This is a genomic window from Advenella alkanexedens, from assembly GCF_019132845.1.
In the GTDB taxonomy this organism is placed as follows: Bacteria; Pseudomonadota; Gammaproteobacteria; order Burkholderiales; family Burkholderiaceae_B; genus Advenella; species Advenella alkanexedens.
Genome location: NZ_JAHSPR010000011.1, coordinates 56,157 through 97,246, shown reverse-complemented (window position 1 = coordinate 97,246; position 41,090 = coordinate 56,157). Strand labels below are relative to the sequence as shown.

Sequence of the window (41,090 nt, the reverse complement as noted above, 5' to 3'; positions counted from 1 at the left end):
AAAACGCTCCTTGTCTTGCAACTGTCTGCCTATACAGCCTATTCTAGCTGGGATTTAAAAAAGTGCCTGTTTTTTACGCCTAGAGATGCTTGTTTACCGGTAGAGTTGTAATTTAATGCTAAATAAATTAAAGTGTTATGAGTTCTTTGGGTTAGATAATGTGCATCGTGCAAGCAGGATAGACGGCATGCACGATTTGTAATAACAGAGTGTCTTATATTTTTAAAGAAAGTCTATTTAATACAAGTGATTATATTAATTAACGGTAAGCATCAGCGGGTGACAAAACGAGCATGCTTACTAATAAAATGTTAGTTTTCTCATCAACATCATCATTTGTCATCTAGGATAAAAATGGATACTTTCATTGAATTTGTAAAATCGGATATTGGTGTCACACTGGCTTGGGGATGTACTGTTGGAAGTACGTTATTTGCTGTGATTAAATCAAAGAAAAATAAACAGTTGAAAATACAAGTTGGCGAAATAACAAAAAATTCAACAGTAGATAATAGTCAGGATAGTGTTACGCAAAACGGCCAGAAGAATGTGTATACAAAGAATAATTCAGGCGGCATGAAAATAGACATGTAAGGGACTAAACCTTGACTATAGGAAATGAAGGGGATAATCCCTCTGTGAATAAAACAGTTAAAGTTGAACGTAATGCTGGAAATATCATAATCGGAAATTCACCCGAATATGAGATCAGCTCAGCTATAAATGAATTGCTAAAGTCACTAGCTAATAAGCCATTTACGCTCAAGAAAAACAGAAGACGCCCATCTTCTGAAACAGTTGTAAAGATACAACACAATAACCTTAAAGCTAAAAGCCATATCATAAAGCAATACTTAGATCATTCTTCAAAAGTAGAAGAAGCCTATTCCGAGATTGACTCATTGGTCACTTTTGGAAAAGATACGATCCTTCAGAATTTAAACGATTTATACTTTCTTGCTTTAGACGCTGTTGAAATTGACTATTTAATTTGCGATATAGATATAGCTAAAGTCAGAGAAAATTCTGAGTTCATTTTGGACTTTATCATTCAAAGATTAAAAAATACTGTATTTGAATCAAAAAACACTCCTGCTTACAAAGAGCATGTTGAATTGGGAGTGAATGTTGTTGTAGCTCATGCCTTTATCGAATGCATAATCATGGAGAATCCAGCTGATGATTCCTAGAAGTGGTTGTGACCCAGAAATAAATGTTGTAAGCATAGGGGCAAAAATTCTAAAGAAAGTGGCAGATGAAAATCCGCCCTTAGATGCGATACTCACTGACTGCTCTTCAGAGCTAAAAGTATCGATTGATCACATCATACTGTCGTTAGATTGGTTGTTTTCAATTAAGGCAATTGAGTTTAATGGAGTAGAGGTTTTTATAAATGAAGCTTGATAGCCTTGAAATAAAGATAAATAACGAGGTAAAAAGATTTGTTAAGTTCAAGTCTGGTCTTAACCTCGTCACAAACAAGCCAAATTCTGGTCGTACAGGTAACAGTGTAGGCAAATCAACATTATCACGAGTGGTTGACTTTCTAATGCTAGGAAGCATAGAAAGTATTTACATTGATGAAGAGTTCAAAAAGCCAAATCTTGAGATAGAAACGCTATTTAAGAACAATATTGTAACTGCTTCTCTCAGCTTCTTTGACTACTCAAATAAAATAAATCAAATTTCTCGCCATTTATGTATTGATGACGAATCCGAATCTAAATTCTGGGTAAATGGTGAAATTGTTGAAGAAAAGGGATATGAGTCATTTATTCAGGATAAAATTTTTAATATATCTACTAGAAGACCTTCTGTCCGAGCTGTAGCGCCGAAATTCATTAGAAATGACAGTCACAGAATGTTAAGTACGACTAAGTTTCTTGATAAGCGACAAGGCCCAAAAGATTATAGCGAACTTTTTTTATACCTTTTCGGTTTCAATAATACGTCTCTACTTACGGAGAAAAGAGATGCAACAAATCTGGTTAACAGGCGAAAAAGGAATTCCACATCGATTAATGCGCTAGTGAAAGAGCAAAAGCCGAAAAGTGAGATCAAGAAATATAAGGCAGATGCTAAAGAGCTAGAGGATAACCTTTTAACATTCGAATATTCATCAGAATATTCAAACCCAATAGAAAGACTTTCAGAGCTACAGGTAAAAGAAGACCGATATACCGAAGAGCTTCTATCTATACAGCGAAAAGTAGACAACATCAATCATACTATAGAACTCTTATCTAAAGACAAAGATGGTTATTTGATTAACGAGCTTAAAGCTATATATAGCTTCTCCGGCGTCGCAATTGACGGAGCCTTACGAGAACTTGAAGATGTCATTTTGTTCCATAAAAATCTCGTTGAGAAAAAGAAGCACTTTCTTACGATTGATTTACCTAAATTGAACGAGGAGTCTGAAGGTCTTCAGGCAGAGCTAAGTTCAATAAGGAAAGATAAGTTACAAGTTTTTTCTGACATGAGGTCTAAGGAAAGCTTAGACAATGTGACTAAAAATCTGAAACGACTTGGTGAGCTTAAAGTTGAGCTTGGAAAATTAGAAGGTCTAATGGAGCAGCAGTCCAAAGCAAAATCAGATCAAGCTGAAGCTGAAGCTCAATTGCAAAAGATTCTTGAGGCCATTTCCAAAGAGATTGATAATGTTTATGAATTTGAGAAAAAATTTAATACACACTTCAGGTCTCTTACCAAAAGTCTTCACGATGAAGAATACAGCATAGACTTGGATTTTAATAAGGATAGCGGGGCTTGCTCTATTGAACTCATTAACACAGCAACTAATCCTGAGGGCGGGAAGAAGAAAGCCGAAGTTATTGCTTTTGATTTTGCATATATTCATGCCATTAGTGAGTTAAAGCTTAATCGACCAAGCTTTATTTTTCATGACAGTATTGAGGATGTTGACAAAAAACAAATTGAAGATATTTTCGAAGAAGCAAACAAGCTTCCGGGTCAACAAATTTTGTCAATGCTATCAGATAAAATATCAGAAGAAACCTATAAGAAGGTATCCAGAAATATAATCTTGGCTCTTGATGAGGATGAAAAATTCTTTTGTGTTTAAACGAAAACTAACAAGTCAAATCACTCGGACGCAGCAAAGCTGCGCCGGTGTTTGAGGCGTTAGCACCCACATTCAGACAAGACCGAAGCACCATGGAAGACTCTAAGAAACTGTACCTATCAGAATTTGCTGTGAATCTTTTCTCTGCACGCTGGCTAATGACATCTGCAAGCCAGTTTATGTCTGGAGGAACGATGGGGGCTGACGAACAAAATGTCGCCAATAATTGCCATATATATTTGATATGCAAATCCCCAGTAATTTCATTCTCAAAAGACTCCCTTACCTATGAGAGCGGCAAGCTCAGCGTAACAGCCAATTATCGAGTCGAAGGAGAAGTTAGAGAGCAAGAGTTTTCATTCGAATTTCCGCTGCTTGACGGAGCAACTGACGTCAAGCTCTCTAAATACCCCCACAGAGAAATACTCACGCTAGATTCAGCAGGAACTGAAGTCAGGCACCTTCCAGCCAGTATCGTGGCAATGGGCATGGGTTGGCATCTTAAGAACCCTGAACTTAGCAATTTAGAAGTTCTATACATCGGTCAAGCTTTCGGTGATGGTTCAAGGACAGCCTTCGAAAGGCTAAAAAGCCATTCAACGCTACAAAAAATCCTTGCACAGGCACAATACGAGTCTCCCGATTCAGAAATCCAAATCCTGACATTTGAATATGCACCATATCGAATAATTCACCAAATGGATGGAAGAGCAGGAAACGTAATTTCTGACTATAGAGATCTGGATAGATTCAGAAGCATTCGAGACAATCATCTATCTAAATACGAGCAAATCTGCCTAATCGAAGCAGGCCTGATTCGCTACTTTCAACCAAGATACAATGCAATATATAAAGACAACTTTCCGAACGACAAGCACAAGATTCTAGAGGGATGCTACAACCTGGATTTCTCTGGCTTGATCGTAGAGATAAATACTGACGAATTAAGATTTCGCCTCTTCTCCGAAACAGTAAACCCAAGAGATCATCACATTTGTCAAATTGACCTGCTTGACCCTGAAAAACGGTGGGGCTTCTTTCATTACGGACGAGGCGACGGAACTTTCTTTAAAATGCCAGGAGTTATAGCTCGGAGTCCAAAGTGCTAACAAGTCGCTCAACACCGCTCGCTTCGCTCACTGGACTCGCAAAAGCTACGCTTTTGCTCGCCTGTTAGCTTAATCGTTAGCCTCATTAATTGACCACTAAAGCGCCAATAGGGTTCTTAAGCATGAGCATCATTTCAGAAAAATTTAATGCAAAAATTAGCTCCCTAAGAAATGATTTTGAAGTCAATAGAGATATTGTACACAACGGGGTTAAAGGCGGACTAAATGAAATCGAGCTCTCCTCGATAATCAAAGAGGTTATCCCTCATAAATATAAAATAGCAAAAGGTGTTATCGAAAATTCTATTGGAGAGCAATCGAATGAGACGGATTTTTTTATATACGATGATGAGATTCTTCCTCCATATATAAAAAACGAATTAGCCTTCGTTCCCGTCCCCCTCTGTCACACTAGTTGTCCGATCTTTTGATTTTTACATTTCATCCATTTGAGGGAGCGGATAGAGTTTTTCAATGTCATCCTACAGTCCCGACCTTAAAGCGCAGATTGTTAAAAAAATGATGCCGCCCAATAACCAGAGTATTGCCCAGATCAGCCGGGAAAGTGGTATTCATGTGGCGACGTTATATACTTGGAAAAAACAGTTTCAAGCAAAAGGATTTGTTGTGCCCCTGAGTTCGACAGTTTGGCTCTAACCATTTGAATTAAATAAACAAATGGCATGCCATTACATTTTTAGATATCTTGACTGAATTCTAGAAACAATTCACAATAAAAGCATTTTCAAAGAAGATAACAGAAAATCAATAAAAAATTAATTTGTAGTGGAGCGTTTTTAAAACGATTCTTTACAAATCAATAGGTTACATTTTTAACTGTCGAACTCGGGTGTGCCTGCAAAAAAATCCCCACCTGACCAATGGGATGCCAAGGCTAAATTGGCCGCCATTATCCACACCGCCAGCATGAACGAGACCGAGCGCTCCGTTTACTGTCGTGAGCATGGTTTATACCCTGAACAGCTAGACGCCTGGAAAGCGGCGTTTGAATCAGCTGATGTGGTTGATGAGCCGGTTAGTAAAACGGCACTGACCGCCGAGCGCAAAAAGACCCGGCAGCTGGAAAAAGAACTTAGACGCAAGGAGAAGGCACTGGCTGAAACGGCTGCCTTATTGACCTTGTCAAAAAAAGCCTGGGCTATCTGGGGCATCAACGAGGACGACTGATTCCCGTCACGATGAAACAGATAGCCATTACCCTGATCCAGGAAGCGGTTCATGCCGGTGCGCGACGCCATAAAGCCTGCGCTATCCTAGGTATTACCTGCCGTACTTTGCTGCGATGGCAAACCGCAGGCCAGGATCTGGACGATAAACGCCAGCAGGCGGCTGCACGTATTTATGCCCATGCCCTGACTGAACAGGAACAGCAGCAGATTCTGGCGGTATGCAACCAATCTGAGTACCAGAGCTTACCGCCTTCGCAAATCGTGCCCAAGCTGGCTGATCAGGGTATTTATATTGCCTCTGAATCCAGTTTTTACCGAGTGCTCAAGGCGCATGAACAGCTTAACCGTCGTGGTCGCGCACAGCCGCCCCGGCCGGTGGCTGAACCCAGGTCTTGGGTCGCAACGGCACCCAATCAGGTTTGGTCGTGGGATATCACTTATCTGCCTAGTGCTCTTCGTGGGCAGTTTTACCGCTTGTATATGACGATTGATGTTTATAGTCGCCTGATTACAGGCTGGGAAGTGCATCTTGATGAATCGGCACAGCATGCGGCCATCCTCATTGACAAGGCGTGCCTCAAACACGGTGTTAGCAAAGGCCAGCTCGTTTTACACTCGGACAATGGTAGTCCAATGAAAGGCGCTACCATGCTGGCGACCTTGCAGCGGCTGGGTGTCGTGCCGTCATTCAGTCGGCCTTCGGTCAGCGATGATAATCCGTACTCCGAGGCCCTGTTCCGAACGCTCAAATATACACCGGCCTATCCCGCAAAGCCGTTTGCCAGTCTGAAGCAAGCCCGCCAATGGGTGCATCAATTCGTGGCCTGGTATAACACCATGCATTGCCACAGCGGCATTCAATTTGTGACACCTGAACAACGTCATACGAGGCAGGATAAAGCCATTCTGAATCACCGCAGTGCCGTTTATGAGGCCGCCAAGCAGGCCAAGCCTGAGCGCTGGAAGAATCGTTCTGTCCGTAACTGGAAACCGGTTGAAGAAGTCTGGCTTAACCCGCCCAAGGAGCACGACATCCCACCTGAAAATATAAGGTTGGCTGCATAAGATATCGGACAACTTGTTTGACAAACACCGCAGCCAAGGCGGCATCTTTACGACGTAGTTCGCGCTCCAGTTCCTTGATGCGTTTACGTTCTGCTTTAGTGATTTCTGCTTGCTGTGCGGATGCTTTGGCACTGACGTCATTGGCTTGTTCACAACTGCTGCGCCACCGACGTATTTGCTCAACATACAGGCCACGACGGCGACAATATTCGGCCAGTTCCGTTTCGGATAAGGCAGCGGTTTCCAGGACGGCATTGAATTTTTCTGCCGAGCTCCAACCTTCCGGTGTGCTGGCTTGGTTTGGTAATAACCGGCCTTGATCACGTGCCTGTTTACGCCAGTTGTAAAGCGTCGCTTCGGAAATGCCTTCTTCCTGGGCTAGTTCAGCAACCGTTCGGTTATGGGGAGCCATTAATTTGGCCAGTATCGCTTCTCGGCGTTCGGGTGAGTATTTCATAGGAACCTTTTCTTTGCCCCCATCTTAGGATGGGTTAAATTCTAACCTCGGTTGAGGTTCCAACTAGTCTGACACAGGGGGGATCATTATCTTTTTTTTCCATCCGACAGGATGTTTGGTAAAACGCTTGTTAAGGCCTTGCCGGTATTTATTAGGCTTGAACAGGCAAATACTGTCTGCCTTTTAAATATCACACAATCATCCTCGCTAGAGTTTGAAGGGTGTGCTGCACTTGCAATATCCAGTGCGGGTTTGGAACAGTTTCGTCCTGCGCTTGATATATTACAACCCTATACCTTGGAAGAAGCGTGTCGTCCCGGTCAGGAGGGGTGGCAGGCGAAGCCTGACGGGGTGGTGCTGCCGTTTGCCCTCATGTGTCGTGAGAGTCAAGCAACCACCCCGGCGCTTCGCGCCACCCCTCCACAGAGGGGAATTTATTCTAAGGTCACCAACAGCCGACTGCTCAAGAACGGCTGTTGCACAAAACGCGTCTTGTCGACAATGCTTACAGCGTTCGGGCAATAATCTCTTTCATGATTTCATCGCTGCCGCCATAAATCCGCCCGATGCGGGCATCGATCCAGGCCTGGCCAATGCCGTACTCTGACATATAACCATAGCCGCCGTGCATTTGCAGGAACATGTCCAGCAGGCGCCCCTGCATGTCGGTGGCATTCAGCTTGGCCATGGCGGCTTGGGCGGGGGACAGGGCCTTGTCCAGGTGCAGTGCGATGCATTGGTCTACAAAAACCCGCAGCATGGTGCTTTGGGCCTTGGCTTCGGCCAGTTTGAAACGGGTGTTCTGGTAGTCAAACACGCTTTGCCCGAAGGTTTTGCGGTCACGGGTATAGGCAATGGTTTTTTCCAGGAAAGATTCAATCGAGGCGGCGGCACGCACGGCAATCACCAGGCGTTCCTGGGCCAGTTCGTGCATCAGGTAGCTGAAGCCGGCATTTTCTTCACCCAGGCGGTTGCTCACGGGCACTTTGACATTATCAAAAAACAGTTCGGAGGTATCCTGGGCGTGCAGGCCGATTTTTTCCAGTTTTCTGCCTTTGCTGAAACCTGGTGTGTTGGCATCAACGCAGATTAGGGAAATGCCTTTGGCGCCCAGATCGGGGTCGGTTTTGCAAACCACAATCACCAGGTCGGCATTCAGGCCGTTGGTAATGAAGGTTTTCTGGCCGTTAATAATATAATGGTCGCCCTCGCGTTGGGCTGTGGTCCTGACCGCTTTCAGGTCGCTGCCGGTGCCGGGTTCGGTCATGGCAATCGCGCCAATGATGTTGCCACTGGCCATGGCTGGCAGCCAGCGGTCTTTTTGTTCTGGCGTACCGTAGCGGAAAATATAGGGGGCGACAATTTCCGAGTGCAGGTTAAAGCCCGGGCCAGTGGCATTGACCTTGCCCATTTCTTCAACCAGTACGGCAGAGTGGCCAAAATCACCACCACCGCCATAGGGCTCGGGCAGCATGCAGTTAAGCAGGCCTTCCTGGCCGGCTTTGGCCCAAACCGATTTAGGCACAATGCCGTCTTTTTCCCATTGCGCATGAAAAGGGCTGATTTCCCTTTCTATGAAGCGTTGCACCTGGGTGATCGCGTGTTGCTGATGAGTCAGAATTGCCCGCAGTTTGTGATTGCATTTTATGCCGTCCTGCAGCTGGGGGCAGTGGTGGTGCCGGTTAATGCAATGTGTACCTCCTCTGAAATTCAGCACTATATGGATGATAGTGGTGCCCGGTTCGCTTTTGTAGCGCAGGAGTTGTTAAAGCAGATTGTCCCTTGCATGCAAAGTAACAGGGAGGACGGGTTGCGGCATGTCATGGTGCATGCTTACCGTGATTTTGTGGCGGATCTGGCTGATCCCGATTTGCCTGATTTTGTCAGGCAGCACCATGATCCTGGCTTGTCTGATGGGATGGTGGCATTTTCCGAGGCGCTACAGGCGGGTTTGTCGGCCGAAGCGGTACAGACCGACCCGGATGATTTTTGTGTGCTGCCGTATACATCGGGTACCACCGGCAAACCCAAAGGCTGCATTCATACGCATTCAACCTTACTGGCCTCATTGGTGAATTCAGCCATCTGGCGTAATTTGCATGCCGAATCGGTCATGTTGTCGGTGGCACCCATGTTTCACATGCTGGGTATGCAAAATGGCATGAACATGCCCATCGTGCTGGGGGGGACCGTTGTCATGATGCCGCGCTGGAATGCCGAATTGGCCCTGAAATTAATGGAAAAACATCGGGTTTCCGTATGGACGGCCCCGCCTGCCATGGTGCTGGATTGTTTTTCGCAGCCTTCGGCCGATCAACGTGATTTATCCAGTCTGGCCTTGCTGTCCGGAGGGGGCGCTGCCATGCCGGAAGCGATTGCCGCCATGCTTAAAACGCGTTTTGGCATTGTTTACAATGAGGGTTACGGCATGACCGAAACCGCTTCTTTCCTGCATTGTAATCCGCTTGAGCACAGCAAACGTCAGTGTCTGGGCATACCAACCCAGGGGGTTGATTCACGCATTGTTGATCCGGCCACCTTGCAGGAGTTGCCGCAGGGTGAGGTGGGTGAGCTCATCACCAGTGGTCCGCAGGTCATGAAAGGATATTGGAAAAACGAACAGGCCAACCAGGAATCTTTTCTGGAACGTGATGGTCGGGTTTTCTTCCGTACGGGTGATTTGGCAAGGATTGATGAGGATGGTTACTTTTTCATGTGTGATCGCCTTAAACGGATGATCAACGTATCCGGGTATAAAGTCTGGCCCAGTGAGGTGGAAAACACATTCTATGATCATCCTGCCGTTCATGAGGTATGCATTGTCGGTATCCAGGATAGCGTCAAGGGTGAGATCGTGAAGGCACTGGTTGTGCTGAAACCGGAGTACGAGGGGCAATTGTCGGAGCAGGATTTGATTGCCTGGGCCAGGGAAAAGATGGCGGTTTACAAGGCGCCCAGACTGGTCGAATTTGTGGACGCCTTGCCAAAATCCAATACGGGTAAAATAATGTGGCGTAAACTGCAGGCAGATCAAAATAATATAACAGGAGAAAAAATATGACTCAGGTTTCACGTGCACCACTTCAGGGGGTCAGGGTGCTGGATTTAACCCGTTTGCTGCCGGGGCCGGCTTGTGCCATGCATCTGGCCGATATGGGCGCCGAGGTGGTCAAGCTGGAAGATACCGGAGCCGGTGACTATGCCTGGGCCGCCTTGCGCTCCCAGGTAAACCGGAATAAACGGGGCTTGCAGCTGGATTTGAAAAAAGAGGCCGGCAAGGCCCTGTTTCTGGATCTGTGTGAAAAAGTCGATGTGGTGATCGAGGGATTCAGACCTGGTGTCATGGATCGCCTGGGTGTGGGCTATGAGGCAGTCAAACAGCGTAATCCCGCCATTGTGTATTGCAGTATGACCGGCTATGGGCAAACAGGTCCTTACAGCCAGGCAGCCGGTCATGATATTAACTATATTGCCAGGGCGGGTGTTGCCGATCAGGTGGGGAACGGTACGGGGACACCGGCCTTGTCCAATCTGCCTTTGGCCGATCTGCTGGGAGGCGCTTCCACAGCATCTATTGGGATACTGGCGGCATTGTTTGACGCACAGCGAACCGGTCAGGGACGCCTGGTCGATATTTCTTTTTCTGACGGTATTCTGGCTTATGCCGGTTTACCGATGGCCGCCCTGAATGAGTTTGGGCAGGCCACCCCTGCGGGTGCCACCAAGCTAACGGGGTCGGCGGTTTATTATGGTTTTTATGAAACCGCTGATGGACGTTATATTGCCGTGGGTTCTTTTGAACGAAAATTCTGGGATGAGTTTTGTGAGCTGATCGGACGCGAAGACCTGAAACCATTCCATGACGCATCCGATCCTGAGCAGGTCAATTATGCGAAAAACGAACTTGGTCAGTTAATTGCAGCTTACGATTTTGCCTGGTGGTGTGAAAAACTGGCAGGCAGTGATTGTTGTGTCACGCCTGTGTTAAATATGGGTGAAACCGCCAATGATGTCCACTTTAAAGAACGGGGCATGATTATCGAGTCAAGCAATGAACAGGGTGAAACCGTCAGGCAATTGGGCAGCCCGTTCAAAATGAGCGGGTTCGAGTTTGCCATCCGGAATCCGTCGCCAATAGCCGGCCAGCATACGGTAGAGGTATTGCGGGAATGGGGTGTGAACAGTGAGCGTATCCAGCAATTGCTGGATGATAGGATCGTTGTTCAGGCTTGAATTGATTTTTTTCAATCAAATGATTGTTTCAATAAAAGTACCTGAATAAAAAAAGGGAATCGTTATTAACGATTCCCTTTTTGTTTAAGCCTTAATCAAGTAGATTGATTAGGCCCAGGCACGAGGTGCCGGTTTTTTCTTGCCGCGAGCGAAAGACTCTTTGTTGCCTTTGCCGAATGGACGGTCGTTGCCACGTGAGGCGGGCCGGCCTTCCTTGGCAGGACGATCACCGCCGAAACCGCCACGTGATGGACGGTCACCAAAACCGGCCTTGGCAGGACGATCACCAAAAGACGGGCGATCACCACCGAAGCCACCACGGGCAGGGCGGTCACCGTAAGCGGCACGGGCGGGACGGTCACCAAATGAAGGGCGTTCTGCACGGGCAGGGCGATCGCCAAATTCAGCGCGGGGTTTGTCAAAAGACCTTTCCTGATCGCCTTTTCTCATGGCAAAGCCGGAGCGGGACTGGTCTTTGCCTTTGTTGAACCTGCGCTCACCACCACCATTGCGACCACCGCCTTTGCCACCCTTGCGTGAGCGTGTGCTTTCTGCCGTTTTAGTGGGCTCCAGGCCTTCAATGGTTTCTGCATTCAGCGTTTGGCCGATGAAGTGTTCGATACGACGGATTTTATGTCTTTCGCTATGGGTTGCCAGTGTAAAGGCCAGACCGTTTCTGCCGGCACGGCCGGTACGGCCGATACGGTGAACGTAGTCTTCGGCCTGCATGGGCAAGTCGTAGTTGATGGCGTGGCTGATGCCTTGTACGTCAATGCCACGGGCGGCCACGTCGGTGGCAACCAGAATGCGCAGACGGCCACGTTGCAGCTGGTTCAGAGTGCGGGTACGCTGGCGCTGGTTCATGTCGCCATGCAGGGCTGAGGCGGCAAAACCCTCTTCGTCAAGGCGGTCGGCCAAGGCATCGGCACCCCGTTTGGTAGCGGTAAATACAATCGCCTGGTCTACCGATGCATCACGCAGCAGGTGATCAAGCAGGCGCATTTTGTGTGCAGCGTCATCTGCGTACAGCAGGGTTTGCGTGATGTTGGTGTGTTTTTGTTTCTGGTTTGAAATATCAATGCGTTTGGGTTCGTTCAGCATGTCTGCGGCCAGGCGGGCAACAGAGCCTTCGAAGGTTGCAGAGAACATCAGGGTTTGGCGGTTTGCCGGAGTTTTGGCCACAATGCTTTCAATATCTTCAATGAAGCCCATGTCCAGCATGCGATCGGCTTCGTCAAGAATCAGAGTGTGTACCTGTGACAGGTTAACGCGCTTGGCATTCAGGTGGTCGATCAGGCGGCCTGGGGTGGCAACCAGTACGTCTACGCGTCGTGAAAGCATTTTGATTTGCGCGCCATAGGGCATACCGCCCACAACGGTGGCAATACGCAAGTCCTGAATGCCCTGACCATAGGTTTTGGTCGCTTCAGCCACTTGCTGGGCCAATTCACGGGTGGGGGTCAGTACCAGCACTTGAACGCCTGCGCCTTTATTGGCGGGCATGTTGGCGATACGATTCAGGGAAGGCAGCATGAAAGCGGCGGTTTTGCCACTGCCGGTTTGAGCAGAAACAATCAGGTCATGCCCTTCCAGTGCCTGGGGAATAGAGGCGGACTGCACGGAGGTCGGTTCGGTATAACCGGATTTTTTCAGTGCAGATAAAAGAATGGGCGATAAACCAAGAGTGTCAAATGACATAAGTGTCCTTAAAGTATTAATTAACAAGCCTGGGGATGTGTCTGTTTTGCGCAGAAACATCGAATACCACAGGCATGAACGAACACGATAAAACGCGACTCATGCTAAGTATGAATGTGTGAGCAAACAGAAAACGAAAGGGGTAAGGCCAGACGAGTTGTTGATCGGAGCATCGTGCCGACCGGATCAACCAATGGATGTATTAAAACAGCGCAGGTCAGGAGGTAGGAGCGATGATGGTTGGCATATGGGCTAAATAAGCCTTAACTACATTAACTACTGAATTCACTGCTGAAGTAAAAATGCCAATCAATTTGCAGTAAGAAATCAATGATAAAGGGTTTTTACTAACTTGTAAAGATTAAAAGACAGTAAATCAGATATTTAAGTCAAGTTGTAGCTTTTGTTTTGTATCATTATGTGACAGGGCCCAGTTGACGGGGGCCTGGTCATGGGCTGAAAGCCATTCATTGCAGGCCTTGAAATGTCCATTGCCAAGAAAAGGTTCGGGGGGGCGGCTGGCAGATAAGGGAGAGGGATGGTTGCTTTTCAGTATAAGGTGATTTCCCTGGCCTGCCAGGATCAGGGGGATTTTACTTTGGGCATGCGCACCCCATAACAGGAAAACGCAATGTGCCTGGTTGGCAAGATGGCTGATGACGGTATCGGTAATGTGTTGCCAGCCCAGCCGGGCGTGGGAAGCCGGTTGGCCGTTCTCAACGGTCAGGACAGTATTGAGTAGCATGACACCTTGGTTGACCCAGGGGCTCAGGTCATTTCCTTCAAGCCTAATGTTTTGGTATTCCTGAGCCAGCTCTTTGAAGATATTGCGCAGGCTGGGAGGGGTTTTGATGTGGTTCGGCACGGAAAAAGCCAGCCCTTGCGCCTGGCCCGGCCCATGGTAAGGGTCCTGGCCCAGGATAACGACCCGGGTGTTTTCAGGCCCCAGTTGCTCGAATATTTTGAGGGGTGCCGCCGGGTAAATAATGGCCCCCGCCCGTAGCCGTTCGTTCAGGAAATGGTTGATGTGTTCCATGACGGGTTTAAGCGAGGGCTGCCTGAACAGGGCCTGCCAATGGGGATGGCAGCGCATGAGTTGATCGGGCAGGGATCCCTTGAAGCAGTTTGACGCAGACATTCAGATTTCCGCCAATGCACGGGCAAGGGCCTGGTGGTAGGCCGGTTTCAGTTGATTCATTTGACTGAGATGGTCCTGCCATTCGGCCGGTGCCTCGCTCTGGGTAAAGCGGGGAGTGCCCCAGGTGGAGCCGGGAAAGTGCCGGTCTTGTCTGAAACGGGGAATAATATGCCAGTGCAAATGCGGCACCATGGTGCCGAATTGTGCCAGGTTGATTTTGTCCGGATTGAGTACCTGCCGTTGAAGCGATTCAACGCATAACACAAAGCGCATGAAACGCATTTGTTCGTCGGGGGACAGGTCGGTCATTTCCTTGACGTGTTGTTGCCAGATAACACGGGTATAACAGGGGTAGTCTGCATCGGCAGCGTCAATGACGCGAACCTGTTCATTTTGCCAAATAAGCGGTTCGTTGCTGGCGTTACATAATACGCAGGCGTCAGTCATTGGGTTATTCCCTGATGAAACCGGCCAGTGCCAGACCCGGGTCGGGTTCACGCATGAAGGCCTCGCCAATCAAAAAGCCATAGACATCATGGTCTATCATTTTTTGAACGTCTTCATGCGAGTGAATGCCGCTTTCCGTAATGACAGTGCGGTCGTCGGGAATCAGTGGCAAAAGATCCAGGGTGTTTTGCAACGAGGTTTCAAAGGTACGCAGGTTACGGTTGTTGATGCCGATGAGCGGTGTTTTAAGCTCCAGCGCGATTTCCAGCTCGTCGCGGTCATGAACTTCGACCAGTACATCCATGCCCAGTTCAAATGCCAGCTTTTCAAACTCTTTGAGTTGCTCTTTGGAGAGGGCGGACACGATCAGCAAAATGCAGTCGGCACCCATGGCGCGGGCATTGATGATCTGGTAGGGATCGATCATGAAGTCCTTGCGCAGGACGGGTAACGGGCAGGCCGCGCGGGCCTGGCGAAGGTAATCGTAGGAACCCTGGAAAAACTGGACATCGGTTAAGACGGACAGGCAGGCCGCGCCATTGGCGGCATAGCTGCGCGCGATTTCGGGCGGGTTGAAGTTTTCCCTGATGATGCCTTTGGAGGGAGAGGCTTTTTTGATTTCTGCAATGACCGCAGCCTTGCGAGCACCTATTTTTTCACGCAGGGCATTGGCAAACCCACGGACATCCTGCCGGGCCTGGGCTTCGCGCAGCAAGTCCGCTTCGCTGCGGATCTGTTTCTGGGAAGAAACCTCTTCTTTTTTAACGGCCAGAATCTTGGCTAAAATATCGCTCATGAGTTGAATTTCCTTGTGAATGCACAGAATTCTTCCATTTTATCCCGTGCCGCGCCAGATGCAATCAATTCGCGTGCCTGATGGATGCCATCCTTGATTGAATCGGCTTTGTTGCCTGTGTAAATGGCCAGACCGGCGTTAAGAATAACGATATCCCTGGCTGCTCCTTCACGGTTGTCCAGGGCTTCCCTCATTTTTTCCAGGGATTCTTCCTTGTTGGCCACTTTCAGGCTGCGGTTGGACACCATTTGCATGCCAAAGTCTTCAGGGTGGATTTTGTATTCACTGACCACGCCATTTTTCAATTCGCCAACCAGGGTGGCCGCACCCAGAGAGGCTTCATCCATGCCATCGAGGCCGTGGATGATGAGGACGTGTTTGGCGCCCAGCTGTTGCAGAACGCGAACCTGGATGCCGACCAGGTCGGGGTGGAAGACGCCCATGAGCTGGTTACCGGCCTTGGCAGGATTGGTCAGGGGGCCCAGGATATTGAACATGGTTCGCACACCCAGCGCCTTGCGTACGGCAGCCACATTTTTCATGCTGGCATGGTGATGCGGGGCGTACATGAAGCCGATGCCGATGTTTTCAATACATTCGCGAACCTGGTCGGGTTGCAGCTCGATATTGGCGCCCATGGCTTCCAGTGCATCGGCGCTGCCGGAAGAGGATGAGGCGCTGCGGTTGCCGTGTTTGGCGATTTTTACGCCCGCGGCCGCGGCAACAAACATGGCGGTGGTTGAAATGTTGAAGGTGTTGCTGCCATCACCGCCCGTACCGCACATGTCCAGCAGGTCATCGGTATTGTCCAGGTTGACCGGGGTGGCAAATTCGCGCATGACGGTTGCCGCTGCGGTCAGTTCGCCAACGGTTTCTTTTTTGACGCGCAGACCTATCAGCAGGGCACTGGCAATGGTGTCGGGTACTTCGCCATTCATCAGTTGACGCATCAGGTGCAGCATTTCGTCATGGAAAATTTCGCGGTGTTCAATACAGCGGGTAAGCGCTTCGGTATAGGTGATTTTCATTTTTTGTTCATATCCAGAAAATTTTTCAACAGGGCATGTCCATGCTCGCTAAGGACCGACTCAGGATGAAATTGCACCCCGTAAATGGGCAGGGTTTTGTGGGCGACGCCCATGATTTCACCATCGTCGGTTTCGGCGGTGACGGTCAGGCAATCGGGCAGGGTTTCGCGCTCGATGGCCAGCGAGTGATAGCGGGTAACGGTGAAAGGAGATGGCAGGCCCTTGAAAACATCGGTCCCGGTATGGGTGATGGGTGAGGTTTTGCCGTGCATGATCTGTTTGGCACGAATGATCTTCCCGCCAAAGGCGGCGCCAATTGATTGATGCCCCAGGCAAACGCCCAGGATGGGTTTTTTGCCGGCAAAGTGTTTGATCAGTTCAACGGAAATGCCTGCCTCGGCGGGTGAGCAGGGGCCGGGTGAAACGCAAATCAGATCCGGATCCAGGGCGGCAATTTCTTCCACCGTCATCTGGTCATTGCGCACAACCTTAACGTCTTCGCCCAGTTCGCCAAAATACTGAACCAGGTTATAGGTGAATGAATCATAGTTATCTAGCATCAGCAACATGTTGTTATCCTTCTTCTGTACTGTTAAACGGGTTGGTCAAGGCCATACTGGACCTGTTCGGCCGCACGCAGTACGGCGCGTGCCTTGGCTTCGGTTTCGAGCCATTCTTTTTCAGGATCGGAGTCGGCCACAATGCCGGCGGCGGCCTGTACGTAAAGCATGCCGTTTTTAATCACGCCGGTACGAATCGCAATGGCCACATCCATGGTGCCGTTGTAGCTTAAGTAGCCGGCGGCACCACCGTATACGCCACGGCGTACCGGTTCAAGCTCGTCAATGATTTCCATGGCCTTGACTTTGGGCGCACCGGTCAGTGTGCCGGCAGGGAACGAGGCGCGCAAGACATCAATGGCACCCATGCCCGGTTTAAGCGTACCCTTGACATTGGAAACCAGGTGCATCACGTGTGAATAACGTTCAATATTCATCTGGTCGGACACGACAACAGTGCCGGTTTGTGCCACGCGCCCCACATCGTTGCGGGCCAGGTCAATCAGCATGACATGTTCGGCAATTTCCTTGGGATCGGCCCTCAGTTCTTCGGCCAGCGCGGCATCTTCGGAAGGCGTTTCACCACGCTTGCGGGTTCCGGCCAGCGGACGGATGGTAATCGTGGATTGTTCCTGTTTGTTTTCATCCAAAAATACTTCCTGGCGCACCAGGGTTTCGGGTGAGGCACCCACAACATGGAAATCGCCAAAGTTCCAGAAGTACATGTAGGGGGACGGGTTCAGTGAGCGCAGGGCACGGTACAGGGACAGCGGTGAATCACGGAATGGCTTGGCAATCACCTGGCCGACCTGGACCTGCATCAGGTCACCGGCAGCAATATGTTCTTTGGCTTTGAGGACGGCCTTGATGTAGTCCTCTTTCTTGAAGTCCCTGATTTCTTCCGTCACCATGCTGGGCAGGCTGTAGGGAATTTCAACCGGTTTGCGCAGCATGGTACGCAATTTCAGGAGCCGTTTCTGGGCTTTGCTGAAGCTTTCCGGGACGGACGGGTCGGCATAAATCATGAGGTAGGTACGACCGATCACGTTGTCAACAATGACCAGTTCATCAACTTGCATGAGCATGATGTCGGGAATGCCTTCTTTCTGGCCATGTGGAAAAGGCTTGACGGCCGGGCCAAGGCTGGGTTCTATGTTGCGAACGGTATCGTAACCGAAATAACCGGCCAGGCCACCGGCAAAACGGGGAATGCCGGGGCGGGTGGCCACTTTGAAACGCTGCTGGAATGTCTTGATGAATTCAAGGGGATCACCGTCATGGGATTCAACCACTTGGCCATCGGTAATGACTTCGGTGTGCTGTCCGCTGGCCTTGATGACGGTTTTGGCAGGCAGCCCAATAAATGAGTAACGGCCAAATTGTTCACCACCCACCACTGATTCCAGCAGACAAGTCATGCGGCCGGCTTCTTTGCCGGAATGGGCCAGTTTGAGGTAAATCCCCAAGGTGGTATCCAGGTCTGCGTAGGTTTCCTTGACAATTGGAATGCGGTTGTAGCCTTGTGCTGCTAATGCGTTAAATTCAATTTCAGTCATCATAGAGGTCTCATTTTTTTAATTAGACCGGGCAGAAATAAAAAAACCCGGTCTTGCCATACAGGTTACCGGGAATTTTATTTACTGCTTGATTGACGTTAAGGATGCGTGGACGCGCCTTTTACTTGAAAATCCCGGAACACAAACGCCACCAGCGCCAATAGTTGGCGCGATAAGAAGAAGCGAATGCATTGAAAAGGGTTTTCATGGGCGTAGCTGATTTCCTGAGTCTGTCATTGATTGGCCAGCCATTGGGCCGCACCAGTCATTGAGTCAATAATAGCATCTACTTTAAGGGTTTGTACACTGTTTCCTTCGTTATACCCGTAAGGCAGGATTAAAACAGGCATGCCAGCGGCCTGGGCCGCCTGCACATCATTGATGGAATCACCAATAAACACGCTGTTTTCGGGCGGATAACCCAGTTTTTCACAGGCATACAATAAGGGCTCTGGATGTGGTTTTTTTCTTGCGCAGGTGTCACCGGACACTACTGTGTCAAAAAAACCGATCAGGCCGGTCTGGGTTAACAGGGGCAGGGTGAATGCTTCGGCTTTGTTGGTGACCACGGCCAGTTTCAGGCCTTGTGCCTTCATGGCTTTCAGACCGTCGATGACACCGGGGTACACGGTGCTGGCATCACCGTTAACCAGATGATAATGGCGAACGAAAATTTCCCTGGCTTGATTGAAAACCTCAGGAGGAAGTTCCTCGTTGTCAAGACTGGCATTGATGGTGCGAGTAATCAGGTTGTCGATGCCTTTGCCTACAAAGCTGGCAATGACGTCTTGTCCCAGGGTATGCATGCCCAGTTCCAGGCGCATGGCATTGGCGGCATGCGCAAGGTCGGGAATGCTGTCTACCAGGGTTCCGTCAAGGTCGATAAGAACAGCGTTGATGGTCATGGTGTGCCCTTATGTTGAAGAAGCTGCTGTGGCTTCGCCCTTGGCGATTTCACGGCGCATTTCAGCGATGATGGCGGCATAGTCTTGCTGGCCGAAAATGGCTGAGCCGGCCACAAAGGTATCAGCACCGGCGGCACGGATCTGGGCGATGTTATCGGTTTTTACGCCACCGTCAACTTCGAGTAGAATGGATTGGCCACCCTGGTTTTGCCATTGGTCAATACGTGTTCTGGCCTGGCGCAGTTTGTCCAGTGTGTTGGGAATGAATTTTTGTCCGCCAAAACCCGGGTTGACCGACATGAGCAGAACCACATCGAGTTTGTCCATGACATGATCCATGAAGGCAAGCGGGGTGCCGGGGTTGAAAACCAGGCCAGCCTTGCAGCCATGGTCACGGATAAGTCCCAGGCTGCGGTCTATGTGACGGGATGCCTCGGGGTGGAAGGTGATAATGTTGGCACCTGCCTTGGCGAACATGGGAATCAGGCTGTCAACCGGTTCACACATCAGATGGACATCAATGGGGGCGGTGGTATGGGGACGAATGGCTTCGCACACCATGGGGCCGATGGTCAGGTTGGGGACATAATGGTTGTCCATGACATCAAAATGGATCCAGTCGGCACCGGCTTGGACGACATCGCGGACTTCTTCACCCAAACGGGCGAAATCGGCAGACAGGATGCTGGGTGCAATTCGGGTAACATGCTGTAATGACATGATGATTTTTCGTAATTTGAGATGGTGGAAGTACAATAAGCGGTTATTATTTCACATAAAATAGTGTGATAATTCATTCAGGAGAATTCTGTTGAAATCTGATAGCATCGAGATTGAGGTCATTGCGCAATATCTGCCGGAGCAATCGGATCCTGAAAAAAGGCAGTATTTTTTTATTTACACGGTACGCATCAGGAATAACGGTTTGTTTGCGGCACAAGTTATCAGCCGGCACTGGATTATCAGGGATGGTAACGAGCAGGTCCAGGAAGTCAGGGGGCTGGGAGTCATCGGGCAACAGCCGCTGATTGCCGTGGGCGATACCTTTGAGTACACCAGCGGGTGTCCGCTCAGTACGCCTTATGGCACCATGAAGGGCAGTTATCACTGTGTGGGTGAAAACGGTATTCCCTTTGATGTCGATATTCCCGAATTCGTGCTGACCGTACCTCGTACCTTACATTAAGAACGGAAAAAAAATAATGATGAAACTTCGTCTTCTGACCCTTTCAGTCAGTTCGGCTGTTTTGCTGGCTGCCTGTTCGGGTGGCACCCCTTTTGTATCCGTCGATGCACCCGAGGCACCTGCCATTGATGCGCCTTTGACAGTGCCTCCGTTGTCTTCCTTTGCGGAAACCTCAGCACGTCAATTGTCAGGCCAGTATACCCAGGCTTCCTGGTCTGATTTGCCCGGTTGGGAGCAGGCCCAGGTTGATAATCTTTGGCTGACTTTACTGAATAATTGCCGGGGCCTGATGCGACCCATTTCCGGTTCCCTGACAATACCTGCACGCGCCACACCACAAGCCTGGCAGCCTGTTTGCAAGGCCGTTGCCGAATCGGGTCAGCCTGCCCGCAGCAATGATGCCGCTTTTGTGAAAAATTTTCTTCAAACTCATTTGATGCCCTGGAAGGTTTCTGGCGCAAATGGCAGCCGCAATACCGTTACCGGTTATTATGAGCCGGTGGTCAGAGGGTCCCTGACACAAGGGGGCGTTTATCAATGGCCCATGTACGCCCCGCCCGCTGATTTACTCACCATCGATCTGGGCAGTGTCTATCCTGAGTTGGCAGGCAAACGCATCCGGGGCAAACTAGAGGGCAATAAAGTGGTGCCTTACGATACCCGTGAGCAAATTAACGCCAGCGCCAATAAGCCGCCGGTTATTGCCTGGCTGGATGATCCTGTTGAGGCCTTTTTCCTGCAAATCCAGGGTTCAGGCCGTGTCCTGCTTGATAATGGTGAAACCCTGCGCCTGGCCTATGCCGACCATAACGGGCGTCCTTATACTTCCATTGGAAAATGGCTGGCCGATAAGGGTGAACTGCCCATCAGTCAGGCATCCATGCAAAATATCAAGGCCTGGGCCAAGGCCAATCCCCATCGTGTTCATGAAATGTTAAATGCCAATCAGGCCATGGTGTTTTTTCGGCCTGAAAAAGTGACCGATGAGGCGATTGGACCTAAAGGCGCTTACGGTATTCCTTTAATTGCCCAACGGTCGGTGGCGGTTGATCCCACGTTCGTGCCATTGGGTTCTCCCCTGTTTTTATCCACGACCCAGCCGGGCTCCACCGAGCCGTTGCAAACGGTGGTTTTCGCCCAGGATACGGGTGCTGCCATCAAGGGGGCTGCCCGAACTGATTTTTTCTGGGGTAGTGGTCCCGAGGCCGGTAATCTGGCTGGTAAAATGAAGCAGCAGGGAGAAGTTTGGATTTTATGGCCTAAACAGGCTGGAGCACCGAGTGCAAGATGAGTAAATATGATGTAGTGGTTTGTGGGGGCGGTATTGTTGGGTTGTCCTGCGCGCTGGCCTTGGCCAGGCAAAGAGTGAATGTGTGTTTGCTGGGACCCAGGAAAAAGCCCATGGCTAACCTTGGTGAGCAGTACCATCCCAGGATTTATGCAATTTCTTCAGCCAGCCAGCTGTTTTTGCAAGAGCTGGGTGTCTGGAATTCCATTCCTGCCGAGCGCATTGTGCCGGTTGAAAGCATGGAAATCCATGGTGACCGGGATGGTATGGTGGTGCTTGATGCCTGGCAGGCGGCACAAGCCGAGTTGGCCTGGATTATGGAGTCCGGGGAAATAGAACAGGCCTTGTTCCAGGCAGTGCAAATTTTTGGTGTGCCCTGGATTGATGACAAAATGCAAAGCTATTCGCCAGGCCAGGTGGTTACTGAAAAAGGTAAAACGCTTCAGGCCGAGCTGTTCATCGGTGCCGATGGCGCGCGCTCTCCGTTGCGCAAGGCGGCAGCGCTGGCACATGAAGCCAGGTCGTATGGTGATACCGGTCTGGTTTTGCAGCTCACCACTGAAAAACCGCATCTGAATACGGCCATTCAATGGTTCAGACCCAACGGTATCCTGGCATTCCTGCCATTGCCTGATACCCGTGATGGCCATCAGGTTTCCATGGTGTGGTCATTGCGTGATGAGCAGGCCAACGTGCTCCTGGCCATGGATCCAGAACAGCTGGCCATCGAGTTGCCCCGCAAACTTGATGAAATTACGCAAGGCAGATTGGGCAAGGTCAGTGTACGCAGCCCTCTGTATGGTTTTCCTCTTACCCTTGAAAAAGCCAAAATGACCGCACCGGGTATTGCCCTGGTGGGAGATGCCGCTCATCGCGTACACCCCCTGGCAGGGCAGGGACTGAATCTTGGGTTGGTTGATGCGCAGGTTTTATGCCATACCCTGGCTCAAAAGGAACCTTTTCGCTCTTTCGGTGATCTTAGAGTACTTGAACGCTATCAAACCGAGCGTGCGGAGGCCATTCTGGCCATGCGATTGGCCACCGACGGCCTGCACAAGCTTTTTGCATCGCCGTCATCCGGGCCTTTGGCACTTTTGCGAAATGCCGGCATGGACGTGGTGCAGCGCTTGCCGTTTGTCAAGCAGCGTTTGATCGCGGCGGCTTCGGGACTTTAATTTATCAAAGGCGGGTTGTTATCTGCTTTATACAGGAAATAGTTGGAATGAAATTGCATTTGAATAAATGGGCAAGGCTCAAGGCACTGTCTTTGTGTTGCTTGCTGGGCTTTGCTTCGTCACCGCTTTTGGCACAAGAGGCAACAAACACAACGGATAGCATAAAAGAAGCCATTGCCTCGGCCTTTGAGGTAGAAGTAACGGCTGTCGAAAAAACCCCTTATGAGGGGATTTATGAAGTCCAGATGGGTACCAATATTGTGTACACCACTGAAAAAGCCGATTTTGTGATTGCCGGCAACCTGATTGATGCCAAAACCAAAAACGATGTGACCAGTGAGCGGGTGGCCAAGTTATCCGAGGTGCCGTTTGAATCCTTGCCCATTGAGCAGGCTGTCAAACGGGTTATTGGGAATGGCGAAAGAAAAGTGGCCATTTTTGAAGATCCCAATTGCGGTTATTGCAAAAAACTGTATAAAGAGTTCGAGAACGTTGATAACGTTACCGTGTATACCTTCCTGATGCCTATTCTGGCCCCTGATTCCATGGTGAAAGCCAAGAATATCTGGTGTGCCAAAGACCAGGCCCTGGTATGGGGAAACTGGATGGGTAAAAATGAAACACCGCCTACTGCAAAATGTGAGGACGAAACGCCTATCAACCGTATTCTTGCCTTGGGCAGAGACTTGGGCGTGCAGGGAACACCTGCCATGTTTTTTGAGGATGGCAGTCGCATCAATGGCTATATGCCAGCTAAAAACCTCAATGAGGTACTGGACCGCCAAAGTCGGAAGGTTAGCCAGAATTAATCATTAATACGATTAAGCTGACTGCCTTTAATGAAAAAAAGCCGGTTTTGGATGCCGGCTTTTTTCATGAATGAGAGAACGGATGGCGCAATAGCTCATGGACCGACTTGACCCGCAGGTCCACATAAGACGGCCGGATTTTATGCTTGGAGCTGAAAGGCGTGCCGGCATTGAAGATATGAACGGTTTTCATATGCAGTTGTTTGGCAATCTTCAGGTTTTTCAGGGTGTCTTCAACCAGGATGGTTTCGGTGGGTTTGCATTTTAGCTGGGAAAGCAGTTGATGCATTAAGGTCGGCGAGGGTTTTGGCCGAAAGGTGCCTTGCAGGCGCATTTGATCGATGGAACAGATACCGGCAAAACAGTGACGGATGCCCAGCGTGTCAAGGACCGAGCAGGCATAACTGTGCGGGGCATTGGTGAGGATGTACTTGATACCGGGGGTGTTTTTCAATAACCCGGCCAGATTTCGTTCCGGTTTGACAAAGTCGGGCGCGTGAAAATCATGACTCATGTGCAGGAATCGCGAGGCATCGACGCCATGATGGCGCTCCATGCCAATCATGGTGGCTCCGTAGCGTTCCCAGTATTTTTGCCGTAGTGCGGTGGCCGGTACAAAACCGATGTCCAGCGCTTTCATGATGGCTTTAGTCATGCTGACATCAATCTGGGCAAACACGGCGTGAGAAGCGTCGTGCAGGGTATTGTCCAGGTCAAAAAGCCATACACGGCCGGTTTGACGGTGTATGGCTTTTGCACCTAATGGCTTGATCAGGTTGGAACAGTGCATGCCTTAGGCGGTAATCATGGTGCCAACGCCTTTATCGGTCAGGATTTCCAGCAGCAGGCAATGCGGAACGCGGCCGTCAAGGATATGGACGGAATTCACACCATTTCTGGCTGCTTCAAGGGCTGATGAGATTTTGGGCAGCATGCCGCCGGAAATCGTGCCATCGGCAAAAAGCTCATCAATCACTTTGGCGGAAAGGCGACGCAGCAGATTGCCTGATTTATCGAGCACGCCGGGTGTATTGGTCATCATCAGGAGTTTTTCAGCTAGCAGGACTTCGGCCATTTTGCCCGCCACCACGTCGGCATTGATGTTGTACACATTACCGTCTTCGGGATCGTAACCAATAGGGGAAATGACCGGGATGAATTGGTCATCCTGCAGGGCCTTGACTACGGACGGGTCGATGCTGGTGATATCACCCACAAAGCCGATATCCAGCGGTTGGTCGGGATTTTCCTTGTTGGGCATTAATTTTTTGCGTGCCTGGATGAGGCCGCCATCCTTGCCGGTCAGGCCCACCGCCTTGCCACCGGCTTCGTTAATCATCATGACGATGTCCTGCTGGACCTGACCGCCCAAGACCCATTCAACCACTTCCATGGTGTCGGCATCGGTCACGCGCATGCCCTGGATGAAGTTGCCATCTTTGCCCAGACGCTTGAGGGCGCTGTCGATTTGCGGACCACCACCGTGGATGACGATGGGGTTCAGGCCGATGAGCTTGAGCAGGACAACGTCACGTGCAAAACTGCGTTGCAGGCTTTCTTCGGTCATTGCGTTGCCACCATATTTGATAACAACGGTTTTCCCATGAAAGCGGCGAATATAAGGCAGGGATTCAGAAATGATATCCGCTTTTACAGATGGCGGAACAACATTGATATCCTGTGGCAAAATGTCGGTCATTTTCGGTCACAAATTAAAAGGTTAAATGGAATCAGGTTTTGGCAAGTGTGTCCTGCAAGGTTTTTTCAAAGATGGCTTTATCATAATTGCCAATGTAGCGCTTGACAATATTGCCTTGTCGGTCGAGCAGATATGAGACGGGCGTAAATTTAATATCATCAAAAGCTTTGGCAACGCTGCCATCTTTGTCAAGTGTAACCGTAAAAGGCAGATTGTTGTCACGGGTATAGTTCTGGACGAAAAGCTCGGGGTCGTAGGCCATGGCAACAGCGATCGTGTCGTAGCCCTGGTCTTTGTATTTGTTGTAATAGGCAATGGTATCGGGCATTTGCTGAATGCAGGTAACACAACTGGTTGCCCAGAATTTAATCAGGACGACTTTGCCTTTCAGGTCAGTGGTCTGGAACTGTTTGCCCTCGAGGCTGTTAAAGGTGACATTGGGGGCCGCTTCGGTTGAGCTCAGCATAAACCAGGCGCCTATTCCGGCCAGGGCAACAATAAGGGAAACAATAAATTTTTTCATCAGTTCAACGGATAGGTTTGCGTCGTGGAGGGATTCACTTCTGTTCCAGGGACTGTCATGCCACCGCTTGATGAGGTGGTGGCCGGCTGGCTGGCGGTACCCGTATCGGAAACCAGGTCAAACACTTTGACAACCCTGTTAACACCGCTGACACCTGCTGCTGCCGAGGCAGCACGGTCTCCTTCGATGGGCGTGACCTGACCCATCAGGTAGACAACACCCCGGCTGGTCGTGATGTCAATGGTACCGGATGGGACATCTTTGGTGGTGAGAAGTTCCGTTCTGACCTTGGACGTTATCCATGAGTCATTGGCACGGGTGCTGAATGAGGCCGGTGGGGCAACCACGACTTCATTCAGGACGGTTTTTACATCGGGAACGCCCCGCGCAATGGCGGTGGCCCGTTCTTTGGCGGCGAGGGTGGAGGCCTCTCCGGTTAACAGGACCCGTTGGTTGTAGGCCATGGCATTAATGCGAACCGAATCTTTAAGCTCTTCACTGATGCGGCTTTCGGTACGGATGCCAATGTTTTTGTCGGTCAGCTGCATGCCCGAGGTGCGGCGGTCAGAAATAACCACCGCTGTTGTGGTTGCTGCACTACCCACCAGCAAGGGGACGCATGCGGACAGCAGGGTGCTGGCGCCCAGGACACAAGCAAGTAAAGCGGTAGGGCGAATTATTCGAGCTGCGCGCTTTAATTTCATGAAATATCTCCTAATAAGAATGCATCAATACCATCACACAACACATGCAGCAGCAAACCATGCACTTCCTGTATGCGCATGGTGCGATCGTGGGGAACACAAAGATGAACATCGAAATCGGTCAGCATACCGGCAATTTCACCGCCACTTTTACCGGTCAGGGCGATGACGGCCATGTTCCGTTCGTGTGCGGCCTGGATGGCCTTGATGACATTGCTTGAGTTGCCGCTGGTGGACAGGGCAACCAGGACATCACCGGGTTGACCCAGTGCCTGTACCTGGCGCTCGAAAATGACATCAAAGCCATAGTCGTTGCCCACTGCGGTCATGATAGAGGTGTCTGTATTGAGTGCAATGCCGGCAAACGGGATCCGGTCGCGTTCGAACCGCCCAACCAGTTCGGCAATGAAATGCTGGGCATCCGCAGCGGAACCGCCGTTACCGCAGGCCAGTACTTTTGCGTTATTGCTGATTGCCTGGACTAATATATCGATACTTTGCGCAATCGGTGATATGAGTGTGGACGCGCTGTTTTCCAATGTCTGGATGGCGTCTTGAAAATGTAAATTGATTCTGGTTGAAATATCCATGACCCTGATTATCGCACGAGTGCGCAAAAATACTTGTGATTAATGCATTAAAACATAAGTGGCAATGCTGCTGCCTGCCAGAAGTGTAAGGTGATTTTATCAGGTTGAACGTGTTATGGCTCAAAATGCATGCCTGATCCAGTCTATCTGCCCGTGATCCAGGCAAATGGCATCAAATCGGCATGCCGGGGTTTTGCCTCCGAAGTATCGGTGGCTGAGCAGGGGTAAATAAAATGCGGCACTGGCTCTCAGGCGTTTTTGTTTGGCAGCAGTTATGCTGGCAGCAGCACCACCGAACTGTTGGCTGTTGCGCAGCTTGATTTCTATAAATACCAGTACCTGGCCATCCACCATAACGGCATCAATTTCGCCAAACCGGCAAGCCAGGTTTTGCGCCAGTATTGTCAGGCCCTGTTTTTCAAGATATTCAATGGCTTGCTGTTCTGCCTGCAGTCCCGTGGCTTGCCGGGCCGATAATTTATGTGCATAAAAAGGTTTGCGGGTGGTTGCCTGGCGCGATTGGCGGTTTTTTGCCCGCTTTTGCTGTGCAGCCAGCGCCAGCTCAAAAACGGTACGGTCAGGGGTGTTGGTCATTTTGTATGAAAAGTGTTTTTTTTACGCTGGCACAGGAAGTGATCAGCGATAATGTTGCTTACGTTTACATGACAAAGATTTTTACAAAAAGAGAGCATTATGGCGATAGAAGAGGGACCTTTTTATACAGTGTGGAAAAAGGTAATGGCAGATCTGGAGCAGCAAAGCTGGCCACAAGCCTGCTTGTATGTGGTGGCAACGCCTATTGGCAATCTGGCAGACATCAGTCCCCGTGCGATTTTTGCCCTGAGTCATGCGGATGTGATTGCCGCTGAAGATACGCGCTCTTCCCGGGTGTTGTTGAATGCATGGGGAATCACGACCCCCCTGATGGCTGCGCATCGCCATAATGAAGCGCGGGCAGCGCAGGATATTATCCGGCTCTTGCAGGAAGGCAAGCGAGTGGCCCTGGTTTCGGATGCCGGTGCGCCGGCTGTCAGTGACCCTGGCGGGCGTATCGTTCGCGAGGTCAGGCAGCAGGGTCTATTGATCCGACCCATTCCAGGGGCATCCGCAGTGATTACCGCACTCATGGGCAGTGGCGTAAGCAGTGATGAAAATCCGACTTTTGCCTTTGCCGGGTTTGTGCCACAAAAATCGGCGGCCAGGCAACAATGGCTGCGTAAATGGGGGGGTATGGATGCACCGGTGGTCATGTTTGAATCACCACACCGGATTCAGGCTTTTTGCCGTGATTTGCTATTGGTGTGCGGGGCCGATCGCCAGTTAACCGTGGCCCGCGAATTAACCAAACGCTTTGAGCAAATTGTCACCCTGCCCATTGGTGAGCTTGAAGAGTGGTTTATGCAAGATGCCCATCGTCAGCTCGGAGAGTTCGTGCTGATTCTTGATGCCGCGCCCAAAGCGGATGAGGACGAGTTGATGGGCAGGGCGAATGAACTCCTGAAAGTATTGCTGGAAACGGTGTCGGTTAAAGACAGCGTGAAGATTGCCACCCAGCTAACCGGACTGGCGCGTGATGTGGTGTATTCACGCGCGCTTGAGCTGAAAAATGCTTAAAGCATGGTTTTGCCGGTTTTTTTGCCCTTGGCGTTGTTCTTGATAAGCTCAACCTTGACTTTATCGCTGCCTTTATTCACGATGCCCAGTTTTTTTGCTGCACCAAAAGACAGGTCAATAATGCGATTGCCATGGAAAGGGCCGCGATCATTGATCCTGACCATAATGCTTTTACCGGTAGAGACCCGGGTAACCTTGACCACACTGTTCAAGGGTAATTCTTTATGAGCGGCGGTCATTAAGTTCTGGTTGAATTTTTCGCCATTGGCCGTGCGTTTGCCATGAAAGCCGGGGCCGTACCATGAGGCATTGCCAACCTCGGAAAAATCGGTAATATTATTGGCAAATGGTACATAACGTTTGCCTTTGACGGTATAGGCACGGGCATGGCTGCGGTGTGACGGCTGGGCCTTGAAGCGGGGGCCAGGTGCTGGCGTGGTTTCCTCTGGCTGGCTTTCTGTGACTGCATCAGTTTCTGCAGTATCCAGGCTGCGCAGGTTTTCACCATAAGCCCTGTCATAGCTGCTTTCCGGAAAAATGCCATTGGCCGTAATTCTGAAACTGCCGGCTTTTAGTTCTTTGACAGGGGCAGGTTGCGTAATTTCTTTGGCTTCAATGACATCTGTCGGATGTTCTTTTTCACTGGTACTGGCATGGGTGCTATATGATAAAAATGTCACACATAAGGCCAGGAAAAGGGGTTGATGCTTTAGAGTCTTCATGTAAGGTTCTTTGGTACTTGTGAACGATGTCGAACGCGTATGGGTCGATGTGAACTAAAGCGTTTGGCCAGTTCTTCTGCTACGTATACAGATCGATGCTGTCCGCCGGTACAACCTATGGCGACGGTAAGGTAACTACGCGTATCCTGCATGTAATAGGGTAACCATTTCTGGATGTATGCAGTGATATCGTTAATGATTTCAGACACGCTATCAAATTGAGATAGCCATGTTGCTACGGGCTCATCACGACCGGTAAGGGGACGTAAGTCCTTGTCGTAATGAGGATTAGGTAGGAATCTTACATCAAAAACCAGGTCTGCGTCACTCGGAACCCCCTTTTTAAATGCAAAAGATTCAAAAGTCAGTAACACATTGTTGTTATCGTGTACGACCAAATCCTTGATCCAGGCCCTTAGTTGGATCGGGGGCAAGTCGGAAGTGTCAATCACTTGCTCGTGATCGCGCAAAGGGGCGAGCAGTTCGCGTTCATGGGAAATACATTCTCCCAGTGAAGGGGCGATGCCGTTTTTCAGCTGCAGTCGGTAGGCCAGCGGATGCCTGCGGCGGGATTCGGAGTAGCGCTGTTTCAATGTGCGGTCATCGGCTTCGAGAAATATGACCTGCAGGGGAGTGCCCATGGCGCGTATTGCGCTAATGACATCAGGCAGGTTGGCCAATTCGCCAGGTGAACGGACATCAATTGCAACCGCTATTTTTTCCAGGCCATCTTCGCGTGCACTGGCGATCAATTCATGCAGGAATTTAACGGGGAGATTGTCAATGCAGGTATAGCCTTGGTCTTCAAGCTGGCGAATGGCCACTGATTTGCCCGAACCGGAAATACCGGTAATAAGAACGACATGAAACATTTTTTTGTATGAAATCAATTGTTTGAACTTCATACAGGATAATCAAAATTTATTACATTTACAATCAGGATTGAAAAATGTATGAATTGATAACATTTGCCCGTTTTCTGTTACTGGAGATTGCTGTTTTCCATAATGGCCTGTGCCTGTCTTTCCATGAACTCACCCAGCGTATCTATCCCTCTTAGTTTGAGGATGGTATTGCGTGCCGCTGCCTCGACCAGAACAGCCAGATTGCGGCCGGCAGCCACTTGCAGCATGACACGACGGATGGGCAGACCCAGCAGCTCCTGGGTTTGATCCTGAATGGGCAGGCGTTCAAATTTTTCACTGTTGGCACGTACCAGGTGCACGATCAGTTTGAGTCGCATTTTGCGTCGTACTGCCGTTTCACCAAAAATGGTACGGATATCCAGCAGGCCAAGCCCCCTTACTTCAAGCAGGTTACGTAACAGATCGGGGCATTGCCCTTCTATCATGGTGGGGTTGGTGCGTGAAAATTCGACGGCATCATCGGCAACCAGGCCATGACCACGGGAAATGAGCTCGAGTGCCAGCTCACTTTTACCCAGGCCTGATTCCCCGGTAATTAACACACCCATGCCCAGGACATCCATGAAAACGCCATGAACGGTTGTGGTGGGGGCAAAACGCTTGCCAAGATAAATACGCAGGACATCAATAAGATGGGCGGCGTCATGCTGGCTGGAAAGCAGCGGGATTTTATTTTGGGAGCAAAAGGTGGTCAGCTCAACGGGGGTTTCAAGGCCTTCTGCAATAATGACAGCAGGCACGCCTCCTTCAGCCAGCTCAATCAGCAGTTTTTCCCTTGAGATTTCTTTGAGTTTTTTGTAGAAAACCAGCTCTTCCTTCCCAAAAACCTGTATGCGGGAAGGATGAACAACATTAAGGTGTCCAAGCAGGTCGGCGGCGGCAGTGTTGGATTCAGGCAGTTGCCGGTTACCGGCATCCATGCCTGCAATCCAGGTCAGACCCAGCGTTTCAGTGTTCTCGTCGACAAGTTCTTGGATGCTTAACATAGCCATATTCAGGACGATTGTGTCAGCAGATCATAAATTTTTGCAGGATCGTTCTCAGACAGCAGTTGATGACGAATCGTGTCATTGGACAGTATGCGGGCGACCTCTGCCAGAATTTCCAGATGCTGCTGGGTGGCACTTTCGGGAACGAGCAGAATGATCAGCAACTGAACATTCTGTCCGTCGGGGGAGTCGAAGGGAATGGGGTTGGCCAGCCGCATGAATGCAGCGGTTGCCTGCTTTAGTTTTGAAATACGTCCGTGTGGGACGGCAACACCGTGTCCAAGCGCGGTAGACCCTAATCTTTCTCGAGAAAACAGGCTGTCGAAAACAACCGAGCGTGCAATACCTTGATTGTTTTCAAATAACAGGGCGGCTTGTTCAAATGCCCGCTTCTTGCTGGTTGCGTTAACGTCAAGAAGCGTATTTTCGGGGGTTAAAATTTGCGTTAATAGATTCATACATCGGATTATATGATTATCTTGCAGAAAGTAGCAATTTCTTTAATCTGTTTTTTTGCACTAAAAACCCAGCCTGATGGCTGGGTAGTTGCAAGGTATTGATATTGCAATAAGTTTACGCGACAGTCATGCGTTTTGTTGAGTCATTTGAATGATCTTGCAGTTTGGATTTGTGTTTGATGACCAGGCGGTCTGCCTTATCACTCAGAAGGTCAATGGCAGCATAAAGGTTTTCTTCTTCGGCTGAGCAGTGAATATCTTTGCCAGGAACACGCAGGGTAATCTCGGCGATATGTTTAAGTGGCTCAAGTGAAAGGATAACCTGGGCATCAATCACATGGTCAAAATGTTTGAGGACTCGTCCGATTTTGCTTTCGACATATTCTTTGATGGCTGGCGTGATTTCTAAATGATGGCCGCTGATACTTATATTCATATAATTGCTCCATTGAATAATTTAAACCGCATTGTGCATGCGCGGAAAAACTTAAGGCACTTGAGTTTTTAGAAGATCCCTCTCACTTTAAGTTAGTCACATCTCTAGTTTATAGATTATTTTTTTTAAAGCAAGTGCCTTAAATCAAACATTTCACATTTACATTTTGAAGTGCTCACCCAGATAAACCTTGCGCACTTCCGGATCCTGGATGATGGTTGCCGGAGCGCCATCGGTGAGTACTTTGCCTTCGCTGATAATATAGGCCCGATCACAGATGCCCAGTGTTTCACGGACATTATGATCGGTAATCAGGACACCGATATTGCGGTTTTTCAGGAAGCGGATGATGCGCTGGATTTCAATGACGGCGATGGGATCCACGCCGGCAAAGGGCTCATCAAGCAAAATAAAACGCGGGTGGGTAGCCAGGGCCCTGGCAATTTCCACCCGACGACGCTCACCGCCTGACAGGGAAAGGGCGGCATTATTGCGGATATGGGTAATTTGCAATTCAACCAGAAGATTTTCCAGCTGTTCTTTAACCTGTGTCCGGTTAAGGGGTTTGCCGGTTTCGGGGTCATATTGCAATTCGAGCACGGCCTTGATGTTTTCCTCTACGGTCAGACGACGGAAAACCGAAGCATCCTGGGGCAGATAGGACAGGCCTATTCTGGCCCGTTGATGAATGGGCAGGCCGGTAATGTTTTTTTCGTCAATTTCGATACGTCCGAAATCAGCGGGTACCAGACCGACAATCATGTAGAAACTGGTGGTTTTGCCTGCACCGTTAGGACCCAGCAAGCCGACAACCTCTCCGCTTGATACGGACAGGGAAACATCCTGGACAACCGTTCTGCCACCATAGGTTTTACGCAGGCCAATTGCCTGGAGCAGGCCTTTGTCGCTGGAGGAAAGAGTATTCAGGCTGGAGCTGGCGGATGTGTTCATGCAGAAAAAAAGATTCAGTTAAATGTGCTGGGCATGGGTTTGTTATTGTATTGTTTGCGGCAGGCCTCGGTAGCCTCGTTGGCTGCCGATTGGGGTTTCACAACGGAACGTACCCTGCCTGGTTCGACGCCCTGTGGGCCGCCCTGGGCGGCATAGGTATTGTTCCTGTTGTTATAGATCACCACCTCGCCCCTGACGGTGTCGATTAATTGACCGCAAATATAACGGTTGACAATGGCATGGCCGATCATTTTGACGGTGTCGTCTTTACCGTTATATTCGGCGCGATCACCTTCCGAGCGAATGGTTTCATAGGTTTCCGGGCGCTCTTCAAAGATGTGTACCTTACCACTGTTGACGGTGGCGAAACCATGCTGAAAGCCCTGGGCATCTTCCTGGATTTTCAGGGTGTCGGCCGTTAGCCTCATTGGGCCACGGGTAAGAATGACATTGCCATTGAAAATGCTGGTTTTGGTTTTATCATCGTAACTCAGGGTGTCGGACAGGACCAGGGTTTCCGGTTCGGCCTGTGCGCTGGCGGCAGGCGTGGTGGTTTGTGCCAGTACTGGCGTATTCAAAATGAGCAAGGGGAAGATCAGTTTTATCAATAACGGTTTCATGGCCGGGTATTCTCTTCAGGAGCTTGGTCGGTATTTGACGATTTGGAGGGCAGGTCTTTGCTTGAGATGGAAACATCGGTATTGGCATAAACCTCCAGCTCGCGGGTTTTGTTATTGTAGGTCATTCCCTTGCCATTCATGCGGGAATTTCCCTGGATGACCGTAGCAGGCTTGTCTGTCTCGATAATATCTTTCTCTGGGTAGATAATCAGTTCACTGCTGGTGATATCCAGGGCTGAAGTATCGTCAGACGGAAAGCGGTGTAAATGGGCATTGCCCCGCATCAGGATGGTTTTATCGTTATTGAACATGGTGGCATGGTCTGCCCGTCCGGTGGTGATTGCAGAGCCTGGGCGCTGTCCGGTAGAAACGGCGTTGACAATTTCATACGAATCATTATGGGGGAAATGCTGCATGGCGTCTCCCTCGAGGCGGTTTTGGGGAACGCCGTTTGGGTCGGAACTGAGCATGATGAAGTGGCCCGACCAGGCGTCGGGTTCATGCGAGATGCGGGCGGGCGGGTCCAGTGGAATTGACCGCTGCGCATAATCGGCCGCCCACCAGGTGGTAATCACCAGGCAGAGCAGCATGAACAGGGCAATCAGGGCTGGCAGGCGTTCTTTCATGTCTTATTGGATGACGGGTCCGGTCAGGCGGGTTGAGTGCAGGTACTGGCTTAAAGCACCCTGGGATGCCAGGATCATATCGCAACACTCTCTTGCCGCGCCAGAGCCGCCTGGCAATGAGGTTACCCATTTGGCTGCCTGGGTAATGTATGACGGGGCGTTCGGGACACTGACTGACAGGCCGCACTTGTGCATGGCGGGCAAGTCGATGATGTCATCACCCATAAAGGCAATTTGTTCCAGCCCCAGGCCATGACGGCTGGCCAGTTCCTCGATCAGCTGACTTTTATCCCGTACATTCTGATACAGCTCGCCGATGCCCAGTTCTGCCGCGCGACGTGGGACAATGAGGCCTTCGCGCCCGGTAACCAGAGCAACAATAATCCCGCTTTGCTGCAACATTTTAAGGCCGTGGCCATCAAGGGAATGAAAACGTTTCAGCTGTTCACCGTTTTCGCCGTACCACAGGCTGCCATCGGTTAGCACGCCGTCAACATCAAAGGCGACCAGTTTGATGGTGGTTGCTATTTCACGAATATGCGCAGGTACTTTGGAAAGTACCAGGGATTCGGCGGGATGGGGAATGGATAAAGTGGGTTTCATAAGCCTTTAAATAACCTTTGCAACCATCAGGTCGTGCATGTGCATGGCACCCACCAGGGTACCCTGTTTGTCAACGACCAGCATATGGCTGAGTTTGTTTTTTTCCATCAGTGATGCGGCTTCGACGGCAAGTTCGTCGGGCGCAATGCTTTTCGGGTTGGAGGTCATGACCTCATGCATGGTGAAATGACGGATGTCGCCATGGCGGACAATCAGGCGGCGCAGGTCACCATCGGTAAAAATACCAACGGGCTCATTGTTGTCATTGACAACCGCGGTCATGCCCATGCGTTTGAGAGACATTTCTTTCAGGGCCTGCGGCAAGGGGATGTCCGGAGATACCAGTGGCAGGTCATCACCCTGTCGCATGACATCCCTGACATATGTTAGCAGGCGGCGGCCCAGGGCACCTCCCGGGTGGGAGCGGGCAAAATCGGATTCGCCAAAATTACGGGCTTCAAGGCAGGTGACGGCCAGTGCGTCTCCCAGGGCCAAGGCAACTGTTGTGCTGGTGGTGGGAGCCAGGTTCAGGGGGCAGGCTTCTTTCTGGATGCTGGCATCCAGAAACACATCACATAATTTGGCCAGGTCGGATTGGGGGTGGCCGCAAATGGCAATTACCTTGGTGCCCAGTCTGCGTACAACAGGCAATACGGTAGACAGTTCGTTGGAGTTGCCGGAATAGGAAATGGCAATCACAATATCCCTGCCAGTGACCATGCCCAGGTCACCGTGAACGGCTTCTCCGGAATGAACGAAAAAACTGGGTGTCCCGGTAGAGGCCAGCGTGGCGGAAATCTTGCGGCCGATATGCCCGGACTTACCCAGGCCCATGACAACCACACGCCCCTGGCAAGCCAGGAGTAGGGCGATGGCATTGCTGAAGCTGTTGTCAAGACGGTCGTGAAGGTCCATCAGCGCCTGTGCTTCGGCCTGAATGGTGCGGCGTCCTGAGCTTAGGGCCTTTTCGGGAGTGTATTCAATATTCTTCATCATCACGTGATTTTAATCATATCGGGAATACTAAAACATGGATTTGCGAATTTCATGGAAAAAACCGTATTCCATTCAGGCATGGCCCTATAATGTGGTGAAAATCAGTCGCTAATATATTAATTTTTTAAGAGTTGTGGATTATGGAAGACTCGTCAGTTCCTCTGTTTGGGACCCCCTTGTCAGGAGTGGCCCTCAAGGTCATGTTGTTGGGCTCCGGAGAGTTGGGCAAAGAGGTGACAATTGCCTTGCAACGGCTTGGTGTAGAGGTGGTCGCCGTTGATCGCTATGAAAATGCACCTGCCCATCAGGTGGCCCATCGCTCGCATGTGGTCTCCATGACCGACAAGGAAGCGTTAAGGCGTGTCATACTGGCTGAACAGCCGGATGTCATCGTTCCCGAAATTGAAGCTATTGCCACCGATCTGCTGGTTGAACTGGAAGATGAGGGTGTGGCAAGGGTCATTCCCACTGCGCGGGCAGCCCAACTCACCATGAACCGTGAAGGGATCCGCAGGCTGGCGGCTGAAACCCTGGGTTTGCCGGTGTCACCCTATCAGTTTGTCGACTCCCTCGATGCGCTCAGGCAAGCTATCGATAGTGACATTGGTTACCCTTGTGTGATCAAGCCGGTCATGTCCTCGTCAGGCAAGGGGCAGTCGGTGCTCAAGTCTGCCGCTGATCTGGAAAAATCATGGACGTATGCCCAGGAAGGAGGACGTACGGGCAAGGGCAGGGTGATTGTGGAAGGATTCATCAATTTCGATTATGAGATAACCCTGTTAACCGTGCGCTATCGTGATCCTCACAGCGGACAGATCCAGACCGCTTTCTGTGAGCCAATTGGTCACCAGCAGCTTGATGGTGATTATATTGAAAGCTGGCAACCGCATGTCATGAGTCCGAAAGCACTTGAAAAGGCCCGGGAGATTGCGAAAACCGTGACAGGCAGTCTGGGGGGCATGGGTGTATTCGGCGTGGAATTGTTTGTGGCGGGAGATCAGGTCTGGTTTTCCGAGGTCAGTCCACGCCCGCATGATACCGGCATGGTAACCATGATCAGCCAGGAGCAAAGTGAGTTTGAATTGCATGCCCGTGCCTTGTTGGGTTTGCCGGTCAATACGACATTGCGTCAACCGGGAGCAAGCAGTGTAATTTATGGTGGCGTTCAGGCCAAGGCCGTGACAATTGCCAATGTGGCGCAAGCATTGGCCGAAGAGGGAACCGATATCCGTCTGTTTGGCAAGCCTGAATCTTTTGTGAAGCGGCGCATGGGTGTGGCCCTGGCAACAGCGGCAGATGTGCGGCAGGCGCGAGAAAAAGCCAAGCGCGTCTCCTCGACAGTTACCATTTCAGCGGCAAGCTAAGGTCTGGCACGCCCACTGTCTTTGTTCTTTTTTGTTATTTCATCCATTTACCTTGAGAGACCATGATGACCGATCCCAATGAGCTTGTTCGTAATGCGATACGAAGTGTGCCTGATTGGCCCAAGGAAGGCGTTACATTTCGGGATATTACACCTGTGCTGCAGGATCCGCGAAGTTTTCGTGCCTTGATTGATATTTTTGTTTACCGTTACATGCGCCAGCGTATGGATCTGGTGGCGGGCGTGGATGCACGCGGGTTCATTATTGGCAGCGTGCTGGCCTATGAACTGAATCTTGGTTTTGTACCGGTACGTAAAAGTGGCAAATTGCCCTTTAACACCGTGGCCGAAGAGTACAAGCTGGAATACGGCAATGCCAGTGTCGAAATGCACACTGATGCCGTATTGCCAGGGCAACGTGTCTTGCTGGTTGATGATCTGATTGCCACAGGCGGCACAATGGTTGCCGCCAGTCGTTTGCTGCAGCGCTTGGGCGCCAACGTTGTCGAGGCCGCTGCCATCATCGATTTGCCTGATCTGGGTGGCTCCCGGTTGATACGGGATAGCGGTTTGCCGGTTTTTACGGTGTGTCAGTTTTAACTGGTGGAACAAAAAAAACGGGGCAACTTCAATGACCCCGTTTTTTGTTGCGGTAACGGATTATAAAAAGGCTTATAAAAACAGTTTATAGGCGGGATTGTCGGTTTCCTTGACGAACGGATATCCAATGGTTGACAGGAAGTCCCTGAAGGCTTTTTTGTCTGCGGGCGGCACCTGGATGCCGACCAGAACACGACCGTAATCAGCACCCTGATTGCGGTAGTGGAACAGACTGATATTCCATTCCGGATTCATGGTGTCAAGAAATTTCATCAAGGCCCCCGGCCGTTCGGGGAATTCAAAGCGATACAGCACTTCGTTTTCAGCCAGAGATGAATGCCCTCCCACCATGTAACGCAGGTGTGATTTGGCCAGGTCATCGGCGGTCAGGTCAAGGACATCGAATTTCTTGCGGCGCAACCGGTCGGCCACTTTTTCTGCCTCTTCCTGTGAATTGATCTGGACACCCACAAATACGTGGGCCTTATTGGCGTCTGAAATCCGGTAATTGAATTCGGTCACGTTGCGTGCGCCCAGCGCGGTACACAATTGCTTGAAGCTGCCCTTGACTTCGGGCATGGTGACGGCAAAAATGGCTTCCTTGGCCTCGCCGACATCAGCACGTTCGGCCACAAAACGCAGGCGGTCGAAGTTCATGTTGGCACCGGACGTAATGACCGCAACGGTTTTGTTTTTCCATTTGTGTTCGGCAATATAACGTTTGGCACCTGCCAGGGCCAGGGCGCCGGCCGGTTCCAGTACGCTGCGGGTGTCCTGGAACACATCTTTCAGGGCCGCGCAAATGGCATCGGTATCAACGGCAATGAAGTCATCCACATATTCCTTGACCAGCCGGAATGTTTCAATGCCCACCTGTTTGACAGCCGTGCCATCGGAAAACAGCCCGACATCGGGCAGGGAAACGCGTCGACCGGCCCGGACACTGCGAATCATGGCATCAGAATCTTCGGTTTGAACGCCGATGATTTTGATTTCGGGGCGCAATTGCTTGATATAGGCGGCAATGCCGGCAATCAGGCCGCCACCGCCAATGCTGACAAAAATGGCGTCCAGGGAACCGGGGTGCTGGCGCAATATTTCCATGGCAATGGTGCCTTGGCCGGCAATCACAAACGGGTCATCAAAAGGATGGACAAAGGTGAGGTTTTGTTCTTTTTCGAGAATCAGTGCATGCTCGTAGGCATCGGTAAAGCTGTCGCCATGCAAGACGACCTCACCACCCAAACGTTTTACCGCATCAATTTTGACCTTGGGTGTTGACGTGGGCATGGCAATGACGGCACGGCAACCCAGTTTTTTGGCCGAGAGGGCAACGCCCTGGGCATGGTTGCCTGCCGATGCGCAAATCACGCCATGAGCGCGTGCTTCAGCGGATATATTGGCCATTTTGTTATAGGCCCCCCGGATCTTGAAGCTGAAAACGGATTGCGTGTCCTCACGTTTAAGCAAAATAGTATTCTGGATTCGGGCAGAAAGCAGTTTTGCGGGTTCCAGTGGGGTCTCGGTGGCGACATCATAAACTTTTGATGTCAAAATACGTTTTAGATAATCTGTGGACATGTTGGGGGAGATAGGATTCAAACAATATATTACAGATTAACACAGCATATTCTGAATTTTCTGGATTTTCATCCGGGCAGGATCATAAAAAATTGATGCGGGTTACAAGGTAGTATGGAAAATGAAATGATGGGGGCCGTGCAATGGCTGTTAATGACATTGGCTTTGCCAACAGTAGGTTTGCCGGCCATTTTTTTGATTGCCCTGGTATCGGCAACTTTGTTGCCATTGGGCTCCGAGCCAGCGGTATTCGCTTATCTCAAGTTGTCGCCTGATATGTTCTGGGCAGCCGTTTTGGTGGCTACAGCGGGCAATACGATAGGTGGTGTGGTGTCCTACTATATGGGATATTGGGCTAAAAAAGGGGTGGATCACTGGAAAAAAACGCATCAGGCCACCGATGGGCAAAATACAACGGCAAGTGTGCAGCAAAGGCGTCTCAGGCAACAGAAACTGGGTGGAACCCATTTCAGGAAATTGGCGGTGTATTTAAGAAAAATGGGGCCCTGGGCTTTGTTGTTTTCCTGGTTGCCGATTGTAGGCGATCCTTTATGCAGTGTCGCCGGCTGGATGAAGTTGCGTCTGTTACCCTGTGTTTTTTACATGGCGATTGGCAAATTTGCCCGATATGTCGTCATGACTGCGGTTTTATTGCGTCTGTTTTAGGATAAAGCCGCTTTACCGTAATAAATTTCGGGTTCTCCGCGTAAAATGATAGGTATCGTCAGATAAATTTCAAATTCATCCAGCCATTTATTAGTATGAACGCACCTATTGATACCCAGATTTTGTCAGAAGCAGAGCAAACCGGCCCTGTCCGGCGTTTGCGTGAGATACCTTACAACTACACGTCTTTTTCAGATAAGGAAGTGGTTGCCCGCTTGTTGGGCAGCGATGCCTGGGATTTGTTGTCCGATCTCAGGGGGGTTCGAAAAACGGGTCGCTCTGCACGCATGCTGTACGAGGTCTTGGGTGATATCTGGGTCGTCAGGCGCAACCCTTATCTTCAGGATGATCTGTTATCCAACCCCAAACGGCGTGGCCTGCTGATAGAGGCGCTGAACCATCGGCTGAACGAAATCAACCGTCGCCGTGAGCCTTCACACAAAGAAAATGACAGCAAGGTTCAGGAACTGCTCAGACGGGCTCACAAAGCGGTTATCGAATTTGAGGCCGAGTTTGAATATACCGAAACCCTGCGTGCGGAAGTCATGCAGGAAATGGGTCGTATTACCCATAAGGACAATATCAAGTTTGATGGCTTGTCACGGGTTTCCCATGTTACCGATGCTACCGACTGGCGCGTAGAGTATCCCTTTGTGGTCCTGACACCCGATTCCGAACTCGAAATGGCGGCCCTGGTG

Annotated in this window: 47 protein-coding genes and 2 pseudogenes (1 of these 49 only partly in view); 21 read left to right on the top strand and 28 right to left on the bottom strand. The window is 50.2% G+C overall.

Going from position 1 to position 41,090, the window contains the following annotated elements; genetic code table 11:
* The first annotated feature begins 354 nt into the window (after window positions 1-354).
* The 9 genes from KU392_RS12880 to KU392_RS12840 all read left to right on the top strand — a co-directional run bounded on the left by KU392_RS12880 (window position 355) and on the right by KU392_RS12840 (window position 6,449).
* Window positions 355-594 carry a hypothetical protein gene (locus tag KU392_RS12880; protein WP_217735498.1) on the top strand — a complete coding sequence of 80 codons (240 nt, stop codon included), beginning with the start codon at window positions 355-357 and terminating at the stop codon, window positions 592-594.
* A gap of 11 nt (window positions 595-605) precedes the next feature.
* Window positions 606-1,190: an ABC-three component system protein gene (locus KU392_RS12875; protein ID WP_172514389.1), complete on the top strand. Its 585-nt coding sequence runs from the start codon at window positions 606-608 to the stop codon at window positions 1,188-1,190.
* Window positions 1,180-1,404, top strand: coding sequence for an ABC-three component system middle component 6 (locus KU392_RS12870; protein ID WP_172514390.1), 225 nt, complete (start codon window positions 1,180-1,182; stop codon window positions 1,402-1,404). Before KU392_RS12875 ends, KU392_RS12870 begins: the two co-directional genes overlap by 11 nt.
* Window positions 1,394-3,085 (top strand): DUF2326 domain-containing protein, encoded by a 1,692-nt coding sequence (locus KU392_RS12865; protein ID WP_217735497.1) that lies wholly within the window; start codon window positions 1,394-1,396, stop codon window positions 3,083-3,085. The genes KU392_RS12870 and KU392_RS12865 overlap by 11 nt, the downstream gene beginning before the upstream one ends.
* Before the next feature lie 92 nt (window positions 3,086-3,177).
* Complete coding sequence (locus KU392_RS12860; RefSeq protein ID WP_217735496.1) at window positions 3,178-4,194, top strand: hypothetical protein; 1,017 nt, start codon at window positions 3,178-3,180, stop codon at window positions 4,192-4,194.
* 122 nt (window positions 4,195-4,316) lie between these two features.
* Window positions 4,317-4,625 carry a DUF6602 domain-containing protein gene (locus KU392_RS12855; RefSeq protein WP_217735495.1) on the top strand — a complete coding sequence of 103 codons (309 nt, stop codon included), beginning with the start codon at window positions 4,317-4,319 and terminating at the stop codon, window positions 4,623-4,625.
* A gap of 43 nt (window positions 4,626-4,668) precedes the next feature.
* The gene (locus tag KU392_RS12850; RefSeq protein WP_217735494.1) at window positions 4,669-4,851 is read left to right on the top strand and encodes a transposase; all 183 of its coding nucleotides are present in this window, start codon (window positions 4,669-4,671) and stop codon (window positions 4,849-4,851) included.
* A 195-nt stretch (window positions 4,852-5,046) separates the two neighbouring features.
* Entirely contained in the window at window positions 5,047-5,382 is a 336-nt protein-coding gene (locus KU392_RS12845; RefSeq protein WP_217735493.1) for a transposase, read from the top strand.
* An 11-nt stretch (window positions 5,383-5,393) separates the two neighbouring features.
* Window positions 5,394-6,449, top strand: coding sequence for an IS3 family transposase (locus KU392_RS12840; RefSeq protein ID WP_217735492.1), 1,056 nt, complete (start codon window positions 5,394-5,396; stop codon window positions 6,447-6,449).
* Here KU392_RS12840 and KU392_RS12835 read toward each other — a convergent pair.
* On the bottom strand, window positions 6,394-6,906 hold the full coding sequence (locus tag KU392_RS12835; protein ID WP_217735491.1) for a transposase: 513 nt from the start codon (window positions 6,904-6,906) through the stop codon (window positions 6,394-6,396). The two genes, KU392_RS12840 and KU392_RS12835, sit on opposite strands and share 56 nt — an antisense overlap.
* A gap of 505 nt (window positions 6,907-7,411) precedes the next feature.
* The gene (locus KU392_RS12830; RefSeq protein WP_343212455.1) at window positions 7,412-8,503 is read right to left on the bottom strand and encodes an acyl-CoA dehydrogenase family protein; all 1,092 of its coding nucleotides are present in this window, start codon (window positions 8,501-8,503) and stop codon (window positions 7,412-7,414) included.
* Between KU392_RS12830 and KU392_RS12825 the strand changes: the two genes are divergently transcribed.
* Window positions 8,456-9,967 (top strand): long-chain-fatty-acid--CoA ligase, encoded by a 1,512-nt coding sequence (locus KU392_RS12825; RefSeq protein WP_217735490.1) that lies wholly within the window; start codon window positions 8,456-8,458, stop codon window positions 9,965-9,967. The genes KU392_RS12830 and KU392_RS12825 overlap by 48 nt on opposite strands.
* On the top strand, window positions 9,964-11,139 hold the full coding sequence (locus tag KU392_RS12820) for a CaiB/BaiF CoA transferase family protein (protein ID WP_169293232.1): 1,176 nt from the start codon (window positions 9,964-9,966) through the stop codon (window positions 11,137-11,139). The genes KU392_RS12825 and KU392_RS12820 overlap by 4 nt, the downstream gene beginning before the upstream one ends.
* Window positions 11,140-11,247: 108 nt before the next feature.
* Here the strand turns inward: KU392_RS12820 and KU392_RS12815 are convergent, their stop codons facing one another.
* The 9 genes from KU392_RS12815 to rpe all read right to left on the bottom strand — a co-directional run bounded on the left by KU392_RS12815 (window position 11,248) and on the right by rpe (window position 19,987).
* Window positions 11,248-12,837 (bottom strand): DEAD/DEAH box helicase, encoded by a 1,590-nt coding sequence (locus tag KU392_RS12815; RefSeq protein WP_169293233.1) that lies wholly within the window; start codon window positions 12,835-12,837, stop codon window positions 11,248-11,250.
* A gap of 376 nt (window positions 12,838-13,213) precedes the next feature.
* Window positions 13,214-13,975 carry a uracil-DNA glycosylase gene (locus tag KU392_RS12810; protein WP_169293234.1) on the bottom strand — a complete coding sequence of 254 codons (762 nt, stop codon included), beginning with the start codon at window positions 13,973-13,975 and terminating at the stop codon, window positions 13,214-13,216.
* Complete coding sequence (locus KU392_RS12805) at window positions 13,976-14,422, bottom strand: HIT family protein (protein ID WP_169293235.1); 447 nt, start codon at window positions 14,420-14,422, stop codon at window positions 13,976-13,978.
* A gap of 4 nt (window positions 14,423-14,426) precedes the next feature.
* Window positions 14,427-15,218, bottom strand: coding sequence for an indole-3-glycerol phosphate synthase TrpC (gene trpC, locus KU392_RS12800; RefSeq protein ID WP_217735489.1), 792 nt, complete (start codon window positions 15,216-15,218; stop codon window positions 14,427-14,429).
* Complete coding sequence (gene trpD / locus KU392_RS12795; protein WP_169293237.1) at window positions 15,215-16,246, bottom strand: anthranilate phosphoribosyltransferase; 1,032 nt, start codon at window positions 16,244-16,246, stop codon at window positions 15,215-15,217. Before trpD ends, trpC begins: the two co-directional genes overlap by 4 nt.
* A complete protein-coding gene (locus tag KU392_RS12790; RefSeq protein WP_169293238.1) occupies window positions 16,243-16,815 on the bottom strand; it encodes an anthranilate synthase component II in 573 nt (190 codons plus the stop codon). The genes trpD and KU392_RS12790 overlap by 4 nt, the downstream gene beginning before the upstream one ends.
* A 23-nt stretch (window positions 16,816-16,838) precedes the next feature.
* Entirely contained in the window at window positions 16,839-18,362 is a 1,524-nt protein-coding gene (locus KU392_RS12785; protein WP_217735501.1) for an anthranilate synthase component I family protein, read from the bottom strand.
* Window positions 18,363-18,595: 233 nt separating this feature from the next.
* Window positions 18,596-19,267, bottom strand: a complete 672-nt coding sequence (locus KU392_RS12780) for a phosphoglycolate phosphatase (RefSeq protein ID WP_217735488.1) — start codon at window positions 19,265-19,267, stop codon at window positions 18,596-18,598.
* Between the two features lie 9 nt (window positions 19,268-19,276).
* A complete protein-coding gene (gene rpe / locus KU392_RS12775) occupies window positions 19,277-19,987 on the bottom strand; it encodes a ribulose-phosphate 3-epimerase (RefSeq protein ID WP_169293240.1) in 711 nt (236 codons plus the stop codon).
* Window positions 19,988-20,078: 91 nt separating this feature from the next.
* On the opposite strand from rpe, the gene apaG reads away from it, so the two are divergent.
* Genes apaG through KU392_RS12755 form a run of 4 tightly spaced genes read left to right on the top strand, consistent with a single transcriptional unit; the run spans window position 20,079 to window position 23,725 of the window.
* Entirely contained in the window at window positions 20,079-20,453 is a 375-nt protein-coding gene (gene apaG, locus KU392_RS12770) for a Co2+/Mg2+ efflux protein ApaG (RefSeq protein ID WP_169293241.1), read from the top strand.
* Window positions 20,454-20,472: 19 nt separating this feature from the next.
* Window positions 20,473-21,744, top strand: a complete 1,272-nt coding sequence (gene mltA, locus KU392_RS12765) for a murein transglycosylase A (RefSeq protein WP_217735500.1) — start codon at window positions 20,473-20,475, stop codon at window positions 21,742-21,744.
* The gene (locus tag KU392_RS12760) at window positions 21,741-22,916 is read left to right on the top strand and encodes an FAD-dependent oxidoreductase (RefSeq protein ID WP_169293242.1); all 1,176 of its coding nucleotides are present in this window, start codon (window positions 21,741-21,743) and stop codon (window positions 22,914-22,916) included. Before mltA ends, KU392_RS12760 begins: the two co-directional genes overlap by 4 nt.
* A 47-nt stretch (window positions 22,917-22,963) precedes the next feature.
* On the top strand, window positions 22,964-23,725 hold the full coding sequence (locus KU392_RS12755) for a DsbC family protein (protein ID WP_217735487.1): 762 nt from the start codon (window positions 22,964-22,966) through the stop codon (window positions 23,723-23,725).
* A gap of 64 nt (window positions 23,726-23,789) precedes the next feature.
* Here KU392_RS12755 and KU392_RS12750 read toward each other — a convergent pair whose 3' ends face one another.
* The 6 genes from KU392_RS12750 to KU392_RS12725 all read right to left on the bottom strand — a co-directional run bounded on the left by KU392_RS12750 (window position 23,790) and on the right by KU392_RS12725 (window position 27,835).
* Entirely contained in the window at window positions 23,790-24,515 is a 726-nt protein-coding gene (locus KU392_RS12750; protein WP_169293244.1) for a pyrimidine 5'-nucleotidase, read from the bottom strand.
* Between the two features lie 3 nt (window positions 24,516-24,518).
* Entirely contained in the window at window positions 24,519-25,424 is a 906-nt protein-coding gene (gene argB / locus KU392_RS12745) for an acetylglutamate kinase (protein ID WP_169293245.1), read from the bottom strand.
* A 31-nt stretch (window positions 25,425-25,455) separates the two neighbouring features.
* Window positions 25,456-25,947 (bottom strand): TlpA disulfide reductase family protein, encoded by a 492-nt coding sequence (locus tag KU392_RS12740; RefSeq protein ID WP_169293246.1) that lies wholly within the window; start codon window positions 25,945-25,947, stop codon window positions 25,456-25,458.
* Window positions 25,947-26,651, bottom strand: coding sequence for a BON domain-containing protein (locus KU392_RS12735; protein ID WP_169293247.1), 705 nt, complete (start codon window positions 26,649-26,651; stop codon window positions 25,947-25,949). Before KU392_RS12735 ends, KU392_RS12740 begins: the two co-directional genes overlap by 1 nt.
* Complete coding sequence (locus KU392_RS12730) at window positions 26,648-27,241, bottom strand: phosphoheptose isomerase (RefSeq protein WP_169293248.1); 594 nt, start codon at window positions 27,239-27,241, stop codon at window positions 26,648-26,650. Before KU392_RS12730 ends, KU392_RS12735 begins: the two co-directional genes overlap by 4 nt.
* Window positions 27,242-27,361: 120 nt before the next feature.
* Window positions 27,362-27,835, bottom strand: coding sequence for a YraN family protein (locus KU392_RS12725; protein ID WP_169293249.1), 474 nt, complete (start codon window positions 27,833-27,835; stop codon window positions 27,362-27,364).
* 144 nt (window positions 27,836-27,979) lie between these two features.
* On the opposite strand from KU392_RS12725, the gene rsmI reads away from it, so the two are divergent.
* The gene (rsmI, locus tag KU392_RS12720; RefSeq protein WP_246587472.1) at window positions 27,980-28,855 is read left to right on the top strand and encodes a 16S rRNA (cytidine(1402)-2'-O)-methyltransferase; all 876 of its coding nucleotides are present in this window, start codon (window positions 27,980-27,982) and stop codon (window positions 28,853-28,855) included.
* Here rsmI and KU392_RS12715 read toward each other — a convergent pair.
* The 10 genes from KU392_RS12715 to KU392_RS12670 form a co-directional block, all read right to left on the bottom strand.
* Window positions 28,852-29,577, bottom strand: a complete 726-nt coding sequence (locus tag KU392_RS12715; RefSeq protein ID WP_217735485.1) for a septal ring lytic transglycosylase RlpA family protein — start codon at window positions 29,575-29,577, stop codon at window positions 28,852-28,854. The genes rsmI and KU392_RS12715 overlap by 4 nt on opposite strands.
* Window positions 29,574-30,449 carry an RNase adapter RapZ gene (rapZ, locus tag KU392_RS12710; protein ID WP_169293327.1) on the bottom strand — a complete coding sequence of 292 codons (876 nt, stop codon included), beginning with the start codon at window positions 30,447-30,449 and terminating at the stop codon, window positions 29,574-29,576. Before rapZ ends, KU392_RS12715 begins: the two co-directional genes overlap by 4 nt.
* A 110-nt stretch (window positions 30,450-30,559) precedes the next feature.
* Window positions 30,560-31,489 (bottom strand): HPr(Ser) kinase/phosphatase, encoded by a 930-nt coding sequence (gene hprK, locus KU392_RS12705; protein WP_169293251.1) that lies wholly within the window; start codon window positions 31,487-31,489, stop codon window positions 30,560-30,562.
* Window positions 31,490-31,497: 8 nt separating this feature from the next.
* A complete protein-coding gene (gene ptsN / locus KU392_RS12700; RefSeq protein WP_169293252.1) occupies window positions 31,498-31,950 on the bottom strand; it encodes a PTS IIA-like nitrogen regulatory protein PtsN in 453 nt (150 codons plus the stop codon).
* 115 nt (window positions 31,951-32,065) lie between these two features.
* Complete coding sequence (hpf, locus tag KU392_RS12695) at window positions 32,066-32,386, bottom strand: ribosome hibernation-promoting factor, HPF/YfiA family (protein WP_169293253.1); 321 nt, start codon at window positions 32,384-32,386, stop codon at window positions 32,066-32,068.
* A gap of 159 nt (window positions 32,387-32,545) precedes the next feature.
* On the bottom strand, window positions 32,546-33,337 hold the full coding sequence (lptB, locus tag KU392_RS12690; protein ID WP_217735484.1) for an LPS export ABC transporter ATP-binding protein: 792 nt from the start codon (window positions 33,335-33,337) through the stop codon (window positions 32,546-32,548).
* A gap of 14 nt (window positions 33,338-33,351) precedes the next feature.
* Entirely contained in the window at window positions 33,352-33,957 is a 606-nt protein-coding gene (gene lptA / locus KU392_RS12685) for a lipopolysaccharide transport periplasmic protein LptA (protein ID WP_169293255.1), read from the bottom strand.
* Window positions 33,954-34,583 carry an LPS export ABC transporter periplasmic protein LptC gene (lptC, locus tag KU392_RS12680; protein WP_169293256.1) on the bottom strand — a complete coding sequence of 210 codons (630 nt, stop codon included), beginning with the start codon at window positions 34,581-34,583 and terminating at the stop codon, window positions 33,954-33,956. Before lptC ends, lptA begins: the two co-directional genes overlap by 4 nt.
* 3 nt (window positions 34,584-34,586) lie before the next feature.
* Window positions 34,587-35,186 (bottom strand): KdsC family phosphatase, encoded by a 600-nt coding sequence (locus KU392_RS12675; RefSeq protein WP_217735483.1) that lies wholly within the window; start codon window positions 35,184-35,186, stop codon window positions 34,587-34,589.
* Between the two features lie 6 nt (window positions 35,187-35,192).
* The gene (locus KU392_RS12670) at window positions 35,193-36,182 is read right to left on the bottom strand and encodes a KpsF/GutQ family sugar-phosphate isomerase (RefSeq protein WP_217735482.1); all 990 of its coding nucleotides are present in this window, start codon (window positions 36,180-36,182) and stop codon (window positions 35,193-35,195) included.
* Between the two features lie 140 nt (window positions 36,183-36,322).
* Between KU392_RS12670 and purT the strand changes: the two genes are divergently transcribed.
* Both purT and KU392_RS12660 read left to right on the top strand, forming a co-directional pair.
* Window positions 36,323-37,546 (top strand): formate-dependent phosphoribosylglycinamide formyltransferase, encoded by a 1,224-nt coding sequence (purT, locus tag KU392_RS12665; protein WP_169293259.1) that lies wholly within the window; start codon window positions 36,323-36,325, stop codon window positions 37,544-37,546.
* A gap of 62 nt (window positions 37,547-37,608) precedes the next feature.
* Window positions 37,609-38,145, top strand: a complete 537-nt coding sequence (locus KU392_RS12660) for an adenine phosphoribosyltransferase (protein ID WP_169293260.1) — start codon at window positions 37,609-37,611, stop codon at window positions 38,143-38,145.
* Window positions 38,146-38,217: 72 nt separating this feature from the next.
* On the opposite strand, the gene ilvA is transcribed toward KU392_RS12660, so the two are convergent.
* Window positions 38,218-39,726 carry a threonine ammonia-lyase, biosynthetic gene (gene ilvA, locus KU392_RS12655; RefSeq protein WP_169293261.1) on the bottom strand — a complete coding sequence of 503 codons (1,509 nt, stop codon included), beginning with the start codon at window positions 39,724-39,726 and terminating at the stop codon, window positions 38,218-38,220.
* A 114-nt stretch (window positions 39,727-39,840) separates the two neighbouring features.
* Between ilvA and KU392_RS12650 the strand changes: the two genes are divergently transcribed.
* The 3 genes and pseudogenes from KU392_RS12650 to KU392_RS12645 form a co-directional block, all read left to right on the top strand.
* Window positions 39,841-40,392, top strand: coding sequence for a YqaA family protein (locus tag KU392_RS12650; RefSeq protein WP_169293262.1), 552 nt, complete (start codon window positions 39,841-39,843; stop codon window positions 40,390-40,392).
* Window positions 40,393-40,487: 95 nt separating this feature from the next.
* A pseudogene (locus KU392_RS14455) lies at window positions 40,488-40,838 on the top strand (DUF3683 domain-containing protein); the annotation flags it as partial.
* 54 nt (window positions 40,839-40,892) lie between these two features.
* Window positions 40,893-41,090, top strand: a pseudogene (locus KU392_RS12645) (DUF3400 domain-containing protein) (its annotated part continues 3,336 nt past the right edge of the window); the annotation flags it as partial.

Coding starts and splice junctions, on each gene's coding strand:
- purT (WP_169293259.1), top strand. CDS start 36,323: ATGGAAGACTCGTCAGTTCCTCTGTTTGGGACCCCCTTGTCAGGAGTG.
- KU392_RS12730 (WP_169293248.1), bottom strand. CDS start 27,241: ATGGATATTTCAACCAGAATCAATTTACATTTTCAAGACGCCATCCAG.
- KU392_RS12855 (WP_217735495.1), top strand. CDS start 4,317: ATGAGCATCATTTCAGAAAAATTTAATGCAAAAATTAGCTCCCTAAGA.
- KU392_RS12725 (WP_169293249.1), bottom strand. CDS start 27,835: ATGACCAACACCCCTGACCGTACCGTTTTTGAGCTGGCGCTGGCTGCA.
- KU392_RS12660 (WP_169293260.1), top strand. CDS start 37,609: ATGATGACCGATCCCAATGAGCTTGTTCGTAATGCGATACGAAGTGTG.
- rpe (WP_169293240.1), bottom strand. CDS start 19,987: ATGTCATTACAGCATGTTACCCGAATTGCACCCAGCATCCTGTCTGCC.
- KU392_RS12675 (WP_217735483.1), bottom strand. CDS start 35,186: ATGAAACCCACTTTATCCATTCCCCATCCCGCCGAATCCCTGGTACTT.
- KU392_RS12780 (WP_217735488.1), bottom strand. CDS start 19,267: ATGACCATCAACGCTGTTCTTATCGACCTTGACGGAACCCTGGTAGAC.
- KU392_RS12880 (WP_217735498.1), top strand. CDS start 355: ATGGATACTTTCATTGAATTTGTAAAATCGGATATTGGTGTCACACTG.
- KU392_RS12750 (WP_169293244.1), bottom strand. CDS start 24,515: ATGCACTGTTCCAACCTGATCAAGCCATTAGGTGCAAAAGCCATACAC.
- KU392_RS12650 (WP_169293262.1), top strand. CDS start 39,841: ATGGAAAATGAAATGATGGGGGCCGTGCAATGGCTGTTAATGACATTG.
- KU392_RS12740 (WP_169293246.1), bottom strand. CDS start 25,947: ATGAAAAAATTTATTGTTTCCCTTATTGTTGCCCTGGCCGGAATAGGC.
- rapZ (WP_169293327.1), bottom strand. CDS start 30,449: ATGTTTCATGTCGTTCTTATTACCGGTATTTCCGGTTCGGGCAAATCA.
- lptC (WP_169293256.1), bottom strand. CDS start 34,583: ATGAAAGAACGCCTGCCAGCCCTGATTGCCCTGTTCATGCTGCTCTGC.
- rsmI (WP_246587472.1), top strand. CDS start 27,980: ATGGCAGATCTGGAGCAGCAAAGCTGGCCACAAGCCTGCTTGTATGTG.
- trpC (WP_217735489.1), bottom strand. CDS start 15,218: ATGAGCGATATTTTAGCCAAGATTCTGGCCGTTAAAAAAGAAGAGGTT.
- ilvA (WP_169293261.1), bottom strand. CDS start 39,726: ATGTCCACAGATTATCTAAAACGTATTTTGACATCAAAAGTTTATGAT.
- KU392_RS12785 (WP_217735501.1), bottom strand. CDS start 18,362: ATGACTGAAATTGAATTTAACGCATTAGCAGCACAAGGCTACAACCGC.
- KU392_RS12790 (WP_169293238.1), bottom strand. CDS start 16,815: ATGTTGCTGATGCTAGATAACTATGATTCATTCACCTATAACCTGGTT.
- KU392_RS12760 (WP_169293242.1), top strand. CDS start 21,741: ATGAGTAAATATGATGTAGTGGTTTGTGGGGGCGGTATTGTTGGGTTG.
- KU392_RS12865 (WP_217735497.1), top strand. CDS start 1,394: ATGAAGCTTGATAGCCTTGAAATAAAGATAAATAACGAGGTAAAAAGA.
- KU392_RS12870 (WP_172514390.1), top strand. CDS start 1,180: ATGATTCCTAGAAGTGGTTGTGACCCAGAAATAAATGTTGTAAGCATA.
- KU392_RS12670 (WP_217735482.1), bottom strand. CDS start 36,182: ATGATGAAGAATATTGAATACACTCCCGAAAAGGCCCTAAGCTCAGGA.
- lptB (WP_217735484.1), bottom strand. CDS start 33,337: ATGAACACATCCGCCAGCTCCAGCCTGAATACTCTTTCCTCCAGCGAC.
- hpf (WP_169293253.1), bottom strand. CDS start 32,386: ATGAATATAAGTATCAGCGGCCATCATTTAGAAATCACGCCAGCCATC.
- KU392_RS12850 (WP_217735494.1), top strand. CDS start 4,669: ATGTCATCCTACAGTCCCGACCTTAAAGCGCAGATTGTTAAAAAAATG.
- KU392_RS12825 (WP_217735490.1), top strand. CDS start 8,456: ATGAAAAGGGCTGATTTCCCTTTCTATGAAGCGTTGCACCTGGGTGAT.
- lptA (WP_169293255.1), bottom strand. CDS start 33,957: ATGAAACCGTTATTGATAAAACTGATCTTCCCCTTGCTCATTTTGAAT.
- ptsN (WP_169293252.1), bottom strand. CDS start 31,950: ATGAATCTATTAACGCAAATTTTAACCCCCGAAAATACGCTTCTTGAC.
- KU392_RS12755 (WP_217735487.1), top strand. CDS start 22,964: ATGAAATTGCATTTGAATAAATGGGCAAGGCTCAAGGCACTGTCTTTG.
- KU392_RS12820 (WP_169293232.1), top strand. CDS start 9,964: ATGACTCAGGTTTCACGTGCACCACTTCAGGGGGTCAGGGTGCTGGAT.
- hprK (WP_169293251.1), bottom strand. CDS start 31,489: ATGTTAAGCATCCAAGAACTTGTCGACGAGAACACTGAAACGCTGGGT.
- KU392_RS12805 (WP_169293235.1), bottom strand. CDS start 14,422: ATGACTGACGCCTGCGTATTATGTAACGCCAGCAACGAACCGCTTATT.
- KU392_RS12860 (WP_217735496.1), top strand. CDS start 3,178: ATGGAAGACTCTAAGAAACTGTACCTATCAGAATTTGCTGTGAATCTT.
- mltA (WP_217735500.1), top strand. CDS start 20,473: ATGAAACTTCGTCTTCTGACCCTTTCAGTCAGTTCGGCTGTTTTGCTG.
- argB (WP_169293245.1), bottom strand. CDS start 25,424: ATGACCGACATTTTGCCACAGGATATCAATGTTGTTCCGCCATCTGTA.
- KU392_RS12815 (WP_169293233.1), bottom strand. CDS start 12,837: ATGTCATTTGACACTCTTGGTTTATCGCCCATTCTTTTATCTGCACTG.
- KU392_RS12715 (WP_217735485.1), bottom strand. CDS start 29,577: ATGAAGACTCTAAAGCATCAACCCCTTTTCCTGGCCTTATGTGTGACA.
- KU392_RS12840 (WP_217735492.1), top strand. CDS start 5,394: ATGAAACAGATAGCCATTACCCTGATCCAGGAAGCGGTTCATGCCGGT.
- KU392_RS12810 (WP_169293234.1), bottom strand. CDS start 13,975: ATGTCTGCGTCAAACTGCTTCAAGGGATCCCTGCCCGATCAACTCATG.
- trpD (WP_169293237.1), bottom strand. CDS start 16,246: ATGAAAATCACCTATACCGAAGCGCTTACCCGCTGTATTGAACACCGC.
- KU392_RS12735 (WP_169293247.1), bottom strand. CDS start 26,651: ATGAAATTAAAGCGCGCAGCTCGAATAATTCGCCCTACCGCTTTACTT.
- KU392_RS12835 (WP_217735491.1), bottom strand. CDS start 6,906: ATGAAATACTCACCCGAACGCCGAGAAGCGATACTGGCCAAATTAATG.